35 protein-coding genes are annotated in these 47,605 nt (G+C 57.5%); 10 read left to right on the top strand and 25 right to left on the bottom strand.

Features of this window, described 5'->3' with window-relative positions:
• A partial coding sequence (locus ERD80_RS07495) for a porin (RefSeq protein ID WP_136546405.1) occupies positions 1–1,056 on the top strand: 1,056 nt, incomplete at its 5' end.
• A 200-nt stretch (positions 1,057–1,256) separates the two neighbouring features.
• Positions 1,257–2,447, top strand: coding sequence for an amino acid aminotransferase (locus tag ERD80_RS07490; protein WP_021508330.1), 1,191 nt, complete (start codon positions 1,257–1,259; stop codon positions 2,445–2,447).
• Positions 2,448–2,479: 32 nt separating this feature from the next.
• Here ERD80_RS07490 and ERD80_RS07485 read toward each other — a convergent pair whose 3' ends face one another.
• The 7 genes from ERD80_RS07485 to cmoM all read right to left on the bottom strand — a co-directional run bounded on the left by ERD80_RS07485 (position 2,480) and on the right by cmoM (position 13,121).
• Positions 2,480–3,109, bottom strand: coding sequence for an MBL fold metallo-hydrolase (locus tag ERD80_RS07485; protein WP_136546403.1), 630 nt, complete (start codon positions 3,107–3,109; stop codon positions 2,480–2,482).
• Between the two features lie 36 nt (positions 3,110–3,145).
• Positions 3,146–3,697, bottom strand: coding sequence for a YcbK family protein (locus tag ERD80_RS07480; protein WP_031279855.1), 552 nt, complete (start codon positions 3,695–3,697; stop codon positions 3,146–3,148).
• A 188-nt stretch (positions 3,698–3,885) separates the two neighbouring features.
• The gene (ldtD, locus tag ERD80_RS07475) at positions 3,886–5,688 is read right to left on the bottom strand and encodes a L,D-transpeptidase (RefSeq protein WP_136546401.1); all 1,803 of its coding nucleotides are present in this window, start codon (positions 5,686–5,688) and stop codon (positions 3,886–3,888) included.
• 156 nt (positions 5,689–5,844) lie between these two features.
• Complete coding sequence (mukB, locus tag ERD80_RS07470; RefSeq protein WP_136546399.1) at positions 5,845–10,311, bottom strand: chromosome partition protein MukB; 4,467 nt, start codon at positions 10,309–10,311, stop codon at positions 5,845–5,847.
• Entirely contained in the window at positions 10,308–11,036 is a 729-nt protein-coding gene (gene mukE, locus ERD80_RS07465; protein ID WP_136546397.1) for a chromosome partition protein MukE, read from the bottom strand. Before mukE ends, mukB begins: the two co-directional genes overlap by 4 nt.
• Positions 11,017–12,339, bottom strand: a complete 1,323-nt coding sequence (mukF, locus tag ERD80_RS07460; protein ID WP_021508336.1) for a chromosome partition protein MukF — start codon at positions 12,337–12,339, stop codon at positions 11,017–11,019. Before mukF ends, mukE begins: the two co-directional genes overlap by 20 nt.
• Positions 12,340–12,350: 11 nt before the next feature.
• A complete protein-coding gene (cmoM, locus tag ERD80_RS07455; RefSeq protein WP_021508337.1) occupies positions 12,351–13,121 on the bottom strand; it encodes a tRNA uridine 5-oxyacetic acid(34) methyltransferase CmoM in 771 nt (256 codons plus the stop codon).
• A 124-nt stretch (positions 13,122–13,245) separates the two neighbouring features.
• Between cmoM and elyC the strand changes: the two genes are divergently transcribed.
• On the top strand, positions 13,246–14,031 hold the full coding sequence (gene elyC / locus ERD80_RS07450; RefSeq protein ID WP_021508338.1) for an envelope biogenesis factor ElyC: 786 nt from the start codon (positions 13,246–13,248) through the stop codon (positions 14,029–14,031).
• Here the strand turns inward: elyC and ERD80_RS07445 are convergent.
• From ERD80_RS07445 to serC, 12 genes are all read right to left on the bottom strand, one after another.
• On the bottom strand, positions 14,011–14,904 hold the full coding sequence (locus ERD80_RS07445) for a YcbJ family phosphotransferase (protein WP_021508339.1): 894 nt from the start codon (positions 14,902–14,904) through the stop codon (positions 14,011–14,013). The genes elyC and ERD80_RS07445 overlap by 21 nt on opposite strands.
• Before the next feature lie 109 nt (positions 14,905–15,013).
• Positions 15,014–15,763 (bottom strand): 3-deoxy-manno-octulosonate cytidylyltransferase, encoded by a 750-nt coding sequence (gene kdsB, locus ERD80_RS07440; protein ID WP_021508340.1) that lies wholly within the window; start codon positions 15,761–15,763, stop codon positions 15,014–15,016.
• Positions 15,760–15,942, bottom strand: a complete 183-nt coding sequence (locus ERD80_RS07435) for a Trm112 family protein (protein WP_010618270.1) — start codon at positions 15,940–15,942, stop codon at positions 15,760–15,762. Before ERD80_RS07435 ends, kdsB begins: the two co-directional genes overlap by 4 nt.
• A 78-nt stretch (positions 15,943–16,020) precedes the next feature.
• On the bottom strand, positions 16,021–17,238 hold the full coding sequence (locus ERD80_RS07430) for a winged helix-turn-helix domain-containing protein (RefSeq protein WP_136546395.1): 1,218 nt from the start codon (positions 17,236–17,238) through the stop codon (positions 16,021–16,023).
• A 20-nt stretch (positions 17,239–17,258) separates the two neighbouring features.
• Entirely contained in the window at positions 17,259–18,260 is a 1,002-nt protein-coding gene (gene lpxK, locus ERD80_RS07425; protein ID WP_058780809.1) for a tetraacyldisaccharide 4'-kinase, read from the bottom strand.
• The gene (gene msbA / locus ERD80_RS07420; RefSeq protein WP_021508343.1) at positions 18,257–20,005 is read right to left on the bottom strand and encodes a lipid A ABC transporter ATP-binding protein/permease MsbA; all 1,749 of its coding nucleotides are present in this window, start codon (positions 20,003–20,005) and stop codon (positions 18,257–18,259) included. The genes lpxK and msbA overlap by 4 nt, the downstream gene beginning before the upstream one ends.
• 34 nt (positions 20,006–20,039) lie before the next feature.
• Complete coding sequence (locus ERD80_RS07415) at positions 20,040–22,268, bottom strand: DNA internalization-related competence protein ComEC/Rec2 (protein WP_248295840.1); 2,229 nt, start codon at positions 22,266–22,268, stop codon at positions 20,040–20,042.
• A gap of 232 nt (positions 22,269–22,500) precedes the next feature.
• Positions 22,501–22,785 (bottom strand): integration host factor subunit beta, encoded by a 285-nt coding sequence (gene ihfB, locus ERD80_RS07410; RefSeq protein ID WP_010618275.1) that lies wholly within the window; start codon positions 22,783–22,785, stop codon positions 22,501–22,503.
• 86 nt (positions 22,786–22,871) lie between these two features.
• The gene (rpsA, locus tag ERD80_RS07405; protein ID WP_021508345.1) at positions 22,872–24,545 is read right to left on the bottom strand and encodes a 30S ribosomal protein S1; all 1,674 of its coding nucleotides are present in this window, start codon (positions 24,543–24,545) and stop codon (positions 22,872–22,874) included.
• Between the two features lie 122 nt (positions 24,546–24,667).
• A complete protein-coding gene (cmk, locus tag ERD80_RS07400; RefSeq protein WP_021508346.1) occupies positions 24,668–25,348 on the bottom strand; it encodes a (d)CMP kinase in 681 nt (226 codons plus the stop codon).
• Positions 25,349–25,546: 198 nt separating this feature from the next.
• On the bottom strand, positions 25,547–26,833 hold the full coding sequence (gene aroA, locus ERD80_RS07395; protein ID WP_136546391.1) for a 3-phosphoshikimate 1-carboxyvinyltransferase: 1,287 nt from the start codon (positions 26,831–26,833) through the stop codon (positions 25,547–25,549).
• An 85-nt stretch (positions 26,834–26,918) separates the two neighbouring features.
• Positions 26,919–28,004 (bottom strand): 3-phosphoserine/phosphohydroxythreonine transaminase, encoded by a 1,086-nt coding sequence (gene serC / locus ERD80_RS07390; RefSeq protein WP_136546390.1) that lies wholly within the window; start codon positions 28,002–28,004, stop codon positions 26,919–26,921.
• Between the two features lie 311 nt (positions 28,005–28,315).
• Here serC and ycaO point away from each other — a divergent pair, with 311 nt between their 5' ends.
• The 4 genes from ycaO (at position 28,316) to pflA (ending at position 34,548) form a co-directional block, all read left to right on the top strand.
• A complete protein-coding gene (ycaO, locus tag ERD80_RS07385) occupies positions 28,316–30,079 on the top strand; it encodes a 30S ribosomal protein S12 methylthiotransferase accessory factor YcaO (protein ID WP_136546388.1) in 1,764 nt (587 codons plus the stop codon).
• A 352-nt stretch (positions 30,080–30,431) separates the two neighbouring features.
• On the top strand, positions 30,432–31,292 hold the full coding sequence (gene focA / locus ERD80_RS07380; RefSeq protein WP_021508350.1) for a formate transporter FocA: 861 nt from the start codon (positions 30,432–30,434) through the stop codon (positions 31,290–31,292).
• A 69-nt stretch (positions 31,293–31,361) separates the two neighbouring features.
• Positions 31,362–33,644, top strand: a complete 2,283-nt coding sequence (gene pflB, locus ERD80_RS07375) for a formate C-acetyltransferase (protein ID WP_136546386.1) — start codon at positions 31,362–31,364, stop codon at positions 33,642–33,644.
• Between the two features lie 163 nt (positions 33,645–33,807).
• The gene (gene pflA, locus ERD80_RS07370; RefSeq protein WP_058757766.1) at positions 33,808–34,548 is read left to right on the top strand and encodes a pyruvate formate lyase 1-activating protein; all 741 of its coding nucleotides are present in this window, start codon (positions 33,808–33,810) and stop codon (positions 34,546–34,548) included.
• Between the two features lie 99 nt (positions 34,549–34,647).
• Here the strand turns inward: pflA and ERD80_RS07365 are convergent, their stop codons facing one another.
• The 6 genes from ERD80_RS07365 to lrp form a co-directional block, all read right to left on the bottom strand.
• Positions 34,648–35,799 (bottom strand): MFS transporter, encoded by a 1,152-nt coding sequence (locus ERD80_RS07365; protein ID WP_031279859.1) that lies wholly within the window; start codon positions 35,797–35,799, stop codon positions 34,648–34,650.
• A 313-nt stretch (positions 35,800–36,112) separates the two neighbouring features.
• A complete protein-coding gene (gene serS, locus ERD80_RS07360; protein ID WP_021508354.1) occupies positions 36,113–37,405 on the bottom strand; it encodes a serine--tRNA ligase in 1,293 nt (430 codons plus the stop codon).
• Between the two features lie 97 nt (positions 37,406–37,502).
• Complete coding sequence (locus tag ERD80_RS07355; RefSeq protein WP_136546384.1) at positions 37,503–38,849, bottom strand: replication-associated recombination protein A; 1,347 nt, start codon at positions 38,847–38,849, stop codon at positions 37,503–37,505.
• Between the two features lie 7 nt (positions 38,850–38,856).
• Entirely contained in the window at positions 38,857–39,468 is a 612-nt protein-coding gene (gene lolA / locus ERD80_RS07350) for an outer membrane lipoprotein chaperone LolA (RefSeq protein WP_010618286.1), read from the bottom strand.
• A gap of 173 nt (positions 39,469–39,641) precedes the next feature.
• On the bottom strand, positions 39,642–43,061 hold the full coding sequence (locus ERD80_RS07345; RefSeq protein ID WP_136546382.1) for a DNA translocase FtsK 4TM domain-containing protein: 3,420 nt from the start codon (positions 43,059–43,061) through the stop codon (positions 39,642–39,644).
• Between the two features lie 119 nt (positions 43,062–43,180).
• The gene (gene lrp / locus ERD80_RS07340) at positions 43,181–43,675 is read right to left on the bottom strand and encodes a leucine-responsive transcriptional regulator Lrp (protein ID WP_006118610.1); all 495 of its coding nucleotides are present in this window, start codon (positions 43,673–43,675) and stop codon (positions 43,181–43,183) included.
• A gap of 521 nt (positions 43,676–44,196) precedes the next feature.
• On the opposite strand from lrp, the gene trxB reads away from it, so the two are divergent.
• The 3 genes from trxB to ERD80_RS07325 all read left to right on the top strand — a co-directional run.
• On the top strand, positions 44,197–45,162 hold the full coding sequence (gene trxB, locus ERD80_RS07335) for a thioredoxin-disulfide reductase (RefSeq protein WP_021508358.1): 966 nt from the start codon (positions 44,197–44,199) through the stop codon (positions 45,160–45,162).
• Between the two features lie 145 nt (positions 45,163–45,307).
• A complete protein-coding gene (gene cydD / locus ERD80_RS07330; RefSeq protein WP_136546380.1) occupies positions 45,308–47,080 on the top strand; it encodes a cysteine/glutathione ABC transporter permease/ATP-binding protein CydD in 1,773 nt (590 codons plus the stop codon).
• Positions 47,080–47,605: ABC transporter transmembrane domain-containing protein (locus ERD80_RS07325; RefSeq protein ID WP_348769906.1), on the top strand; the 526-nt coding region annotated here is incomplete at its 3' end. The genes cydD and ERD80_RS07325, both read left to right, overlap by 1 nt.

The raw sequence follows: 47,605 nt of genomic DNA, 5'->3' as shown, positions 1-47,605 counted from the left end.
TATAACAAAGATGGCAACAAACTGGACCTCTACGGTAAAGTTGATGCGCGTCACCAGTTCTCTGATGACTCAAGCTCAGACGGCGACAAATCTTACGTTCGTTTCGGCTTCAAGGGTGAAACTCAGATTACCGACCAGCTGACCGGTTACGGCCAGTGGGAATACAACGTACAGGCTAACGTTGCTGAATCTGAAGGCACTTCTGGTTCTAAAACCCGTCTGGGCTTCGCCGGTCTGAAATTTGGTGATGCAGGCTCATTCGACTACGGTCGTAACTACGGCGTTCTGTACGACGCAATGTCTTACACTGACCAGCTGCCAGTATTCGGTGATGATACCCTGTATCAGGACAACGACAACTTCATGGCCGGTCGTTCAAACGGTCTGGCAACCTACCGTAACAGCAACTTCTTCGGTCTGGTTGACGGTCTGGCATTCGCCGTTCAGTATCAGGGCAAAAACGAAGGTCGTGGCCCTCGTTACGACAACGGTGATGGCTGGGGTACCTCTCTGTCCTATGACACTGGCATGGGCATCAGCGCAGTGGGTGCATACTTCAACTCTGACCGCACTGACCAGCAGGCAACTGATGGCAACGGTGATAAAGCCAGTGCCTACGGCTTCGGTCTGAAATATGACGCGAACAATGTTTACCTGGCAGCCTTCTACGGTGAGTCACGTAACCTGACTCAATATGGCAATAACAACGACGGCACTGGCGCTACCGGCCCTGACTTCAACTTCGCTGCCAATAAAGCGCAGGCTTTCGAAGTGGTTGCTCAGTACCAGTTCGACTTCGGTCTGCGTCCATCCATCGCTTACCTGCAGTCTAAAGGCAAGGACCTGAACGGCGCGACTGGCCACGGTTCAACCTTCGCTGGCGGCGATGCTGACCTGGTTAAATATATCGAAATCGGTACCTACTACTACTTCAACAAAAACATGTCCACCTACGTTGACTACAAAATCAACCTGCTGGACGACAACGACTTCACCCGCGCTACCGGTACTTCTACCGACGACGTGGTTGGCGTTGGCCTGGTTTACCAGTTCTAATCTGCCGATTCGAACTGCGTAACACCTCAGAAACGGAGCCTTCGGGCTCCGTTTTGCATTTCAGTGATCGGGCTCCCGATTAGCGCCATTACTTTATACGCCACAGTTATTTCTTTTTTATGTCAGCGGTTGGCAAGCGTTGCGTCTGACGTTAACCTGATAGCTCATTTTGCTAAAGTTCACCCTAACGGAACTGACTCATGTTTGAATCAATCTCTGCCGCACCAGCCGATCCTATTCTGGGACTGGCTGACCTGTTTCGCGCCGACGACCGCCCGAATAAAATCAATCTTGGCATTGGTGTTTATAAAGATGAAACCGGCAAAACGCCGGTGCTGACCAGTGTGAAAAAAGCTGAGCAGTATCTGCTGGAGAACGAGACCACCAAAAACTACCTCAGCATTGATGGTCTGGCTGATTTCGCGCGCTGCACGCAGGAACTGCTGTTTGGCAAAGAGAACGCGCTGATTAGCGCTGGCCGCGCCTGCACCGCGCAGACGCCGGGCGGCACCGGTGCGCTGCGCGTCGCCGCGGATTTCCTCGCTACGCAAACCAACGTCAAACGCGTCTGGGTGAGCAATCCCAGCTGGCCGAACCACAAAAACGTGTTCAACGCCGCTGGTCTGGAAGTGTGTGATTACCAGTATTACGATGCGGCGACCCACAGCCTCGACTTCGACGGCATGCTGGCCTCGCTGCAGGAAGCGCAGGCGGGCGACGTGGTGCTGTTCCACGGCTGCTGCCATAACCCGACCGGTATCGATCCTACCGCTGACCAGTGGCAACAGCTGGCGCAGCTGTCGCTGGAGAAAGGCTGGCTGCCGCTGTTCGACTTTGCCTACCAGGGCTTTGCGCGCGGTCTGGATGAAGATGCTGAAGGCCTGCGCATTTTCGCAGCGTCCCATCAGGAACTGATTGTCGCCAGCTCCTACTCGAAGAACTTTGGTCTGTACAACGAGCGTGTCGGTGCGCTGACGCTGGTAGCGGCAACGGCCGACGTGGCGAAGACAGCATTCAGCCAGGTGAAATACAGCATCCGCGCCAACTACTCTAACCCGCCGTCGCACGGTGCTGCCGTGGTCGCCACCATTCTCGGTAACGACGCGCTGCGTACCATCTGGGTACAGGAACTGACCGACATGCGTCAGCGCATTCAGCGCATGCGTCAGCTGTTTGTGAATACCCTGGCGGAGAAAGGCGCACAGCGCGATTTCAGCTTCATCATCAAACAGAACGGCATGTTCTCGTTTAGCGGTCTGACCAAAGATCAGGTGGTGCGTCTGCGTGAGGAGTTTGGCGTGTATGCGGTGAATTCCGGTCGCGTTAACGTGGCAGGCATGACGCCGGATAATATGTCGGCGCTGTGCGAAGCGATAGTCGCGGTGCTGTAACCAACGAAAAATGGGCCTGATGGCCCATTTTTTTATTGCAGGAAAGGATTACTGACGCGCTCGTGGCCGAGGGTGGAAATCGGGCCATGGCCGGGAACAAACGTCACATCGTCACCCAGCGGCAGAAGTTTATCCTGGATGGCCGCGATTAGATCGCTGTGGCTGCCCTGCGGAAAATCGGTGCGCCCGACGCCACCGTTAAAAATCACATCACCTGAGATCAGCAGACGGCCAGCACGGTCAAAGAACACGATATGGCCAGGCGTATGCCCTGGACAGTGCAGCACTTCCAGCGTCACGTTGCCCAGCTGTACCGTTTCGCCCTCTTCCAGCCAGCGATCTGGCGTCAGCGGCGCGCACTCCGGCAAACCAAACATCCGGCTTTGAGTCGGCAGGTTATCGAGCCAGAAGGCATCGGCTGGCTGCGGCCCGACGATCGGCACCTGATAGTGCTGCGCCAGTTGGGCAGCAGCACCGACGTGATCGAGATGGCCGTGGGTCAGCAGGATTTGCGACGGCGTTAAGCCTCGCTCCGCCAGCACGGCAATAATGGTTTCGGCATCGCCGCCGGGATCAACCAGCGCAGCCTGTTGCGTCTCGTCATCCCAGATAACGGAACAGTTCTGTGAAAAGGCGGTGACCGGAATAATCAGGTAATTCATAGCGCTCCATGACCGACACACGCAGCGCTGCCGGTATCAGGACCAGTGCCTTGCAGGCCCGGTATCAATGTGTACGAAGTTGCTGCGCGGGTAATATCCTACACCACCGGCGCGCATAGATAACGCCGCTTTGCGAACATTGCTCAGAGAAATGCCCTCAATGTGGAAATCCATCGCCTGCCCTTTGGTGTGATAGCTGTGTTTAGCCACGCCAGGGCCCGATTCACGCAGCATATTATTGGTCGCCAGCGTACGGTAGCCGGAGATCAGCTGCACCGGTTTGCGCGTGTTGAGCAGCGTCTGCAAACGATAGAGCTGGTCAAACAGATGCGGATCGATGTGTTTAACCTGATTGGCGCGGTAATCGCGGAAGAAGTGGTTTAAGCGAGCTAACTCATCCTTGTCATAACTCTTACCGTTAAAAAACTCAGTTTTGAGGGTTTCACCGGTATGCATGTTACTGAGCGTTAATACCCGGGGGCGGGAGGTGGAAACTGACGCCAGCGCTGCACCCGGCAGCAGTGACAATCCAGCCGCTGCGCCACCCAGCAGCAATAAACGACGACGTTGAGAATCAAAATTAGCCATGAAGCGGGGTTACCTAATTTAAAACGATAAAAATATGTGCAAAAAGTACACAAGGCCGAACAGTAACCGCAGCCTGGAGAGCAGTCAACCCGCAATCTGTCACAGAATGCGCAAAACCGGTCTGAAATCAATTTTCCAGACCGGTCTTGCCATTTTCTTTGAGGGAAGGATAACAGGGAAATCAACGCTTAGAGCAGCAGCTGCCCCGCTTTGGTCAGCACCTGGCTGCCGGAGCGCGCCGGGTTATCATAATTGTAAATATCTGTACGATACTGCGGCTGGCCGTCGTCCGCCACCCAGGCCGTAAGGTAGTAGAGATTGACCGGAATACGATGGCGAATTGGCACGTAGCGCGTATCGCCCTGCTTCAGCGTGTCAGAGATACGGCTGTCGTTCCAGCCCGCGTCCTGCAACAGCAGATCGGCCAGTTCAGAAGCTTTGTTGACGCGCACGCAGCCGGAGCTGAGCGCGCGGATATCACGCTGGAACAGGCCATGATTCGGCGTGTCGTGCAGATAAATTGCGTCTGAACTCGGCATGTTGAATTTATAGCGGCCCAGCGAGTTGCTGGCACCCGGCGCCTGACGAATGCGATACGGGAAACTGGCGGCGGACACCATGTGCCAGTCAATCATCGACGGATCGATCACTTCCGCATCGGCGCTCCAGCCCGACAGCAGCGTGTAGCCGTGCTTATACAGATAGCTCGGATCCTGCTTCACCTTCGGCACGATATCCTGGCGCACCAGTGTGGTAGGCACGTTCCACGGTGGATTGAGCACCACATTGTTGAGCGCGCTGCGCATCAGCGGCGTTTTGCGGTCCGGACGACCGACAATCACCCGCGAGGACAGAATGGTATTGCCGTTGTTGTAGTAGGTCAGGGAATAGTTGGGAATATTCACCATGATGCCGTTGTGCATGTCATCCGGCAGCAGACGCAGACGCTGAATATTCAGCGCCAGCAGCGCCGCACGCATCTGCGGGGAAACATTCAGCCACTCGCGGGTACGCGGGCCGATGGCACCGTCGTCTGCCAGTCCCTGCCAGTGCTGGAAGCGTTTTACCCCCTCCACCAGCGTGTTGTCGTAGACATTATTGCTGGCCGCCGGGGTTAGCGTGCTGATGTTGCCGCTGGCCTGCGGTACCTGCGCCGGCAGATCGCTGACGCTGGTGGCCGACGGACTGACGGCCACGGGCTGATCGCTCTGACTCACCGGCTGCGGCGCCGTCGGGACGGCATCGTCGGCTGGCGTGGGCGTCGCGCTGTGCGTGCCGGTCAGCATCCCGGTGCGCTGCAGAATCTCACGCAGCGCCGGCACATCATCGCTGATCTGACCCGGGCGCAGCGTGCCCTTATCGCGCAGCTGCGGCCACGGCCGGTTATCGGTCAGCAATGCTTTTAACGCGCTGTGCATCGGTGCGTACTGCGGATGCTGCGGTTGCAGCGACACCACAAAGGCGCGGCTGCCGCCGCCGTTCACCGCGTTTTGCCACTGATTGATGGCGGAAAGTGACGGCATGGTCAGCTTGTACGGCACATTGCTGTACAGCCAGGTTTCGCCCTGGGTCGGTACGTTAGCGACAAACTGCAGATAGCCAAGCATGGCGTCGCTCAGCACCACGTCCCGCGCGAAGCCTTTGATATCCGGATTAGTGAGCAACTCTACCCAGCGGGTAAACTGCGGCTGTACGCCGGAGAGCGCCACTTCTGCCAGCTGCTGCTGGAAAGCCTGCACGGCGTCGCGATCCTGCCACAGCGGCGCCATGTTGCGTGCCGCATAGATGCCGGCGAGGCCGGGCAGATAAAAGGGTCGTTCGCTGGGGCTAAATGCCTGCTGAATTTGCTGCTGGCTGGCAGCCACTGACAGCGTGCTGTGCGGCAGCGCGCCGACGTCTGCCGCCTGGCTGATAGCCAGCGGTGCCGCCATCAGTGACAAACTGAGTGCTATTGCAGCACGATTAACTCTGCTCTTCTTGTTCAGCAACATCCCTGCCCCCTTCTTACCAAAGACACAGCATCCTGAAAACGCCGTGTACCGCCTGTACTCTTATGGTTGAGTATAAAATAAAAAACGGCATCCGCCTCGCAGGGCCGATGCCGTTTACAGATTAACCGCAGCCTGAATTTTTAACCAGATTTGCTGCTAGCTATTTTCAGTGGCCACGCCTGCGCCGGGATTTTCCTGTTTCACCGGCGTCGGATCGGCGGAAAAACCGCGCAGTCCGACCACGTGCACATGCTCCGTATTGTTAAAGACTTTACGTACCAGCTTATAAGTGGTGCCTTTTTCCGGACTGATATTCTCCGGCGCGGCAATCACCAGCTGCATTTCCAGACGCTCGCACAGTTCGAACAGCGTGGCGATGGAGCGCGCATCAAGACGCGCGGCTTCATCGAGGAACAGCAGGCGGCACGGTGAAATATCTTTACCGCGCAGACGCCGTGACTCCTCTTCCCAGCTCTGCACCACCATCACCAGAATCGACATGCCGGTACCGATCGCTTCACCGGTCGACAGCGCCCCGCTTTCGGCGCGCAGCCAGCCGTCTGAGCCGCGGTTCACTTCCACTTCCATCTCAAGGTAGTTGCGGTAGTCGAGCAGCTCTTCACCGATGGTCTGCGCCGTGCGCTGGCCCATATCAATCTGCGGATTGAGACGCTGATACAGCTTCGCCAGCGCTTCCGAGAACGTGAGGCGATTGCTGGTAAACAGATCCTGATGCTGTTCATGCTCTTCCGACAGCGTATCCAGCAGCATGGCGTGCGTTTCGCGTACGTTGACGTTCAGCCGCACGCTGCGCACCTGGCCAAAGCTCACCGCCTGCAGGCCCTGGTTCAGCTGACGGATGCGGTTCTGCTCGCGCTGAATGGTTTTGCGGATGATATTGGCCGCACTGCGCGAGCTGATCGCCAGCGTCTGCTCACGCGCCGTCAGCTCTTCGGTCAGGCGGTTCAGCTCAATCTCCATCTGCTCGATGGCTTCAACCGGATCGTCGGTACGAATAATGTCCTGACGGATACGTTCACGCAGATGCTGATAGACGGCGATAAAGAACTGAATCTTGCGCTCCGGCCGTTTTGGATCTTCCGACATGCGCAGCACATCGCGCAGGTGTTCATTATCCGCAACCGCCAGGCGCAGCGCACCGAGCGCCTTATCCGACATCGAGCGCAGCTCGTCACCGCTCAGGTAAGCCAGTTCGCGGCGATGCAGACGGCGCTCGACGCCGTTCTCTTTCACCAGGCGCAGCACGGTGCACCAGCCCGCTTTGGCGCTGACAACCTGCTCACGCATCAGATGATAATCGCGCTCCAGCTTGCGCAGTTTCTTCTGCAGGCTATCCATCTCGGCTTCGCAGAAGGTGAGCTGTTTCTCCAGCTGATTGCGACGCGCACGGTTGTGGCTGAGCGCCGTGTAGAGTTCGTCACGCCGGCTGCGTGCGCGCTCCTCGGCGCTGGCATCGGCGTGCACGCCAATATCCTGCATCTCCTGCTGCAACTCTTTCAGCATGTCGCGCTTGGCGTCGTACGAACTCTTCAGCGACGCCAGCACCTGGGAATACTGCGTCAGCTGCGCCTGATGTTCGCGCAGGCGTTCGCGCGCGCGGCTGCGTTCCCCTTCCGCCTGCTCCAGACGCTGGCGCAGTTTTTCGTTGAGATCGCTGTTACCGGTCAGCATGCCAGCCGAATCTTCATAGCTGAAGTGCGCGCGGCGCTGCACCACTTCGGTCAGGGCAAATGCCTGCTGACGCGCTTCGCGCTGCTGCTGCTGCGCCTGCTGATAATCACGCGTCAGCTGTTCGTGCTGCTGCGGATCGCTCTGCAGCACCGCCACCAGCGGCTCCAGTTTGCTGAGTTTCGCGCCGTGCTGATGCAGGAAGCGCGCGGCTTCCTGGGCTTCTTCCACCCGCTCACGAATCTCTTCGCAGCGGTCGGCCAGCGAGTCGTCAAGCAACAGGTTAACGCGCGGCAGCAGGCGGTTGAGCTGCGCCACGCCCTCTTTTGCCTGCTCGAACTGGGCACGCTGCTGCTGGTTGTCATTCTCGTGCTGCGCCAGCGCGCGCTCCAGCTCGCCCCGACGGCTGTTGAGCTGACGCATCTGCGCTTCCGGATCTTCGTCGAAGGCCACGGCCAGGTGGCTGCCGATAAAGCGGCTAAACGACTGATGCAGACGCTGGGTTTTCTGCACGTCAAATGACAGCGTGGCAAAACGTTCGGCCAGCTGGTCGCGCTCATTGTTCAACAGCTCCAGCTGATTTTCCCGCGCCGCGCGACCAAACAGCGGCACTTTCGGGAAGCGCGAATAACGCCACTGGCGCTCCGCCACTTTAACGACGACCGCATTTTCCAGCTCGTCAACGCTAAAGACGCTGTCATCAAACGACTGCGGATCGCCTTCGATCAGATAGAGATCTTCCGGACACTCTTCCAGGCCGTCGAGCATCTCGCGCACCAGCGACAGGTCCGGTACCACAATAGCGTGACGCGATGGGCCATACAGCGCGGAGAAGTACGGCGCATCATCCAGCGTCACGTCATCGTAAATTTCTGACAGCAGCACGCCGCCAAACCGTTCCGCCAGCTGAGTCAGGCGCGCATCTTCCGCGCCGCCCGGCTGGCTGAGTCGCGCAATCTGCTGCTCAACTTCACGCTTGCGCGCCGCCACTTCATCACGCTCAACGGTGGTTTCACGCTCGCGCTCCAGCAGCTGCTGCATATATTCGGTGATCTGCTGGCTGCTGCTCAGCGTCTGGCCGGTCTGCTCGCTCAGCTGGGTAAGAATCTCCTGCGCCGCCAGCCAGTGCGGTGCCCGCGCGGTCAGCGCAGTGATGCGCTCGCGCAGCTGCTCCAGCTCCTGGCGCATCAGCATGCGGCGTTCACCAGCGTCGGCCACGCTTTCGTTCAGCTGCTCTATCTGCGCTTCCAGTTCGCGCTGCAGGCCTTCCAGCGCGTCAGCGTCATAATGCTGGCCCTGACGTTTACAGAAGTCGGCCAGCAGACGTTCGGCGTCATGCTGCTCGCGCAGGCGGGTTTCCAGTTCGTTGAGACGCAGACGCAGCGAAGAGAGCTGTTCGGCATGATGGCGCTGGTTAGCGGCATCGCGCAGCAATTCGCGCCCGACCTGCCACGCATCCTGCCGGCTTACCTCGCCAGCAATACTGGTGACCAGCGCCAGCGCCTGTTCAAACTGGCTGTGCGCCGCTTCCGCCACGCTCAGCTTCTGCTCCAGGCGCAGCAGCCGTTCGGTGGCCTCTTCTTCGCGCGCCTGGAAGGTTTCCTGCCACTCTGCGGCGTTGTCGATGGTGAGGTCCGGCAGCTGGCACTGCGCCCGCGCTTTTTCCAGCGCCTGCAGCGCCTGCTGATACTGAATGGCGCGGGTTTGCTGCACATCAAGCGCCTGCTGAAAATCGGCCAGCTGGCTTTTCAGCTCGTCGACTTCAATTTCCGCCGCTTCAGCGCGCGCTTCGTTCTCTTCCTGCACCTCACGCGCTTCGGCCACCACTTCATTCTGCTCTTCAAGACGGTAGGTCAGCTCTTCCAGATCGGCGTCGTAACGCGCGATCTTCTCCTGCTGACGCATCGCTGTCTGGACCAGATTAAGGTGATCGCTCGCCGCCTGATAATCAGCTTCCAGATCGCTCTCTGCGCCGTTGTGCTCAGAAAGTTCGCGCGCCATTTCGATGTGACGATACTGTTCCGATGCCAGCTGATTGCGGCTGGTGAACAGCTCGTTACGCAGCTGCAGCGCACCGTCGAGATGGATGCGACGCTCGTTGGCGTGGCGCATGTAGTCGGCAGAAACGTAGCTGGTGGCTTCAGAGATCAGATGCTTAAACAGATCGCGGTCCGACTGCGTGACGCGAATCGCTTCCAGCGTCATGCGGTTTTCGCGCAGCGCCGCTTCCATATCCTGGAACGCTTTACGCACGCCGCCGTTTTCCGGCAGCAGGTAATCGCGCAGCGAGCGGGTAATGGCGCTGGAGATACCGCCATACAGCGAGGCTTCGATCAGACGGTAGAATTTGCTGCGATCGCCGGCGGTGCGCAGGCGACGCGGTACCACGCCGAGCTCAAACATCATGGCGTGGTAGTCCGTGACCGAGCTGAACTGGCGGAACTGCACGCCCTCCTGCGCTTCCACCCGCTCCTTCACTTCTGCCAGCGGCAGCACGCGCGCCTGACGGCTGCCGAGAATTTCGGTCAGCATATCGGTTGGCAGCGTATCGGTCGGCAGGCCGTGAATACTGAACGGCTTGATGTCGACTTTCTTATCGCGTCCGGCCACCTGCTGCAGGCGCACGCCAGCCACCACGCGCTGATGCCGCGAGTTGACCACGTCCAGCACCGCATAGCAGACGCCCGCGCGCAGTTTGCCGTGCAGGCCCTTGTCGCGCGAGCCGGATGTGGCACCGGCTTCAGTGGTGTTACGGAAATGCAGCAGGGTTAAGTCCGGAATCAGTGCCGTAACAAACGCCGCCATGGTGGTCGATTTACCAGCACCGTTACCGCCGGACAGCGTGGTGACCAGCTCATCCAGATCAAAGGTGCGGGCAAAGAAACCGTTCCAGTTGATCAGCGTGAGCGATCGAAATTTACCGCGTTCAATCATGCCTGTTCATCCTCCGCGCGCTCGCTCGCGTCGTGTTCGCTGTCATTTTCTGCCTCGTCGCTCTCACTGGCGACCGGTGCGTTCTCCAGCGTCATCGCTTCACCGTCACGAATCAGGCGCAGCTGCGCTTCACGTGCGTCGTCACCGCTGCGCACATCCGCACCAAAGCGGAAAACGGACTCCATGATGCGGAATTTGCTGCTGTCGTTGCCCATAAACCACACCATGCCGAGACGGCGCAGACGGCTGAGCGACGCACGCATCTTCTCCTGCAGTTTGGCGCGATCCAGGTCCGACCCGGTGGAGCGCTGGTTAACCAGCTTCAGCAGCCTGTTTTCATCCGCCAGCGACAGCAGCTCGTCGTACAGCTCCTGCTGGGTGAAAATGCCCTCATTGGCCAGCCGCTCCGGGCTCAGGTAGAGATAACAGAGAATTTTACCCACCATCATGTCGAGCTCGGACAGCACCGAGCGCGGGATCAGCGTGGTTGAGCGCGGACGCAGATAGAAAAAACCTTCCGGCGCGCGGATCAGCTCGACGTTGTAGCGCGCATAAAACTCTTCCAGAAACGGCTGGTAATCCATCAGAAAAGCGTGATTATCCAGCTCTTCAATACCAATGTGGCGGCCGGCGCGTAACTGGCTATCGAGCGCGGGAAAAATCGGGTTTGCCAGTGCCAGCGCCAGTTTGACCGGCATCACTTGTTCAATATTTGTCGATGACATGTGCCTGCACCTTGGCTCCGTAATCATTGATGGTCTGCCATTCCGCAGGCAGACCGGCTAAATCGGCTTCGGCCACGCCGAGTCGCACCGCCTGATCGATGACGATGCGTGCGAGGTCGAAGTGGCGCGCGCGGGGATACTGCGCCAGATAGTCACGCATCACCGTGGCGAGATGCAGCGGCTTCTGCTGCTGCTTGTAAATCTGCAGCGCTTCTTCAATCATCGCCGCCAGCTGCTCGCGGATTTCGTTAAACTCTTCGTACTCCATCTCCGGCGGCAGCTCGCCCATCACCTCGTCGTTACGCAGCGTCATCTCTTCATCGCGCATGTCATACAGACGGTCGGCATTGGCGTAGGTCAGCGCCCACGGCTGATCGAAATAGTTCTGCACCGACTGGCGTAAACGCTGCGCGAACACGCGGTTTTTATCCATGTCGATGGCGGTACGAATAAATTTGTGCACGTGGCGGTCGTAACCGATCCACAGATCGATGGCCTGCTGGCCCCAGCTGATAATGCGATCGAGCTTGTTTTGCAGGTCAAATACCAGCTTGTCGACGAAGCCCAGATCCGGGCTGCTCAGCGTGGCGTCCTGAATCCGCAGCAGATTAGCCTGCAGCTTGTCGCCTGCCGCTTCCAGCGTATCTTGCAGTTCACGCAGCGTGCCGGAGGTCTCCGACAGCAGCAGCTCACAGCTGGAGATGGCCGCGCGCCAGTCTTTATTCAGCAGATCGGCGATATCGCTTTTCACCGCCTGCTGCTGTTCGTCCATCAGGCGCTGCGTCATGTCGATGCTGTCGAAGATTTCCGCGACCGAATATTTCAGCGGCGCAAAGACGTTACGGTGCCAGTGAAACTCGTCGCCATCTTCCTCGGCGGCGTCGGCGGCGCGCTTCAGCTCCTGCGCAACAATCGACAGCTGCATCGACAGGCGCAGCGTGGAAAATTCGCGCTGGCGGATGTAATAGTCGGTGATGCCGATCGCCAGTGGCGTCAGACGATAGATGGCGTGACCTTCGGTCAGCTCGCTGGTAAAACGGTTAAGCAGGCGCTGACGCACCATGTCGTTGATGGCGTTGTTGGCACGGACCTGAATGGTTTCGTGGGTTTGTTCAAATGCTTTGCTGACGTGACGAAAGGCGTCAATCAGCTCACCTTCACTCATCTCGCCGTCCATGCGCTCCCCATTGAGGGTGGCGATGGCCAGCAAAAACGCCAGACGTTCTACCGGCAGCGCAAGGGAAAAGTCATTCTTGCGCGCCCATGCCACCAGTTCGGGGACCGTCTGGGAAAATTCGCTCATAGTTGATCCTTCTACCTGGGTTTGCGCGCAGTCACGTGGATATAGCGCCCTAAGCTCAAAAAGGGCTCCTGACGACAGTAGCGCCGTTCCATCTCAATAATTTCCTCAACGCTCTTCCCGGCGCCGGGCTGCGGCTTCATGTAGTCACTGAACACGCGGATACCGGCACGCTGCTCGGTGATAAATCCGCACTGCGTCAGCCAGCGCTGTACATCGTCAGGATCGCGGGGGAAATCCGGCGACAGCGTGCGTTTTTTGCGCTTGTTCATGTTGGCGCGCAGATAGCCGAAATTGCCGAGCGTCAGGGTGCGGAACGTCAGGCCGTGCGCGTTATAAAACATCAGCGACAGCACACCACCGGGTTTCAGCGTATGCCACAGCGCCTGCAGCACCGCCAGCGGATCCGCCACCCACTCAAGCACAGCGTGAAACAATACCAGATCCACCGGCTTATCCAAATGTTCGCCAACCTGCTGCGCGCTAATTTGTTTGAATTGCATGTTGTGGCTCACACCTGCGCTGTGCGCATGGGCGGCGGCCAGCTTAAGCATCTCGCCCGACAGGTCGCACAGCAGTACCTGATGTCCCTGCGCAGCAAGACCGCTGGAGATCTGACCGACGCCACCACCGGCATCCAGCACCCTCAGCGGGCCGGCGGGCAGCGTCGGCAGAATGGCGTTCAACTCATCCCAGATGATCGCCTGACGCACCTGGCCTTTACGGGTGCCATAAATATTTTGCGAGAATTTATCCGCCAGATCGTCAAAGTTACGATCCTGCATGGTGATGGCTCCGCTTTGATGCATTCAACTTGTGCTATTTTGTCACAGGCTCGACAAGAATGAACCTTTCATGCCGCAGTAACTGTCTGGCTGCTGTTTTTTCGGACAAAAGGAGACGTTTTCGATGTTTTTTGCCTTAAAAAAATGGATTGGCGCGATGCTACTGCCTTTGCCATTGCTGTTAACGCTTATGGCGGCAGGACTTTTACTGCTCTGGTTCAGCCGCTGGCAAAAAAGCGGCAAAATCCTTATCTCATTGAGCTGGCTGATGCTGTTACTGCTGAGTCTGCAACCGGTGGCCGATCGGCTGCTGGCCCCGCTGGAAAACCAGTATGCCACGTGGAATGGCAGCGAGCCGGTGGACTATATCGTGGTGCTGGGCGGGGGTTACACCTATAACCGGCAGTGGGCACCAAGCTCCAACCTGCTGAACAACAGCCTGCCGCGCGTGACCGAAGGCGTTCGCCAGTGGCGACGCTATCCTCAGGCCAAAATGATCTTCACCGGTGCCGCTGCGGGCTACAATCCGCGCAGTAACGCCAGCGTTGCCGCCGACGTGGCGCGCAGCCTTGGCGTGCCCGACGATGCCATCATCGTGCTGGATCAGCCGCATGACACCGGCGAAGAAGCGCTGGCGGTGAAGCAGACCATCGGGCAGCATCCGTTTCTGCTGGTGACGTCTGCCAACCATCTGCCACGCGCCATGCACTTTTTCCAGAGCGCCGGCCTGAATCCGCTACCGGCACCGGCTAACCAGCTGGCGATCACCTCACCGATCAGCGTCTGGGATCGCACGCTGCCCTCGCCGCTGTGGCTCAGCCATAGCCAGCGCGCGGTGTACGAAACGCTGGGGCTGATCTGGCAGCGGCTGCGCGGCAGTGGCGAACCTTCAGCCGAGCCAGGGGAGTAGCTGAGCGCGGGCATGGTCAAAGCGCGGCCGGTCAAACTGGCCGCTGCTGACCAGCGTGTCAACGCAATCCCACAGCTGATAGAGCCAGCGGCGCCAGACGAAACCGTCATCCACCGGCGCACGCTGTAAATAGTGCTGCAGCAGCGATGCTTCAGCACCGTTTTCCGCCAGGCGCATCAGCTCATACTCACGCGGTGCCCACAAAATGGTGCCCGGCTGGGTCATCGCCACCAGCTGATCGCTGTGCGGGTCTTTCAGCATACTGGCGAGACGCAGATTGCCGTGCATTAGCACGCACGGGTCGTCAAAGCCGGCAAACAACTGCGCCAGCTGTTCGCGGCTGCGAAACAGAATCTGACGATCGGCGTGGGTAAATCCGGGGGGCGACAGATAGCCCAGCGTGGACCACAGCACTTCCACCCGCTGGCGATACCATGCCGGCCAGCGATTTTCCTGCACGCTGTCAACGCTGCCGACCAGGCCATGGCTGTCAATGCGATGCCACGCCAGCAGCCCTTCGACAATCTGTTCACACAGCTGCTCCCAGCGCGCTGCCGTGCGCGCCGGCGCTTCGGCCGATACGCCATTTAAGCGCGCCAGCAGCAGCATTTCATGCGCCGGTGGTTGCTGACTCAAAACCAGGCCGTACACCGTGGGCAGCGTAATCAGCCCTTCATGCGCCAGCATGGTGAGTTTTTTCGCTTCGAGCGCGGCGCGTCCCTGATGACGAAAATATTTGGCCACCAGCGGCATCGGCTTGCCGTGGTCATCATAGAGGGCGTAAAGACGCGATTGTGCCTGTTCGCTGATGGTTTCCAGCCGGCTGACGCCTTCGCCCAGCACCAGCGCCAGTTCTGCACGGAGTTGTTCCATGGAAGAGTCCTCCGGAGTTAACTCATTGCACCATCCTGGAGGTCATGACGGCGCGAAACTTAGCGCCAGATCAAACTTTGCGGCCAGCCGGGTCGCTGGCCGCTGACGATTATGCCTGCATCGCTTCACGCACGCGCAGCAGATCGTCCGGCGTATCCACACCGACGCTCGGCACGGTGGCCGCTACCGCCACGTGAATCTTTTCGCCGTACCACAGCACGCGCAGCTGCTCCAGCAACTCGATCTGCTCCAGCGCACAGGGTTGCCATGCCACATAGCGACGGATGAAACCGGCGCGATAGGCGTAGATACCGATGTGGCGCAGCAGCGTATCGCCAATCTGCTCACGCGACTGCGCGTAACGTTCGCGATCCCACGGAATGGTCGCACGTGAAAAATAGAGCGCATAACCGCTGGCATCGGTGACCACTTTTACCGCGTTGGGATTGAACGCCTCTTCTGCCTCGTGAATCGGTACCGCCAGCGTGGCCATGCCGGCATCCGCCTGGGCCAGATTGTCCGCGACCTGACGCACAATCTCGGCCGGAATCATCGGCTCGTCGCCCTGCACGTTCACGATGATGGTATCGTCAGCAAACTGATACTTTTCAATCACCTCGGCCAGACGCTCGGTACCAGATTGGTGGTCGGCACGCGTAATGCAGACTTCCCCGCCGGCAGCGGTCACCGCCGCCGCCACGTCAGGATGATCGGTGGCCACAATCACCCGCTCAGCACCGGACTCGCGTGCACGCTCCATCACGTGCACCACCATCGGTTTACCGTGAATATCCAGCAGCGGTTTGCCCGGCAGGCGCGTGGAGGCGTAGCGTGCCGGAATAATCGCCACGAAACTCATGGATGAATCTCTTCAACGGACAGGGTGCGCGCTTCTACTTCCAGCAATACCGGAATACCGTCACGCACCGGGAACGCCAGGCCGTCGGGTTTGCAGATCAACTCCTGCTGCTCTTTGTTGTAATACAGTTTTCCGTTGCAGACCGGACAGGCCACAATCTCAAGTAAACGGTGATCCATACTTTTCTCCTTTCAGGACCGATACGTCAGAGGATTAGCATACCATAGCGCAATCAGGGACGGCGCGCCGCCATCGGCTTATATGCTGACGTGCCAGTGCGTGGACCAGGCGGCCCGCAGCGCATCAGGCGCGTTTTCCAGCACCACTTCGCTGGCGCCCTGCCAGGCGGCGAAGCGGTTAATGGCTTTATGCACATCGGCGAGAAACTGCTGGCTCACGCGCACGCCGGGCTCCAGCCAGAAGGCCCGCAGAATCAGGCGCTGCGCCTGGCGATCCATTTTGGCATCGACGCGCCCTTTCAGTGCGCCGCGGTGCAGCAGCGGCAGGACAAAATAGCCGTATTTGCGTTTGTGCTCTGGCGTGTAGCACTCGATGCGGTAGTCAAAATTAAACAACTCAAGCGCGCGGCGGCGATCCCATACCACTGGATCAAACGGTGACAGCAGCGCGCTGTGTGTGGCGCCCTGCGGCTGTGCCAGCTGCGGCAGCAGCGTATGGTGCAGCCACATCTCGCCCAGTTGCTCAACCTCAACGCGCTGAATCACTCCCTGCTCAGCGGCCTGCGCCAGCCAGAGTGCAATGGGCGCGCGTTTCAGCCGGTAGTAATCGGCCAGCCTGCTGGCGCGGAAAATGCCGAGGCTGCGCGCGCTGTGATCCAGCATCTGCATCACCGCCTCGTTCTCGCTCAGCGCATGCTGCTCGTCGCGCCAGTGCGGCATCACCCGGCTACGCAGATCGTAGACACGCTGGAAGTTACGGCGCCCGACAACCATCAGTTCACCGGCGCTAAACAGGTTCTCCAGATGTCGCTTGTGCGGCTTCCACGCCCACCAGCCGGGTTTAGTGTGCTTGTCACTGGCAAAATCAGCGGCGCGAACCGGACCGGTGGCGGCGATATGTTGCAGCAGATCGGCGATTTCCTGCTGATGCTGATCCACCCATTGCTGATTGTATTTCCAGCCCAGGCGCTGCGGAGCCAGCATGCGGTGACGCAGCAGCGGATAATCTTCAAAAGGGATAAAACAGGCTTCATGCGCCCAGTATTCAAACAGCGCGCCCGCCGCCAGCGTTTGCTCAAGCCACTCAGCAGGAAAAGCGCCCAGCCGGCTGAACAGCACCAGATACGGACTGCGCGCGACTACATTAATGGTATCGATTTGCAGCAGCGACATCTGCCGCACACAGGCGTGAATATCGGCAAAACGCGCCTGACGGCGCGGCGGGCGTAGCAGGCCCTGGGCAGAGAGGTGCAGATTGCGGGCGGTTTGCAGAGAGAGGGAATGCGTGCTGGTCATTGCGTCGTCCCTTTGAATGGTTAGCGCGACCGGGCGTCGCGCGCAGCCGTACAGAGTTGAGTCAGATCGGCCAGCAATGCGGCCAGCGGCGCGCCCGCCAGATGCGCATCCACCGGCAGATACCACCAGTTAGCGCGGGCAAAATGGCGGCATTTGACCGCATCTTTTTCCGTCATCAGCAGGCACTGTGCATCCTGAGTCAGGCTGCGTAACTCTTCTTCGCTGTAAGCGTGGTGGTCGGCAAAGGCTATCTCTGCCACCGGCTGCACGCCCTGCTGCTGCAGCGTAGTGAAGAAACGCGGCGGATGACCGATGCCGGCCATCGCGACAATTGGCGGCAGCTGCGTCAGCGCAGCCTGTTCGCCGGTCAGCAGATTGACCGCCAGACCCGGCTGCAGCGTCATGGCGATCTCGCCAGCCTGCGCGCTGCCCCCGTTGACTACCACGGCATCAACCTGCTCCAGCCGCGATTCGCGTTCACGCATCGGTCCGGCCGGTAACCACCAGCCGTTGCCAAAGCGACGCACGCCATCCACCACCACGATTTCGCGATCGCGCTCTAACGCATAGTGCTGCAGGCCATCATCCGTCACAATCACATCCAGCGGATGCGCCGCCAGCAGGGCCTCGATTGCCAGCCGGCGCTGCGGTGCCACTGCGACCGGCACCTGGGTGCGCTGGGCGATCAGCACCGGTTCATCACCAGCCTGTTCCGTCGCGCTATCCTGATTGACCAGCAGCGGATAGCATTCCGCTTTACCGCCGTAACCGCGCGACACCACACCCGGACGCAGCCCCTGCTGTTGCAGCGCCTGCACCAGCCAAATCACCAGCGGTGTTTTACCGTTGCCGCCTGCGGTCAGGTTGCCAACGACAATGACCGGACAGGGCGCGCGCCAGCGGGTACGCCAGCCGCGCTGATAGCTCAGGCGAATCAGCCAGGTGATAGCGCCATACAGCAGACTCAGCGGCCACAACAGCAGCCACAGCGGCGAGCGTCCGCTCCAGATACGTTCAATCATTGACCGAACTGCAGTTTGTGCAGCTGCGCGTAAGCGCCTTTCTGCGCCAGCAGCACCTCATGGGTGCCGCGCTCTACGATACGCCCATCCTCGACCACCACGATTTCGTCGGCCTTTTCAATGGTGGAAAGACGGTGCGCAATCACCAGCGACGTGCGGTTCTTCTGCAGCTCGTCCAGCGCCGACTGGATGGCGCGTTCGGATTCGGTATCCAGCGCCGAAGTGGCTTCATCGAGAATCAAAATCGGGCAGTCACGCAGCAGCGCACGGGCAATGGCGATACGCTGACGCTGGCCGCCAGACAGCAGCACGCCGTTTTCACCAATGACCGTATCGAGACCGTTATCCATCTTGTTGATGAAGTCCATGGCGTGCGCCATGGTCGCCGCCTGCTCGATTTGCTCGCGGGTGTATTCACCGTTGCGTGCATAAGCGATGTTATTGGCGATGGTGTCATTGAACAGATGGACATTCTGCGAGACCAGCGCCACCTGATTACGCAGCGAGCGCAGGGTGTATTCCCGCAGGTCGTGGCCATCCAGCAGAATCTCGCCCTCGTTGATATCGTAAAAACGCGTCAGCAGGCTGGCCATGGTGGATTTACCCGAGCCGGAGCGGCCCACCAGCGCCACGGTTTTACCCGCGGGCAGCGTGAGATTAATATCACGCAGCGCCGGAATGTCGCGGCCCGGATAGGTAAAGGTCACGTTGCGGAATTCAACGTCCCCTTTTGCACGCGTGATTTCGCGCTTGCCGTTGTCGATCTCCTGCTCGCTGTCCAGAATAGTGAACAGCGTCTGACAGGCCGCCATGCCGCGCTGGAACTGGGCGTTGACGTTGGTCAGCGATTTCAGCGGGCGCATCAGGGCGATCATCGACGAGAACACCACGGTAATGGTCCCGGCAGTCAGGGTATCCATCACGCTCGGGAAGCTGGCCGCATACAGCACAAAAGCCAGCGCCAGCGACGCGATCAGCTGGATCACCGGATCGGAAATCGAAGAGGCCGAAACCAGTTTCATCCCCTGCTGGCGCATTTTGTTGCTCACCTGCGAGAAACGCTCGGCTTCCACTTCCTGTCCGCCAAAAATCAGTACTTCTTTATGCCCTTTCAGCATCTGCTCAGCACTGGTGGTCACCTGCCCCATGGTGTTCTGCATATTCTTACTGATGCTGCGGAAACGCTTGGATACGGTGCGGATGGCAAAAGAGACCAGCGGCGCCAGCAGGATCAGAATCAGTGACAGCTGCCAGCTGTAGTAGAACATCATGATGAACAGGCCAATGATCGATGCGCCTTCGCGTACCACCGTCACCAGCGCGCTGGAGGAGGAAGAGGCCACCTGTTCAGAATCGTAGGTGATCCGCGACAGCAGCGTACCGGTAGACTGCTGGTCAAAGAATGCAACCGGCATGCCCATCATGTGCCCGAACAGGCGACGGCGCATATTCATCACCACATTGCCGGAGACCCATGAGATGCAGTAACTGGAGATATAACTGGTTACGCCGCGGATCAGCATCAGGCCGATGACTGCCAGCGGCATCCACAGCAGAACGGATTTGTCGGCTTTGCCGAAACCATCATCCAGTAAAGGTTTCAACAGGGAGAGCATTAGGGTGTCGCCTGCCGCATTGAGTATCAGCGCCACGGCGGACACAATCAGGCCAGCCTTGTGCGGTGCAATCATCGGCCAGAGTCGGCGAAATGTCTGCCACGTTGAGAGGTCTTTGTCTTGATGCATTATTTATTCACGCTGTTTGAAATAGCCGCTCATTCTACCTGGAATCGTGTTTGACGCCAAACCACTGATGATACCAGCGGGGGATTATTTGCTCTCTTAACCCCTTAATCTGCCAGCGACCCTGCCGTATCGCGATGTGAATCTGGCCTGATTGCGCAGTGTCATACCAGCGATAGCCCTGCTCACGGTAACGCTGGACCACGGCGACGGCGGGCATACGCCAGGCGTTATAGCGCGCCAGCGAAGCCAGCGCCGCCTGCCCGGCAACACTCCGTAACAGTAAAGGGCCGGAGGAGCTCCGACTGCCATGATGGGGCACCTGGATAACAGTGGACTGCAAGCCGCCCTTTTCCAGGGCGACCAGCTTGCGCTCCGCCTCCAGCTCGATGTCCCCGGTCAGTAACAGGCTGAACTGACCATCATCCACACGCACCACGCAGGAGTCGTTATTTTGCCCGGCAGTCTGCGCGCGCGGCGGCCATAGCGCGTGAAAGTGCAAACGCCCCCACTGCCACTGCTGGCCGCGATAGCACGGCAGATGCTCGGGCTCGCCGAGCGCGCTGCGTACCCGCAGACCAGGCTGCGCCTGTTGCAGCGCGGCTAATCCACCACGGTGATCGAGATGCTTGTGGCTCAGGATCACCCCTTGCAGTTGGCGCCCGGTGTAGTGCAGCCAGGGTAACAAAACTCGCCCGCCTGCATTGTCCTCTGCCCAGCCGGGTCCGCTGTCATACAGCATCACCTGATTTCCCTGACTGATCGCCACCGCCAGACCATGTCCGACATCGATCATGTCAATCTGCCAGTCATCCTGCTGGGCATTGCTGCGCCAGAACCACAGCGATAGCAACAGCGCGCAGCAGGGCATCAGCGCCTTCGCGAGCAAGCCGCTGCGCCACAGCGCCAGCCCGGCCCAGAGCAGCAGCACCGCCGGCAGCGTATCGCTCCAGCGCCACCAGCCGGCGGGCAGCCACGCCAGCCCCTGCATCACCAGGCTGACCGACAGATCGGCCAGCTGCCATAGCGGAACGGTGATTGCAGGCAGCGGCAACAGCATCGCCAGCAGAATCAAAGGCACGGTAATCAGCGACACTACCGGCACCGCCAGCAGGTTGGCCACTAGCGCGCTCAGGCTGAGCCCGTGGAACAGAAAGATCTGCAGCGGCGCCATCAGAATCATCATGCCCAATTGCAGGTGCAGCAGTCGCAGCATTAGCCAGCGACGCGGCTGACGGAAACGTGGCGGCAGAGGAAACCACTGAAACCACAGTATCAGCATCGCCACGGCCAGCGCCGACAGCCAGAAGCTCTCTGACAGCACCGTCAGCGGATCAAGCCATAACAAACTCCCCACGCAGAGCGCCCACACCTGCCAGTTGCTCAGCTGCCAGCCAGCTATACGCGTCGCCAGCCACAGTGTTAACGCCAGCATCGCGCGCTGTGCCGGCGGATGACTGCCGGAGATCCAGCAATAGGCTGCCGCTGTTAACCCGCTGATCAGCAGCGGCATCAGATAGCCGATTTGCCTGGCAGGTAACACTAACTGAATGACGCGCGCCAGTAGCCAGCCTACGCTGGCCGCCAGCGCGATATGCATGCCGGAGATGGCCATCAGGTGTGCGGTACCGGTTTCGCGCAGCAAGGCTCGCTGGGCCGGGGTCATCGCATCACGCACGCCAAAGGCCAGTGCCTGTATTATTGCGGGCTGCGTTAACCCGGTGAAACGCGCCAGGTGATGATCGATAAAACGCGTCCGCCAGCTGCAGCGCAGAGACTCAGCCTGCTGGCTGACAATACGCCCCTGCAGCGCGCTGTGGTTAGCAATGGCAAAACGTTGCAGATCAAATTCGCCCTCGTTGAGCCGGGCGTGCACCGCGCGTAGCCGCAGCTGCATCTGCCAGCGCTGTCCGGCACACCAGGCGACCTCATCGCTGACATTACGCAGCGTGACAAACAACGGTGGAAAGACGTAGCGGTCACCTGTCCGGATTATCTGCGCCGTGAGCTGGTTCTTCGCGGGATTCACTGCAGTTATCTGAAGCGTGGCCGCCACCGGTGCCATGGTCAGTTGCTCGAGGGTATCGACCGTCTGACGCGCCTCGATCAGTGCCCAGCTCAACAGCAGCAAGCCCAGTCCGGCGTAGCGCAAAAGCATTACTGATGTATACTCCAGCAACAGTGCGCTTATTAACAGCAGCACAATGGTGCTGTAAGCAGGGATGTGCGGCAGCATACCCAGCGGCAGCGCCGCGAGGAGCATCATTCTGGCTACCACTATTATTGTCACGCGCACGCCCTCTTCTGTCATTGCCGCGGATTGTGCGCGCTGGCAGAGGCAAAAGCATGTGGCTAAATGTCGATTTCAGAGAGGGATTACGCGCAGTTTATGGTGGTTGCAGGAAATGAACAGCAACATGGAAGCAGGATCGCAAACCTGAATGCGAGGCAAAAAAAAACGACACCTGCAGGTGTCGTTTTTATCGTTCGGTAACGGCTTAGCCGTAGATATTTGCACGGTCACGCAATTCTTTGCCTGGCTTGAAGTGGGGAACGTATTTACCTTCCAGTTCCACTTTGTCACCCGTTTTCGGGTTACGACCAGTGCGCGGTGCGCGGTAGTGCAAAGAAAAGCTGCCGAATCCCCGGATTTCAATGCGCTCGCCCTGGGCCAGCGTAGTGGCCATGTGCTCGAGCATCTCTTTGACCGCATCCTCAACGACTTTCGCCGGGATATGAGTATGCTGGCCAGCAAGTCTTTCAATCAGTTCTGACTTGGTCATGTAACCTCCGGTTAATCCCTGTTTGGAAAGGTATGACAGCTTTTACCGAAACCGGACGATTTTCACCGTCCGGTGCTTCGGGTCGATTACTCGCCTTTAGCCGCTTTGAACGCTTCAGCCATTGCGTTAGAGAAGTTGCCATCTTCCTGTTTGGTGTTAACAGTGTTGATAGCTTCTTTCTCGTCAGCCTGGTCTTTAGCACGAACAGACAGGCTCACAACGCGGTTCTTACGGTCAACGCCGGTGAATTTCGCTTCAACGTCGTCACCTACGCTCAGAACCTGAGTGGCGTCTTCGATGCGGTCCAGAGAAGCTTCAGAAGCGCGCAGGTAACCTTCTACGCCGTCAGCTAATTCTACTGTAGCACCTTTAGCGTCAACTGCAGTGACTTTACCCGTCACGATTGCGCCTTTCTTGTTCAGGGTGATGTAGTTGTTGAATGGATCTTCAGCCAGCTGCTTCACGCCCAGAGAAATACGCTCACGCTCTGCGTCAACCTGCAGTACAACGGCAGCGATTTCGTCGCCTTTCTTGTACTCACGAACGGCTTCTTCGCCAGTCGCGTTCCAGGAGATGTCAGACAGGTGAACCAGACCGTCGATGCCACCGTCCAGGCCGATGAAGATACCGAAGTCAGTGATTGACTTGATTTTACCTTCAACGCGATCGCCTTTGTTGTGGGTCTCTGCGAACTGCTGCCATGGGTTAGATTTGCACTGCTTCAGACCCAGGGAGATACGACGACGCTCTTCGTCGATGTCCAGAACCATAACTTCAACCACATCACCTACGTTGACAACTTTAGATGGGTGGATGTTTTTGTTGGTCCAGTCCATTTCAGACACGTGTACCAGGCCTTCAACGCCTTCTTCGATTTCAACGAAGCAGCCGTAGTCAGTCAGGTTGGTCACGCGACCGGTCAGTTTGGTACCTTCCGGATAACGCTTAGCGATAGCAACCCATGGATCTTCGCCCAGCTGTTTCAGGCCCAGAGATACACGAGTACGCTCGCGGTCGAACTTCAGCACTTTAACAGTGATTTCGTCGCCCACGTTGACGATTTCGCTTGGATGCTTAACGCGCTTCCACGCCATATCGGTGATGTGCAGCAGACCGTCAACGCCACCCAGGTCAACGAATGCGCCGTAGTCAGTGAGGTTCTTAACGATACCTTTGACTTCCATGCCTTCCTGCAGGTTTTCCAGCAGCTGATCGCGCTCAGCGCTGTTTTCAGATTCGATAACCGCGCGGCGAGAAACCACAACGTTGTTACGCTTCTGATCAAGCTTGATTACTTTGAATTCAAGCTCTTTGCCTTCCAGGTGCAGAGTGTCGCGGACCGGACGAACGTCAACCAGTGAACCTGGCAGGAACGCACGAATACCGTTCAGCTCAACTGTGAAGCCACCTTTAACTTTGCCGTTGATAACACCGGTAACAGTTTCAGCGTCTTCGTAAGCTTTTTCCAGCGTGATCCAAGCTTCGTGACGTTTAGCTTTCTCACGGGACAGCAGGGTTTCACCGAAGCCGTCTTCTACTGCATCCAGAGCAACGTCAACTTCGTCGCCCACCTGGATTTCCAGTTCGCCGGCTGCGTTCTTGAACTGTTCTGCAGGGATAGCAGATTCAGATTTCAGACCCGCATCAACCAGCACGACGTCTTTGTCGATAGCAACAACGACGCCACGAACGATGGAACCCGGACGGGTTTCGATTTCTTTCAGGGACTCTTCAAAGAGTTGAGCAAAAGATTCAGTCATATTGATAATCTTAGGATTCTTCAATTTAACGTCCACCTGACGTCATTGTCGGATGGGGTTGTTTCACATGCCCTGCACCGCTTCCCTGGCACAGGGTTACTACAATTCGGTCGCCGAAAAGATTAAATGCCCAGCTTCTGGCGGGCATAATCTAGTGCCTTTTCAATCACTTGTTCAATGGTCATGCTGGTTGAATCCAGCACCAGAGCATCAGCGGCTGGCACTAAAGGCGCGATGGCGCGATTACGATCGCGGTCGTCGCGTTCCTTTATCTCGGATAAAAGGCGATCAAAGTTAACACTAAAGCCCTTTTCCTGCAACTGTAGCATACGGCGATGCGCACGCTCTTCGGAGCTGGCATCGAGGAAAATTTTAACGGGCGCGTCCGGGAAAACCACGGTGCCCATATCACGTCCATCGGCGATTAAACCCGGCTCCTCGCGGAAAGCACGCTGTCGGCGCAGCAAGGCTTCACGCACGCGCGGAAATGCCGCCACGCGCGACGCCGTATTGCTCACTTCCTGGGTGCGGATTTCGCCGGTGACATCCTCACCTTCCAGCACTACCTGCATTTCACCGTCTACCGACAGAAAACGCACGTCAAGGTGCGCCGCCATGGGCACCAGCGCTTCTTCCGACTCGATATCCACCTGATGATGCAGCGCGGCCAGAGCCAGTACGCGATAAATAGCCCCTGAATCCAGCAGGTGCCACTGCAACGACTCCGCCATCGCTTTACATAAAGTCCCTTTACCCGCGCCGCTTGGGCCATCAATGGTAATTACCGGGGCGATTGCCGTCATTGTTCTCTCCTGTTGCTGCGTGCTGATGATCAGCCTTCTTGGCTGTCTGGATTGCGCGGCATTATACGCTGCCCGCGTCCGCTTGGTTACCCTTTAGCGTAGACAGCGCCAGAAATTTCGACAGTTTCAGAACAATTTCCCGCCAGTGAGGCCAGCAGAGGGTTCAGAAGCCCGGCACAGCGGTGCCGGGCGGGTGGATTAGGATGTGTGGCTGATTTTTGCCAGCTGCTGGAAGTAATCCGGGAAGGTTTTTGCCGTGCAGCCGGGATCGAGAATGGTTACCGGCGTGTCAGACAGCGCAACCAGCGAGAAACACATCGCCATACGATGATCGTTGTACGTGCCGATATCGGCGTGCTGTAGCTGCGCAGGCGGTGTGACCCGAATAAAATCGTGCCCCTCTTCCACTTCCGCCCCGACTTTACGCAACTCGGTCGCCATGGCCGCCAGGCGATCGGTCTCCTTTACGCGCCAGTTATAGATGTTGCGCATCAGCGTGGTGCCTTCGGCAAACAGCGCGGTGGTAGCGATTGTCATTGCCGCATCCGGAATATGGTTCATGTCCATATCAATGGCGTTCAGCGCACCGCGCGTGCAGGCAATATAATCGTCGCCCCACTCAATCACCGCTCCCATCTTCTCCAGCACGTCGGCAAAACGGATGTCGCCCTGCACACTGTTGCGGCCAATCCCGGTAACCCGCACCGTGCCGCCGCGAATTGCCGCAGCGGCAAGGAAATAGGACGCTGACGACGCATCGCCTTCCACCAGATAATCACCCGGCGACTGATACTGCTGCTGACCTTTCACCACAAAGCGCTGGTAGTGCTGATTATCAACGTCCACGCCAAAGCAACGCATCAGGTGCAGGGTGATATCAATGTAGGGTTTGGAAACCAGCTCGCCTTTGATGGTGATCGTGGTGTCGTTCTGTGCCAGCGGCGCGGTCATCAGCAGCGCCGTCAGGAACTGGCTGGAAACGCTGCCATCGACACTGACTTCGCCGCCGGTAAATCCGCCGTTCAGACGCAGCGGCGGATAGTCGGTTTGTTCGAGGTAATCAATGCGCGCGCCGCCCTGCCGTAACGCATCGACCAGATGGCCGATCGGACGCTCTTTCATGCGCGGTTCGCCGGTCAGCACCACCGACTGCTCGCCGAGGCACAGTGCTGCCGCCAGCGGACGCATCGCGGTTCCGGCATTGCCCAGGAACAATTCCAGCGGCTGTTCGGCACGCAGCGGTCCACCATTGCCGACCACTTCACACACGGTGCGATCGGCTGACAGGGTATAGCTGACGCCCAGCGCCTGCAGCGCATTAAGCATGTGTTTAACATCATCGCTGTCGAGCAGGTTGGTCAGGCGCGTGGTGCCGTTCGCCAGCGCGGCCAGTAACAGGGCGCGGTTTGATACGCTTTTTGAGCCCGGTAAGTTTACCGTGCCGTCAACGCGGGCAATCGGCTGTAAAGTCAGGGAGTCCTGCATGTGAAACCAAATCTCCAGAAATACGAGACCCTGTCCAGTGACAGGGTCTGATGCCAGCCGGGCAGGCTGGCACTAAAGTAGATAATTAACCGTGACGACGTTCGAAGTCGACCATGAATTCGGTCAGCGCTTTAACGCCTTCCAGCGGCATCGCATTGTAGATCGAGGCACGCATACCGCCAACCACACGGTGCCCCTTCAGCGCATGCAGGCCCGCCTTCAGTGATTCTTCAAGGAACACCTTATCCAGCGCAGCATCGGCCAGCTGGAAAGGCACGTTCATCCGGGAACGGTTTTCACTGGCGACGTCGTTACGGTAGAAGCTGCTGCTATCAATCACGCCGTACAGCAGATCGGCTTTCGCCTGATTAACCTTGTCCATCTCTGCTACACCGCCCTTCTCTTTCAGCCATTTGAACACCAGGCCGGAGAGATACCAGGCAAACGTCGGCGGCGTGTTAAACATCGAATCGTTTTCGGCCAGCACTTTGTAGTCGAGAATGGAGGGCACCCAACGCTGCGCTTTGCCCAGCAGGTCATCACGCACTACCACCAGCGTCAGGCCAGCGGGACCGATGTTCTTCTGCGCGCCGGCATAAATCACGCCGTAGCGGCTGATGTCGAGCGGGCGGGACAGGATGGTCGAAGAGAGATCGGCCACCACTACTTTATCACCGAAGTCTGGCTCTTCATCGATGGCAATACCGTCGATGGTTTCATTTGGGCAGAAGTGCACATAAGCAGCATCATCGCTGAGCTGCCATTCACTCATCGGTAACAGTGCGCGTTTACCCTCACGGGTGGTTTTGATGTCAATGGCGTTCGGCGAGCAGAATTTTTCTGCTTCTTTAATAGCGCTGTGCGCCCAGTAGCCGCCGTCGATGTAATCCGCGCGGCTGGCATCGCCCAGCAGATTACCGGGGATTGCCGCGAACTGCGCACGCGCGCCGCCATGGCAGAATAATACTTTGTAGTTGGCCGGGATTTTCAGCAGATCGCGAAAATCCTGCTCCGCCGCTTCCGCGACTTCAATAAACTCTTTGCTGCGGTGACTGATTTCCATCACCGAGGTGCCTAAGCCATGCCAGTTTGTCAGTTCTTGTTCTGCACGACGAAGCACTTCCACCGGCAGCATTGCCGGTCCGGAGCTAAAATTATAAACCTGCGCCATTTCCCCTCACCATTGTCATATCGAACGGTTATGAATACCCCATCGGTTTTATCATTGCCTCCGGATGGCTGCAATCATTTATCCGGCAGCGATCACATTTCCAGAGCCCGCTCCACCGCAGCTTATGTCATAAATGTAATAAGCCACGGAATTTTGTGAGGCAGTCCGGTGAAGTAAAATCAGACAGCTGCCAGAGCGCGAAAAAGCCGTAACAATGCGTTGAGAAATTTGGCGGAGCAATAGCGAAGCAGGCGCAAAACCCGTATTATTGCGCGCTTTACGCCCAACCATCGACTTGAGAGAGCGCCACCATGACGCAAACGTTTATTCCAGGTAAAGACGCCGCACTGGAAGACTCCATCGCACGCTTCCAGCAGAAACTGCAGGATCTGGGTTTCAACATTGAAGAAGCTTCCTGGCTGAACCCGGTGCCGCACGTCTGGTCAGTGCACATTCGCGACCGCGACTGCCCGCTCTGTTTTACTAACGGTAAAGGCGCCAGTAAAAAAGCGGCGCTGGCCTCAGCGCTAGGCGAATATTTTGAGCGCCTCTCAACCAACTACTTCTTTGCCGATTTCTGGCTGGGCGAAACCATCGCTAACGGCGACTTCGTGCACTACCCGAACGAGAAATGGTTCCCGCTGACCGACGACGACAGCCTGCCGGAAGGCATTCTGGATGCGCGCCTGCGTAAGTTTTACGATCCGGAACAGAGCCTGAGCGCGTCCGATCTGGTGGATCTGCAGTCTGGTAATGCCGATCGCGGTATTTGCGGCCTGCCATTTACCCGCCAGTCCGATCAGCAAACCGTGTACATTCCGATGAACATCATCGGCAACCTGTATGTGTCTAACGGCATGTCCGCTGGCAACACCGCCAATGAAGCGCGCGTACAGGGCTTATCCGAAGTGTTTGAGCGCCATATTAAAAATCGCATTATCGCGGAATCAATCAGCCTGCCGGAAATTCCTGAAGCGGTGATGCAGCGCTATCCTGGCGTGGTGGAGGCTATCAATCGTCTAGAAGCGGAAGGTTTCCCGATTTTCTCCTATGACGCTTCGCTGGGCGGCAACTATCCGGTGATCTGTGTGGTGCTGTTCAACCCGGCTAACGGCACCTGTTTTGCCTCTTTTGGCGCCCATCCGGACTTTGGTGTCGCGCTGGAACGTACCGTCACCGAACTGCTGCAGGGCCGCGGCCTGAAAGATCTCGAAGTGTTTACCCCGCCCACCTTCGATGATGAAGAAGTGGCTGAACACGCTAACCTTGAAACCCACTTCATTGATTCCAGCGGTCTGATCTCCTGGGATATGTTCAAAGACGATGCCGACTATCCCTTTGTCGACTGGAGCTTTGCCGGCACCACCCATGAAGAGTTCGATACGCTGATGGCGATCTTCCGTGCGGAAGATAAAGAAGTGTATATCGCCGACTACGAACACCTCGGCGTTTACGCCTGCCGCATTATCGTACCAGGCATGTCTGATATTTACCCTGCCGAAGACCTGCTGCTGGCTAATAACAACATGGGTGCATCACTGCGTGAAACGCTGTTGTCCCTGCCGGCAACCCAGTGGCAACCCGAGGAGTATCTGGCGCTGATCGAACAGCTGGATGAAGAAGGTCATGATGACTTCACCCGCGTGCGTGAACTGCTGGGGCTGGCGACCGGCAAAGACAACGGCTGGTTCACGCTGCGTATTGGCGAGCTGAAAGCGATGCTGGCGCTGGCCGGTGGCGATCTGGATCAGGCGCTGATCTGGACGGAATGGACCATGGAGTTCAACCAGTCGATCTTCAGCCCTGAGCGTGCCAATTACTACCGCTGCCTGCAGACTCTGCTGCTACTGGCGATGGAAGAAGATCGCGATCCGCTGCAGTATCATCGCGCCTTTGTGCGCATGTATGGCGAAGCCGCCGTCGACGCCGCTTCGGCTGCCATCAGCGGTGAGGCACCGTTCTACGGTCTGCAGGTGGTTGACCGCGATCTGCACGCATTCCCGGCGCATCAGGCACTGCTGGCCGCGTATGAAAAATTACAGGCGGCAAAACGTCGTTACTGGTCTGCGAAATAAATCGGCTCATTTTTTCTGCGACCAATTAGCCTGAAAATTAACGGGCACTGGCAGTATCCAGTGCCCTTTTTTATGCCGCTGAAAATTCATCGGGCGCAGAAAATAATAAATAACAATTCACTATCATTGATAAACAGCATTTAACAAAATAGCCCTTAAGCCAGCCGCGACTTCAACTTATTTTGCATAAATTAAAAATTATTTATTTAATAATATTCAAGGCTTTAATTGATTTTTTGCTCGTTTTGCGGCTTTGCTTAACCCTGCCGTTTCGGCAAATATGATCCACATCAACTCCTGACCTATACTCCTTTGTTAGTATCTTTACAGACAATTTCTGGAGAGCGTTAGTGTGAAAGCTGACAACCCTTTTAATTCATTATTACCGGCGGCGATGGCAAAAGTCGCAGAAGATGCCGGTGTCTATAAAGCGACTAAACATCCCTTAACCACCTTCTTTCTGGCTATCACCGCTGGCGTCTTTATTTCCATTGCCTTTGTGTTTTATATCACCGCCACCACCGGCAGCGGCACTATGCCGTACGGCATGGCCAAATTGATCGGCGGCATCTGCTTCTCACTGGGTTTAATGCTGGTTGTCGTCTGCGGCGCTGATTTGTTTACTTCAACGGTGCTGATTGTGGTGGCTAAAGCCAGCGGACGCATTACCTGGCTGCAACTGGGTCGTCACTGGCTCAATGTCTATGTTGGCAACCTGTGCGGCGCGCTGTTTTTTGTGGCGCTGATTTGGCTGGCTGGTGAGCATATGGTCGCAAATGGTGCCTGGGGATTAAATGTCTTACAGACCGCCGACCACAAAATGCATCATACGTTTATCGAAGCGGTAAGCCTCGGTACACTGGCTAACCTGATGGTGTGTCTGGCGGTGTGGATGAGCTACTCCGGCCGTAGCCTGCTCGACAAAATGGTGGCAATGATTTTACCGGTTGCGATGTTCGTAGCCAGCGGCTTTGAGCACAGCATCGCCAATATGTTCCTGATCCCGATGGCCATCATGATTCGCGATTTTGCCAGCCCGGAATTCTGGCAGATGACCGGTGCCAGCGCGGCGCAATTTCCTGCACTGGGCATTGGCGATTTTATTGTTAATAACCTGATTCCCGTAACCATCGGCAACATCATTGGCGGCGGTCTGTTAGTCGGGTTGACCTATTGGGTTATCTATCTGCGCGACGGTGAGTCCGCGCACTGAGTCATTAAGTACGGGCGTGCTGAGCAGCGCGCCATACGTTACAGTCTCCCTAAATAAGGCAGGTATATCATGTCCGAACTGAATGAAAAAATGGCGTCAGCCTGGGAAGGATTTAGCGCCGGTGAATGGCAGAACAGCGTCAACGTCCGTGACTTCATCCAAAAAAACTACACGCCGTATGAAGGTGACGAAGCATTCCTCGCCGGCGCGACGCCAGCAACCACCAAACTGTGGGACAGCGTGCTGGAAGGCATTAAAATTGAAAACCGTACCCATGCACCGGTTGATTTCGACACTGATTTAGCGTCTACCATCACCTCACACGATGCGGGCTATATTAACAAATCGCTGGAAACCATCGTTGGTCTGCAGACTGAAGCCCCGCTGAAACGCGCCATTATCCCGTTTGGCGGCATCAAAATGGTGGAAGGCTCCTGTAAAGTTTACGGCCGCGAGCTGGACCCAGCGCTTAAGAAAGTTTTCACCGATTACCGCAAAACCCACAACCAGGGCGTGTTTGACGTTTACACCCCGGATATCCTGCGCTGCCGTAAATCAGGCGTGCTGACCGGTCTGCCAGATGCATACGGCCGCGGTCGTATTATCGGTGACTACCGTCGCGTCGCGCTGTACGGCATCGACTTCCTGATGAAAGACAAAGTGGCTCAGTTCAACTCACTGCAGAGTGACATGGAAAATGGCGTTGATCTCGAAGCCACCATTCGCCTGCGTGAAGAGATTTCTGAGCAGCACCGCGCACTGGGCCAGATCAAAGAGATGGCCGCCAAATATGGCTTTGATATCTCCCTGCCAGCCACCACCGCGCAGGAAGCAGTACAGTGGACCTACTTCGGTTACCTCGCAGCAGTGAAATCACAAAACGGTGCCGCGATGTCGTTTGGTCGCGTGTCCACCTTCCTCGACGTTTACATCGAGCGCGATATCAAAGCCGGTAAACTGAGCGAAGAGCAGGCGCAGGAGCTGATTGACCATCTGGTGATGAAATTGCGTATGGTGCGCTTCCTGCGTACGCCGGAATACGATGAGCTGTTCTCTGGCGACCCAATCTGGGCCACTGAATCACTGGCTGGTATGGGCGTTGACGGTCGTACGCTGGTGACGAAAAGCACCTTCCGCTTCCTGAACACGCTGTACACCATGGGTCCATCACCGGAACCAAACATGACCATCCTGTGGTCTGAGAAACTGCCGGTTAACTTCAAAAAGTATGCGGCAAAAGTCTCCATCGACACCTCATCGCTGCAGTATGAGAACGATGACCTGATGCGTCCGGACTTTGACAATGATGACTACGCCATCGCCTGCTGCGTGAGCCCGATGATTGTCGGTAAACAAATGCAGTTCTTCGGCGCACGTGCCAACCTGGCTAAAACACTGCTGTATGCAATCAACGGCGGTGTGGACGAGAAGCTGAAAATGCAGGTCGGCCCGAAAGAAGCGCCAATCACTGATGATGTGCTGGATTATGACACCGTGATGGCGCGTCTGGACCACTTCATGGACTGGCTGGCAAAACAGTACGTCACGTCACTCAACATCATCCACTACATGCATGATAAGTACAGTTATGAAGCCGCGCTGATGGCGCTGCACGATCGTGACGTTTATCGTACCATGGCGTGTGGTATCGCGGGCCTGTCTGTCGCCGCGGACTCACTTTCAGCGATTAAATATGCCAAAGTGAAACCGGTACGTGACGCCGATGGTCTGGCATTGGACTTCGAAATTGAAGGTGAATATCCACAGTTCGGCAACAATGACCCGCGCGTGGATGATCTGGCCTGTGACCTGGTTGAACGTTTCATGAAGAAAATTCAGAAACTGCAGACCTACCGTAATGCGGTGCCAACGCAGTCGGTCCTGACCATCACCTCCAACGTGGTATACGGTAAGAAAACCGGTAACACCCCGGATGGTCGTCGCTCCGGTGCGCCATTTGGCCCCGGTGCCAACCCAATGCATGGCCGTGACCAGAAAGGTGCTGTCGCTTCACTGACTTCCGTGGCCAAACTGCCATTTGCCTACGCCAAAGACGGTATCTCTTATACCTTCTCTATCGTACCGAATGCGCTGGGCAAAGATGATAACGTGCGTAAAACCAACCTTGCTGGCCTGATGGATGGTTACTTCCACCACGAAGCCAGTATCGAGGGCGGCCAGCACCTGAACGTCAACGTCATGAACCGTGAAATGCTGCTGGATGCCATGGAGCACCCTGAGAAATATCCACAGCTGACCATCCGCGTTTCCGGTTATGCCGTACGTTTCAACTCGCTGACGAAAGAGCAGCAGCAGGATGTGATTACCCGTACCTTTACTCAGTCGCTGTAATCCTCCTCACTGTAATCGAAAGGCTCCTGCGGGAGCCTTTTCTCCACAAGCCAGTTTCGCCAGTCTGCTTTTGCAGGCAGTCTGGCAAAACCGACTTACATCCTCAGAGCACAACACAGATTGTGCCGCCTGCGCGCCAGGCTGAACCGGAGAATACATCGCAATGTCAACCATCGGTCGTATCCACTCGTTTGAATCCTGCGGCACCGTTGACGGTCCCGGCATCCGTTTTATCACCTTCTTCCAGGGCTGCCTGATGCGCTGCCTGTACTGCCACAACCGCGATACCTGGGACACTCACGGCGGTAAGGAGATCACCGTTGATGAGCTGATGAGGGATGTGCTGTCGTATCGCCACTTTATGAATGCGTCTGGTGGCGGCGTGACGGCATCCGGCGGTGAAGCCATTCTGCAGGCTGAATTTGTGCGCGACTGGTTTCGCGCCTGCCAGGCCGAGGGCATCCATACCTGCCTCGACACCAACGGCTTTGTGCGCCGTTACGATCCGGTGATCGATGAACTGCTTGATGCGACCGATCTGGTGATGCTCGACCTCAAGCAAATCAATGACGATATCCATGAGATTCTGGTCGGCGTGTCAAACCACCGCACGCTCGATTTCGCCCGCTATCTGCAAAAGCGCGGTAAAAGGACCTGGATTCGCTATGTGGTAGTGCCGGGTTATTCGGACGATGACGATTCGGTGCATCGCCTCGGTGAATTTACTAAAGACATGAGTAACATTGAAAAGATCGAGCTTCTGCCTTATCACGAACTCGGCAAGCATAAATGGATTGCGATGGGTGAAGAGTACAAGCTGGAAGGCGTGAAGCCGCCAACGAAAGAGACCATGGAGCGGGTGAAAAATATTCTTGCCGGTTACGGCCATAACGTCATGTATTAAGACGGTTGGCCTGTAGTTGAAGTTTCGCCGGCAAGAAACAGAGGGGTTACCGCCGGGACATTTGCGACAGGTTGCGAATGTCCCGTTTAATCACTGCCATCAGGCATGCGCCACCGGTGTTGCATGCTGATCGGCTTTACGCAGCAGCATCACCAGATAGACCAGCGCCACCACCGCAATCATCACAAACAGCAGGCGATCGGAATAGTTCTGCATCAGCATCGCGGTCATCCCCGGCCCGACCAGACTGCCAACGGTATAACTGAACAGCAGCGCCTGATTCATCGCCACCAGTTCATGATGCGCCACCGTTTCACACGCCCAGGACATGGCCACCGGATAAAGCGTAAAGCCAGCCAGCCCCAGCACAAACAGTGCCGGTGCCATTGCCGTTCCGCTCAGCATAGCAATCGCACCCAGAATCACCACGAACACCTGCACGCGCAGCACCATCAGGCGACCAAAGCGGTCGGCAAGACGTCCTACCGGCCACTGACCGACAATCCCGGCACTGACCAGCAGCGCCATCCAGTAACCCACAGTGGCATCGCTCATACCCTGATGCGAAAGATAAAGCGGCATCAGGCCGTAGAGCGAACCGAGCACGATACCGGAGATAATGCAGCCGTTGATACCCAAACGCGAACTGCGGCGGCGCAGCATGCTCCAGATACGCCCGGTTGAGGCTTCTTCAGTAGCCGCACCGGCGTTGACCTGCACAAACACCACGGGCAGCACGGCACAGACGATCAGCGCGCTCACCCAGGGAATGACGTGCAGCAGTTCTGTCGAGACACGGCTCACCAGCAGCTGACCGGCAACGGTGCCAAGATAGTAGATGATCATGTAAGCGGCCAGCAGCTGACCGCGATTGCGCACGGTACCGCTGCACAATAGTGCACTCTCAACCACCACCCAAATCAGTGCACAGCCTACGCCCGCGGTGAAGCGCAGCAGCGTCCAGCTGTAAAAGCCGTCCAGCAGCACCATGCCCATGGTTGCCAGCGCAAACAGTACGCTGGCAAGGTAAAAGCAGCGATTAAAGCCATAGCGATTAATCAACCAGCCCGCCAGCAAGGTGCCCACTAAGTTGCCGGTGTAATAAGCAGAGCTCGCCATGCCCACCTGCCAGGTCGGCAGTTGATCATGGGTGAGCCACAGCGGCACCAGCGTATTAAGCACAGCAATAGACACCGTCATCAGCATTAAGCCGCAAAGCAGCAGCAGGACGGGGCGCGACCAGGTTGACATAGGGAATAAAACCAAAAGAAATGAACAGATTTGCGCGCAGTTTGCCATTGGCGATGGCAAAGTCAATGTGCAAAAAAACAGCGCCGCACATTTTGCTGCTGAACAATTTATTATTTTTATCTTCAGCGGGTTACAGGACTACAGAAAGGTCTTATGTCTGAATCTATCTACATGAATTTATACATTTTTGATGGTTTGACGCGCAGCGATGACGATAACGTTTATTTCTGATTAATTCCGGTTAAAAAATAATGACTGACGCGCTTAAGAAATAAAAAACCCGGCCTGAGCCGGGTTAGTGCATGAATGCCTGTTAGCCGATATATTCCAGCCCGCCCATGTACGGGCGCAGCACGTCCGGCACCGCAATGCGACCATCCGCCTGCTGATAGTTTTCCAGCACGGCTACCAGCGTACGCCCCACCGCCAGGCCTGAACCATTCAGCGTGTGCACCAGACGCGGTTTTTTGTCCGTTTTGCTGCGGCAGCGAGCCTGCATGCGGCGCGCCTGGAAATCCCACATATTCGAGCAGGAGGAGATTTCACGGTAGGTGTCCTGCGCCGGCAGCCAGACTTCCAGGTCATAGGTTTTGGCTGAGCCGAAGCCCATGTCGCCGGTGCACAGCAGCACTTTACGGTACGGCAGGTTCAGCAGCTGCAGCACTTTCTCCGCATGGCCGACCAGCTCTTCCAGCGCGTCCATGGAGGTTTCCGGTGCGACGATCTGCACCATCTCCACTTTGTCGAACTGGTGCATACGGATCAAACCGCGCGTATCGCGTCCGTAAGAACCGGCTTCGGAACGGAAGCAAGGCGTGTGGGCAGTGAGTTTGATCGGCAGAGATTCCTCTTCAACGATCTCATCGCGCACCAGGTTAGTCAGCGGCACTTCGGCGGTCGGGATCAGCGCATAGTTGCTGCTGCCTGCTTCTTCGCCCAGCGGTTTGGTATGGAACAGATCCTCACCAAATTTTGGTAACTGACCGGTACCGTACAGCGTCTCGTGGTTCACAAGATATGGCACGTAAGTTTCCAGATAACCGTGCTGCTGGCTGTGCAGATCGATCATGAACTGGCTCAGCGCGCGATGCAGACGAGCAATCTGGCCCTGCATCACGATAAAGCGCGAACCGGTCAGTTTCACCGCCGAGGCGAAATCCAGCCCTTTGACCGCTTCACCCAGCTCTACATGGTCTTTCACCGGGAAATCGAATTGGCGCGGCTGGCCCCAGCGGCTCACTTCCTGGTTTTCGCTGTCATCTTTACCCAGCGGCACTTCGTCGGCCGGCAGGTTAGGCAGCGCAAGCGCAAAGTCACGAATTTCGTTCTGCAGGGTATCCAGCTCTGCTTTCGCCGCATCCAGGCGTTCGCCCAGCGCGTTCACTTCCTGACGCAGCGGCTCGATATCTTCCCCACGTGCTTTGGCCTGACCGATGGATTTGGAGCGGGAGTTACGCTCAGCCTGCAGGTTTTCAGTTTCTACCTGCAAAACCTTACGACGCTCTTCGAGGGAGCGCAGCGTATCCACATCCAGTTTAAATCCCCGGCGTGCCAGTTTTTCTGCGACTGCGTCTGGCTCATTACGCAGCAGATTGGGATCGAGCATGCTTATCCTGTGTAATAAAAGGTTGATTGAACGAATGGAGGGATGCATTCCACCGGAATGCATTGAAATCCTTGCTCACCTTACCGTAACGCGTTTATCAGCGGTAGCGTTTTATCGGGCTATTTTGATCCTGTTCAGCAAGCCAGGCGAGTTTTTCACCGATCTTGCTTTCAAGGCCACGATTGGTGGGTTGATAGTAGCGCGTCTGCGCCATTTCCGGCGGGAAAAACACCTCGCCGGCCGCATAGGCATTGGGTTCGTCATGCGCGTAACGGTACTCTTTGCCGAGGCCCATCTCTTTCATCAGCTTCGTCGGTGCATTACGCAGATGTTCCGGCACATCGTAATCCGGGAACTCACGCGCATCACGCATCGCCGCTTTGAAGGCGGTATAAACAGCATTGCTTTTTGGCGCACAGGCCAGATAAACAATTGCCTGGGCAATTGCACGTTCCCCTTCCGCAGGCCCGATGCGGGTAAAACAGTCCCACGCGGCAATTGCTACCTGCATGGCGCGCGGATCGGCATTACCGACATCTTCCGAAGCAATCGCCAGCAGCCGCCGCGCCACGTACAGCGGATCGCCACCGGCAGTGATGATGCGCGCGTACCAGTAAAGCGCCGCATCCGGGGCTGAACCACGAACCGATTTGTGCAGTGCCGAGATGAGATCGTAAAAGCGGTCGCCTTTGTTATCGAAACGCGCCGCGCGTTCACCCGATACTTCATTCAGCAGCTGTGGCGTTAGCTCCCGCTGTCCCTGCGCATTGAGCTCAGCCATATCGGCCATCATTTCCAGCGTATTCAGTGCGCGTCGTGCATCACCATTGACCAGTTCAGCGATCATGCGCCGGGTATTGTCCGGTAACAGAATATCGCTGTCGCCGTAGCCGCGCGTTTTATCCTGCATCGCCTGATCCAGCACCTGTTCAATATCTGCGCTGGTCAGCGATTTAAGCAGATAAACGCGGGCGCGCGACAGCAGTGCCGAGTTCAGCTCAAAGGAGGGATTTTCCGTGGTTGCGCCAATGAAGGTGATGGTGCCGTCTTCAATGTGTGGCAGAAACGCATCCTGCTGGCTCTTGTTGAAGCGATGCACCTCATCAACAAACAGAATAGTGCGACGCCCCACCTGGCGGTTCTGCCGCGCGCGCTCAATGGCCTCGCGAATCTCTTTAACGCCGGAAGTCACCGCTGAAATGCGTTCGACGTCGGCTTTGCCGTAATGCGCAATAATCTCCGCCAGCGTGGTTTTACCGGTACCCGGCGGTCCCCATAAGATCATGGAGTGCAGCTGACCCGCCTCAATAGCGCGCGGCAACGGCTTACCGGCCGCGAGCAGATGCTGCTGACCAATATATTGCTGCAGCGTCGCTGGCCGCATACGCGCAGCCAGCGGTCTGAACTCGTTTGACGGTGCAAAATCCAGCGACAGGTTACTCACCCTCACCTCACTGACGTTGATCGTCCACCGTTACCCCTTTTGGCGGCGTAAAGGTGAATTTATCCGGGCTGATAGCGCCGTTTTTCTGGCTCTTCAGCTGATAGCTGCTGCGCTGTCCATCCTGCTCAATCGCGCTGAACTGATTGATGGTACCTGCGGAAGTGACATTGATGGTGAACTGTTTCAGGTTGCCATCGCTGCTTTTAGGCGTCAGCTCAAAATTATCCCCCTGCTGCTTAATGTTGTACTGCTGCCAGTCAGAGGGCTGGTTACGCGCAATCAGCATAAACGGCGTGTTGCTGGTGGCATTCTGTAGCAGGCTAACGCTCGCCTGTTCCACAAAAGGATTATAGAACCACAGATTTTTACCGTCTGAGATAATCACGCTTTCGTCCGGTGCAGTCATGTGCCAGTTAAACAGGCTCGGACGTTTTACCCACAGTTCGCCTTCGCCGTCCTGCACATTTGCGCCGCTGCCGTCAGTCACCTTCTGACTGAAGCTGGCATGGAAGCTGTTCACTTTATTAAGGCGCTGCTGCAGATCGCTGGAAGCATCCGCCAGGGCAGAAGAAGCAACAAAACCGGCCAGCAGGCCACAGGCAATAACGCGAAATTTCATCTGATACGATTCCTTATTCATGGTTTCCTGACACTTACTGCATTAACCGTAGTCGCCGCTCCGTCAGTTCGACAGGAGAAAAAGCCGAAAGCTCCCAATGATATGGGGATCGGACCACAGATAAACAACGGGCCAGTTTACACTGGCCCGGCATAACACTGCGGAGAAAAGTCTTACATTTCGTGAGGTGGCGGTGACAGCACTTCACGGTTACCGTTGTGGCCTGGCTCCGAGACAATGCCCTGCGCCTCCATCTGTTCGATAATCCGCGCCGCGCGGTTGTAGCCAATACGGAACTGGCGCTGCACGCCGGAGATCGACGCGCGGCGTTTCTCCACCACGAACGCCACCGCCTGGTCAAACAGCGGATCCAGCTCTTCATCGCCGTCCAGGCCGCCAGCACCGCTTTCACTCTCTTCACCGGCGGTAATGCTGTCGATGTACTGCGGTCGCCCACGCGCTTTCCAGTCCTGCACGACTGCATGCACTTCCTGGTCACGCACAAAGGCGCCGTGAACACGTACCGGCATGGAGGAGTTAGGTGGCATGTAGAGCATGTCACCCATACCCAGCAGGGATTCCGCACCGCCCTGATCGAGAATGGTACGCGAGTCAATTTTACTGGACACGGTAAAGGCGATGCGCGTCGGAATGTTGGCCTTAATCAGGCCGGTAATCACATCCACTGACGGACGCTGGGTAGCCAGCACCAGGTGGATACCTGCCGCACGGGCTTTCTGTGCCAGGCGCGCGATCAGCTCTTCGACCTTTTTGCCCACCGCCATCATCAGGTCAGCGAACTCATCAACCAGCACCACAATGTACGGCAGTTTTTCCAGCACCGGCGGGGTGGTGTCCATGCTGTCGCCCGGTTTCCAGAACGGATCCGGAATTGGCCGGCCCATTGCGGCAGCCTGCTCGATCTTCTCGTTATAGCCGGCCAGATTACGCACGCCCAGCGCAGACATCAGCTTATAGCGGCGCTCCATCTCGACCACACTCCAGCGCAGCGCGTTGGCCGCGTCTTTCATGTCGGTGACCACTTCCGTCAGCAGATGGGGAATGCCCTCATACACTGACAGCTCGAGCATTTTCGGGTCGATCATGATAAAGCGCACTTCTTCCGGCGTGGCTTTATACAGCATGCTGATGATCATGGTGTTGACGCCAACCGACTTACCGGAACCGGTGGTACCGGCCACCAGCAGGTGCGGCATCTTCGCCAGATCGGCCACCACGGGCTGACCAGAAATATCTTTACCCAGCACCACCGACAGCGGCGAAGGGTTGTCGCGGAACTTATCGCAGTCCAGCACCTCACGCAGATAGACGGTCTGACGATGTTTATTGGGGAGTTCGAGGCCGACATAAGGCTTGCCCGGAATCACCTCAACCACACGCACCGCAACGGCAGAGAGCGAACGTGCCAGGTCACGCGACAGGTTAGAAATACGTGCGGCCTTGACGCCCGGTGCCAGATCCAGTTCAAAGCGAGTGATTACCGGCCCTGGAGAGATGCCCACCACTTCGGCTTTCACGCGGTAATCCGCCAGACGCGCTTCAACCAGACGCGCGGTCTGTTCCAGTGCGAACATATCCACCGGTTCCTCTTCGGCCGGCGGCGACGTCAGCAGATCCAGTGTCGGCAGCGGCGTGGAAGGTTTCTCCAGCGGCTGTTCGTGACGCACCAGGAAGGGGTGGAACAGGCTGTCCTGCGCAGGGGCGACAGGCTTCGGCGTTTCAGCCGGCGCGGCGTAAACCTCGTCGTCTGGCGTTGACCACGGGCTGGTTTCCTCACTCAGCGATGCGGGTACCGCCGGCTCAGGTGCCGCTGGCTGCTGCCACTGGGCCGGAGCGTCCGGCTCTGGCGTGGCGGCTATGGTAAATAGCGGTTCGCTCGGCGTGTCATCAACCAGATCTTTCATCGGAGAGAAATCAAACGCGGCTGAGGTATCCAGATTAAATACCGGCGCGCTCTCCTGCTCAGGCTGGCTGTAACGCTGTTGCTGCTGCTGAGCAAACTGCTGCGCCAGCTGAGCCTGCTGCAGCGCCTCTTCATCTTCTTCCTCTGCCGGCTGCTGCTGCCAGCTGTCGCCGTACCGCTGCTGCTGCTGCGAATGGAACGCTTCGCGCAGCTGGGCTTCCTGCAGCGCAGCATTATCATCATCGTGCGGCTGTGGCACTTGCCAGCTGGCGCTGATTTCCGGCTGCTGCTGGTCGGCCTCTTCACGGGCCTTCTCTTCTGCCATGCGTTGCGATGGCAGTTTGATACCGTATGAGGCCAGCTCACGCCGGGTTGGCAGCTTAACCTTGTTAGGACGCGGCAGTTCCGGGCCGATGCCCTGTTTCACCTGCGGATTGTAATCGCGCTCCGGCACCACATCAAAGGCTGGCGTGTAAGCCGCAGAGCGGGCAGCAGCAGCAGCCGTCGCTGAACCGAGTGCGGCAGCGGCTGCCGTATTCAGCGGTGTGGCGGCCTGATCGGCACTCTGCCAGTTACCCATGCGCGGGCCATCGTCTTCTTCAGCGAGCGAGAAGGCGTCGGCGGCCGGTGACGCAGGCACTTCGAAGCGATATAACGGAGGAGCCGCTGGCGCGGGCTCTGCTGGCGGAATAGCTGGCGCCGCAGGCGCACTGGCAACGGATGCCGATGCCGGAGCAGCCGCAGTCAGCTGTGACGGCGCAGGTTGTGGAGCTACGTTTACCGCCGGTGCGGATGGCTCAGGTGCAGCGACGGACGGCACCTGACGTGCGGCGTCACTGGTGGCGGCCAGCGCAGCCGCGGTAGCCGCACTGGCTTTCACCAGCAGGGGATCGTCGCTGGCGACTTCAGCCACAGGTTCCGCTACCTGTCGGGGCTTAGCCAGCAGTACGTCATCTTCGTCGTCCTGAGCCGGCGCAGCGCGCAGTGGCGGAACCGCTTCGTCGGGGTGCGCCTCGTCGTAGTCGTCTTCTTCCTGCCAGGGTTCATCATGGCGCGAGCGGTTGCTGGCAAAGGTCAGCACGCCCATCACCACGCTGCCGATCTTCTCGGCAATCGCCAGCCAGGACCAGCCGGTATAAAGCGTGATACCCGCCGCCCAGACGCACAGCAGCGTCAGCGTGCCACCGGCACCGCTGAACCACGGCGCCATCGCATTGCTCACCAGGCTGCCAATTACGCCGCCGGAGGCAAAATACCAGATATCGTCCACGTTCAGCGCAGCCAGTCCGCAGGTGGTCACCACCAGCGCCAGCACGCCAATCAGCCGCAGGCCCACCGCAAAATAGTCGATGTAATCCTGGCGATCGCGCTGACGGAAGGTGATCCAGCACAGACCAATAATCACTGGCGGAATGGCGTAGGCCATCACACCAAAAATAAACAGCAGGGTATCGGCCAGCCATGCGCCCACGCTGCCGCCCAGATTGTGGATCGGCTCGTGCCAGGCGGTTTGTGACCAGCTGGGATCGGAGGGATTAAAGCTAACCAGCGACACCATCAGATAGATGGCAAACAAGGCCACCAGGATGAGCAACGCTTCCAGCAGCCGACGTCCGCTGCTCAGTGGTTGTAATGAAACGTCTTTGTCTTCTGTATATTCCTGGCTCAAGAGAACTCTCCAGGTGCCTGTAAATTAAGAAGGCAACAGCGCCAGGCTTGCCTGACGCTGGTCCTGTATGAATTCACAGGAGTGTACCGAAATCCTGCAAGCTTTGCACCTGCCCTGCGTTACCGGGTCTTAATCACCAGACGATTGCTCTGTTTGACCTCTTCCATCACCACGTAGGTACGGGTGTCGTTGACGCCCGGCAGGCGTAGCAAGGTCTCACCCAGCAGTTTACGGTAGGCGGACATATCCGGCACGCGGGTTTTCAACAGGTAGTCAAAGTCACCGGAAACGAGGTGACATTCTTGAGTTTCCTCAAGTTTTTGTACAGCGGCGTTAAATTGTTCAAACACATCTGGCGCGCCGCGATTCAGAGTAATCTCAACGAATACCAGCAGTGAAGCATCGAGATAGTGCGGGTTCAGCTGCGCGGTGTAGCCCAGAATGAAACCCTGACGTTCCAGGCGACGTACGCGTTCAAGACAAGGTGTTGGCGAGAGGCCGACACGTTTTGAAAGCTCAACGTTGGAAATACGACCGTCTTTCTGCAGTTCATTCAGAATATTTCTGTCGATCCGATCCAGATCTTTTCCGGGGCGTTTCTTGTTGTCTACCATTATTATTGTCTCTCTTAATTCCTTCCCTTTACCTGCCAAACCCTGAAAACGTTCAATGTTCAGGGCCTTACTGAAGTGAAGTCTTTAAGCCTGTGCAGTAACGCGACCATCCGTATGACGCATGCTGTCTGTCCACATCATGCGTCATTACCAATGTCAGGCTGAGTTTATTTGGCGAAATTGCGCAAAACAGAGCTGAAATTCTGTTTCGAACCGCTAAATTTTCTCTGCTTCTGACAATGTTTTCGCAAAAGCGCAGGCGATTGTCAAAGTAAAACATCCAAATTCAGTACAAGATGCCAGACAGCGTACTGGGTTGCTGTTTTTAAATGAGAATTTTTATACAGCTGCACCACAAATTGCCGAGCAATGCCCCCTTTTGGCGCAGCGCGCGTGCAGAATTGCCATTCATCGTCTACGCCGCTTGCAGTGATTGTTAACAAAATTGCTGAAACCTTTTTTTGCGACAGTAATTTCCCTACAATCGAAAACTATGTTGTCAGACACACACTGAGGAACGCATGAGTACGGCCAAACACAGTAAGCTGCTCATTCTGGGCTCCGGCCCTGCCGGTTACACCGCAGCGGTTTATGCCGCCCGCGCTAACCTGAACCCGGTATTGATTACCGGACTGGAAAAAGGCGGCCAGCTCACCACCACGACTGAAGTCGAAAACTGGCCGGGCGACCCGCACGATCTGACCGGCCCTGCGCTGATGGAACGCATGCAGGAGCATGCTGAGAAGTTCAACACCGAAATCATCTTTGACCATATTCACACGGTTGATTTGCAGAACCGTCCGTTCCGCCTGACCGGCGACAGCGGCGAATACACCGCGGATGCGCTGATCATCGCGACCGGTGCCTCAGCGCGCTACCTTGGCCTGCCGTCAGAAGAGGCATTCAAAGGCAAAGGGGTATCGGCCTGCGCCACCTGTGATGGTTTCTTCTATCGCAACCAAAAAGTCGCGGTTATTGGCGGCGGTAACACGGCCGTTGAAGAGGCGCTCTATCTGGCGAACATCGCTTCTGAAGTGCACCTGATTCACCGTCGTGACAGCTTCCGCGCTGAGAAAATCCTGATTGACCGCCTGATGGAGAAAGTGCGTAACGGCAACATCGTGCTGCACACTGACCGCGCGCTGGACGAGGTGGTAGGCGATCAGATGGGTGTCACCGGGTTGAAACTTTCGTCAACCAAAGGTGAAGCCCCGGTCTCGCTGGAAGTGGCGGGCCTGTTTGTCGCCATCGGTCATAGTCCGAACACGGCGATTTTTGATGGGCAGCTGGATCTGGAAAACGGCTATATCAAAGTGCAGTCCGGCCTGCAGGGCAACGCGACGCAGACCAGCGTGCCGGGCGTGTTCGCTGCCGGTGACGTGATGGACCACATCTATCGTCAGGCCATTACCTCTGCCGGTACCGGCTGTATGGCCGCGCTGGATGCGGAACGTTATCTGGATGGTCTGGTTAAAAACGATAAGTAAGTTGTTAATTATCTGATCATAATTGCACTGAGGCGGCCACTTTTGGTCGCCTTTTTTATCGCCTGCGTGCTACAGTTCTGCCACCCGTCTGTCCGGCATTTAGCGTCGGATTTTGCCTCTCGTCACGGTGATCAAACGGCTTCGCATGAACAAATCACGGCAACACGAACTGCTGCGCTGGTTACGCCAGCAACGTCATCATGGCGCACGCAGCCTGCGACTGGCCTCGCTGGCAGGTTTTGCTGCGGCGTTAATTCTCATCGCCCAGGCCTGGCTACTGGCCTCCCTGCTGCAAAAACTGCTGGTGGAACAGCAACCCCGCGCTGAACTGGTGAGTGATTTCCTGTTACTACTGCTGTGCTTCGCACTGCGCGCCGCGCTGCACTACGGTCGTGAGATGGCCGGCTTCAGGGCCGGCGTGGCGATTCGCCGTGCGCTGCGGCAACAGGTGCTGGACCGGCTGAACGCGCTCGGTCCGGCCTGGATTCAGGGCAAACCGGCCGGGAGCTGGGCGACGCTGCTGCTGGAACAGATTGAAGAGATGCAGGAGTATTACGCGCGCTATCTGCCGCAGATGTCGCTGGCGGTGTTTGTGCCCTGCGCCATCCTGATCGCCATTTTTCCGATTAACTGGGCCGCCGGACTGATTCTGCTGGCGACCGCACCGCTGATTCCGCTGTTTATGGCGCTGGTCGGCATGGGTGCGGCCGATGCCAATCGGCGTAATTTTCTTGCGCTGGCGCGTCTGAGCGGCGATTTCTATGACCGGCTGCGCGGACGCGAAACGCTGCGCCTGTTTCACCGCGCGGACGCTGAGCAGCAGGCGATTGCCGCCACTACGCAGGATTTTCGTCAGCGCACTATGGAAGTGCTGCGCCTCGCCTTTCTCTCCTCTGCGGTGCTGGAGTTTTTCGCCTCGCTGGCGATTGCCGTGGTCGCGGTCTATTTCGGCTTCTCGTACCTGGGTGAACTCAATTTTGGCCACTACAGCACCGGCGTGACGCTGTTTGCCGGTTTCCTCGCGCTGATTCTTGCCCCCGAATTTTTCCAGCCGCTGCGCGATCTTGGCACCTTTTACCATGCCAAAGCGCAGGCGGTGGGCGGCGCAGACGCGCTGGATACCTTCCTGCGCGAAACGCCCCAGCACGCGCCGCAGGCGGCCACGCAAACGCTGGATGCTGACGCGCCATTCTCCCTCCGGGCGCAGGATCTGGTGATCATGACCGCCACCGGCGAGGCGCTGTCACAGCCGCTGAATTTCAGCCTTACTCCCGGTCAGCGCGTGGCGCTGGTCGGACAAAGCGGGGCCGGAAAAAGTGCGCTGATGAATGTCCTGCTCGGTTTTCTGCCCTACCAGGGTTCACTGTGCATTAACGGCCAGGAACTGCGCGACATCAGCCGCAGCAGCTGGCAGCAGCAGCTGGCCTGGGTAGGACAAAATCCGCAGCTGCCAGCGGCGACGCTGCGTGACAATCTCCAGCTCACTGACACGCCGGTGGACGAGGCCACGCTGACCGCCGTGCTGCAGCGCGCTGGCGTCAGCGAATTTTTGTCGCGTCTGCCGCAGGGGCTGGATACGCCAGTTGGCGATGGCGGCATCGGCCTGTCCGTTGGGCAGGCACAGCGCATCGCCGTCGCGCGGGCGCTGCTGAAACCGGCCCGCCTGCTGCTGCTGGACGAACCGGGATCCGGGCTCGACAGCCAGAGCGAGCAGCACGTGATGGGCGCGCTACAGCAGGCCGCACAGCAGCAAACTACGTTAATGATTACCCATCAGCTGCACGCTCTCGAGCAGTGGGATGAAGTGTGGGTGATGCAGGCCGGACAACTGGTGCAGCAGGGCCACTGGCAACAGCTGATCGCAGAAGCCGGCCCGCTGCGCGAGCTGGCGCAGCATCGTCAGAAGGAGATTGCCTGATGCGCACGTTACTGCCTTTCCTGCGCCTGTATCGCCGCCATCCGTGGCGTTTAGGTCTTGGCGTGGTGCTGGCGATTGTCACGCTGCTTGCCAGCATCGGCTTGCTGACGCTGTCCGGCTGGTTTCTTGCTGCCTCCTCGCTGGCTGGCGTCGCCGGCCTGTACAGCTTCAATTACATGCTGCCCGCAGCCGGCGTGCGTGGCGCGGCAATCACCCGCACCGCCGCGCGCTATTTTGAACGGCTGGTGAGCCACGACGCCACTTTCCGCGTGCTGCAACATCTGCGCGTCTTTACCTTCAGCCGGCTGATGGCGCTGGCACCGGCGCAGCTGGCGCGCTTTCGTCACGGCGAACTGCTGAACCGCTTTGTCAGCGATGTCGATACTCTCGACCATCTCTATTTACGCGTTATTTCTCCACTGCTGGGTGCGGCGGTGGTGATTGTGGTGGTGACCTGTGGCCTGGCGCTACTCGATATGCGACTGGCGCTGCTGCTCGGGGCGATCATGTTGCTGACGCTGCTGC

This window comes from Pantoea sp. R102 (assembly GCF_004916815.1).
GTDB classification, from domain to species: Bacteria; Pseudomonadota; Gammaproteobacteria; order Enterobacterales; family Enterobacteriaceae; genus Pantoea; species Pantoea dispersa.
Note: the sequence above shows the minus strand (reverse complement) of the source record. Positions and strands in the feature narration are given on the sequence as shown.

Excerpts from the sequence above, each read along its gene's own strand:
- ERD80_RS07490 (WP_021508330.1), top strand. The coding sequence starts at position 1,257 with ATGTTTGAATCAATCTCTGCCGCACCAGCCGATCCTATTCTGGGACTG.
- ERD80_RS07485 (WP_136546403.1), bottom strand. The coding sequence starts at position 3,109 with ATGAATTACCTGATTATTCCGGTCACCGCCTTTTCACAGAACTGTTCC.
- ERD80_RS07480 (WP_031279855.1), bottom strand. The coding sequence starts at position 3,697 with ATGGCTAATTTTGATTCTCAACGTCGTCGTTTATTGCTGCTGGGTGGC.
- ldtD (WP_136546401.1), bottom strand. The coding sequence starts at position 5,688 with ATGTTGCTGAACAAGAAGAGCAGAGTTAATCGTGCTGCAATAGCACTC.
- mukB (WP_136546399.1), bottom strand. The coding sequence starts at position 10,311 with ATGATTGAACGCGGTAAATTTCGATCGCTCACGCTGATCAACTGGAAC.
- mukE (WP_136546397.1), bottom strand. The coding sequence starts at position 11,036 with ATGTCATCGACAAATATTGAACAAGTGATGCCGGTCAAACTGGCGCTG.
- mukF (WP_021508336.1), bottom strand. The coding sequence starts at position 12,339 with ATGAGCGAATTTTCCCAGACGGTCCCCGAACTGGTGGCATGGGCGCGC.
- cmoM (WP_021508337.1), bottom strand. The coding sequence starts at position 13,121 with ATGCAGGATCGTAACTTTGACGATCTGGCGGATAAATTCTCGCAAAAT.
- elyC (WP_021508338.1), top strand. The coding sequence starts at position 13,246 with ATGTTTTTTGCCTTAAAAAAATGGATTGGCGCGATGCTACTGCCTTTG.
- ERD80_RS07445 (WP_021508339.1), bottom strand. The coding sequence starts at position 14,904 with ATGGAACAACTCCGTGCAGAACTGGCGCTGGTGCTGGGCGAAGGCGTC.
- kdsB (WP_021508340.1), bottom strand. The coding sequence starts at position 15,763 with ATGAGTTTCGTGGCGATTATTCCGGCACGCTACGCCTCCACGCGCCTG.
- ERD80_RS07435 (WP_010618270.1), bottom strand. The coding sequence starts at position 15,942 with ATGGATCACCGTTTACTTGAGATTGTGGCCTGTCCGGTCTGCAACGGA.
- ERD80_RS07430 (WP_136546395.1), bottom strand. The coding sequence starts at position 17,238 with ATGACCAGCACGCATTCCCTCTCTCTGCAAACCGCCCGCAATCTGCAC.
- lpxK (WP_058780809.1), bottom strand. The coding sequence starts at position 18,260 with ATGATTGAACGTATCTGGAGCGGACGCTCGCCGCTGTGGCTGCTGTTG.
- msbA (WP_021508343.1), bottom strand. The coding sequence starts at position 20,005 with ATGCATCAAGACAAAGACCTCTCAACGTGGCAGACATTTCGCCGACTC.
- ERD80_RS07415 (WP_248295840.1), bottom strand. The coding sequence starts at position 22,268 with ATGATGCTCCTCGCGGCGCTGCCGCTGGGTATGCTGCCGCACATCCCT.
- ihfB (WP_010618275.1), bottom strand. The coding sequence starts at position 22,785 with ATGACCAAGTCAGAACTGATTGAAAGACTTGCTGGCCAGCATACTCAT.
- rpsA (WP_021508345.1), bottom strand. The coding sequence starts at position 24,545 with ATGACTGAATCTTTTGCTCAACTCTTTGAAGAGTCCCTGAAAGAAATC.
- cmk (WP_021508346.1), bottom strand. The coding sequence starts at position 25,348 with ATGACGGCAATCGCCCCGGTAATTACCATTGATGGCCCAAGCGGCGCG.
- aroA (WP_136546391.1), bottom strand. The coding sequence starts at position 26,833 with ATGCAGGACTCCCTGACTTTACAGCCGATTGCCCGCGTTGACGGCACG.
- serC (WP_136546390.1), bottom strand. The coding sequence starts at position 28,004 with ATGGCGCAGGTTTATAATTTTAGCTCCGGACCGGCAATGCTGCCGGTG.
- ycaO (WP_136546388.1), top strand. The coding sequence starts at position 28,316 with ATGACGCAAACGTTTATTCCAGGTAAAGACGCCGCACTGGAAGACTCC.
- pflB (WP_136546386.1), top strand. The coding sequence starts at position 31,362 with ATGTCCGAACTGAATGAAAAAATGGCGTCAGCCTGGGAAGGATTTAGC.
- pflA (WP_058757766.1), top strand. The coding sequence starts at position 33,808 with ATGTCAACCATCGGTCGTATCCACTCGTTTGAATCCTGCGGCACCGTT.
- ERD80_RS07365 (WP_031279859.1), bottom strand. The coding sequence starts at position 35,799 with ATGTCAACCTGGTCGCGCCCCGTCCTGCTGCTGCTTTGCGGCTTAATG.
- serS (WP_021508354.1), bottom strand. The coding sequence starts at position 37,405 with ATGCTCGATCCCAATCTGCTGCGTAATGAGCCAGACGCAGTCGCAGAA.
- lolA (WP_010618286.1), bottom strand. The coding sequence starts at position 39,468 with ATGAAATTTCGCGTTATTGCCTGTGGCCTGCTGGCCGGTTTTGTTGCT.
- lrp (WP_006118610.1), bottom strand. The coding sequence starts at position 43,675 with ATGGTAGACAACAAGAAACGCCCCGGAAAAGATCTGGATCGGATCGAC.
- trxB (WP_021508358.1), top strand. The coding sequence starts at position 44,197 with ATGAGTACGGCCAAACACAGTAAGCTGCTCATTCTGGGCTCCGGCCCT.
- cydD (WP_136546380.1), top strand. The coding sequence starts at position 45,308 with ATGAACAAATCACGGCAACACGAACTGCTGCGCTGGTTACGCCAGCAA.